The organism is Cohnella xylanilytica, assembly GCF_014212175.1.
In the GTDB taxonomy this organism is placed as follows: Bacteria; Bacillota; Bacilli; order Paenibacillales; family Paenibacillaceae; genus Cohnella; species Cohnella xylanilytica.
Map to the genome: position 1 here is coordinate 1 of NZ_JACJVR010000041.1, position 56,752 is coordinate 56,752.

The 56,752-nt window shown below is 59.9% G+C and carries 55 protein-coding genes (1 of these 55 cut by a window edge); 14 read left to right on the plus strand and 41 right to left on the minus strand.

Annotation, left to right across the window (positions count from 1 at the left end):
- Positions 1-168: 168 nt before the first annotated feature.
- The 4 genes from H7B90_RS10605 to H7B90_RS10620 all read right to left on the minus strand — a co-directional run bounded on the left by H7B90_RS10605 (position 169) and on the right by H7B90_RS10620 (position 4,208).
- The gene (locus tag H7B90_RS10605; RefSeq protein WP_185135842.1) at positions 169-924 is read right to left on the minus strand and encodes an ABC transporter ATP-binding protein; all 756 of its coding nucleotides are present in this window, start codon (positions 922-924) and stop codon (positions 169-171) included.
- Between the two features lie 111 nt (positions 925-1,035).
- A complete protein-coding gene (locus H7B90_RS10610) occupies positions 1,036-1,725 on the minus strand; it encodes a GntR family transcriptional regulator (protein ID WP_185135843.1) in 690 nt (229 codons plus the stop codon).
- Positions 1,726-2,128: 403 nt separating this feature from the next.
- A complete protein-coding gene (yunB, locus tag H7B90_RS10615; RefSeq protein WP_185135844.1) occupies positions 2,129-3,058 on the minus strand; it encodes a sporulation protein YunB in 930 nt (309 codons plus the stop codon).
- A 127-nt stretch (positions 3,059-3,185) separates the two neighbouring features.
- Positions 3,186-4,208 carry an HD-GYP domain-containing protein gene (locus tag H7B90_RS10620; RefSeq protein ID WP_185135845.1) on the minus strand — a complete coding sequence of 341 codons (1,023 nt, stop codon included), beginning with the start codon at positions 4,206-4,208 and terminating at the stop codon, positions 3,186-3,188.
- A 405-nt stretch (positions 4,209-4,613) separates the two neighbouring features.
- Here H7B90_RS10620 and H7B90_RS10625 point away from each other — a divergent pair, with 405 nt between their 5' ends.
- The gene (locus H7B90_RS10625) at positions 4,614-5,093 is read left to right on the plus strand and encodes a C40 family peptidase (RefSeq protein WP_185135846.1); all 480 of its coding nucleotides are present in this window, start codon (positions 4,614-4,616) and stop codon (positions 5,091-5,093) included.
- 300 nt (positions 5,094-5,393) lie between these two features.
- Here H7B90_RS10625 and H7B90_RS10630 read toward each other — a convergent pair whose 3' ends face one another.
- The 7 genes from H7B90_RS10630 to H7B90_RS10660 form a co-directional block, all read right to left on the minus strand.
- The gene (locus H7B90_RS10630; RefSeq protein WP_260410931.1) at positions 5,394-6,410 is read right to left on the minus strand and encodes a nucleoside hydrolase; all 1,017 of its coding nucleotides are present in this window, start codon (positions 6,408-6,410) and stop codon (positions 5,394-5,396) included.
- Positions 6,411-6,412: 2 nt separating this feature from the next.
- Complete coding sequence (gene rbsK / locus H7B90_RS10635; RefSeq protein WP_185135847.1) at positions 6,413-7,366, minus strand: ribokinase; 954 nt, start codon at positions 7,364-7,366, stop codon at positions 6,413-6,415.
- A complete protein-coding gene (locus tag H7B90_RS10640) occupies positions 7,363-8,274 on the minus strand; it encodes a nucleoside hydrolase (protein ID WP_185135848.1) in 912 nt (303 codons plus the stop codon). The genes rbsK and H7B90_RS10640 overlap by 4 nt, the downstream gene beginning before the upstream one ends.
- Before the next feature lie 85 nt (positions 8,275-8,359).
- Complete coding sequence (locus H7B90_RS10645; protein ID WP_185135849.1) at positions 8,360-9,304, minus strand: ABC transporter permease; 945 nt, start codon at positions 9,302-9,304, stop codon at positions 8,360-8,362.
- Positions 9,297-10,349, minus strand: a complete 1,053-nt coding sequence (locus H7B90_RS10650) for an ABC transporter permease (protein ID WP_221481995.1) — start codon at positions 10,347-10,349, stop codon at positions 9,297-9,299. The genes H7B90_RS10645 and H7B90_RS10650 overlap by 8 nt, the downstream gene beginning before the upstream one ends.
- A complete protein-coding gene (locus H7B90_RS10655; protein WP_185135850.1) occupies positions 10,339-11,892 on the minus strand; it encodes an ABC transporter ATP-binding protein in 1,554 nt (517 codons plus the stop codon). The genes H7B90_RS10650 and H7B90_RS10655 overlap by 11 nt, the downstream gene beginning before the upstream one ends.
- Positions 11,893-12,047: 155 nt before the next feature.
- Positions 12,048-13,187, minus strand: coding sequence for a BMP family ABC transporter substrate-binding protein (locus H7B90_RS10660; RefSeq protein ID WP_185135851.1), 1,140 nt, complete (start codon positions 13,185-13,187; stop codon positions 12,048-12,050).
- Positions 13,188-13,383: 196 nt separating this feature from the next.
- Between H7B90_RS10660 and H7B90_RS10665 the strand changes: the two genes are divergently transcribed.
- Entirely contained in the window at positions 13,384-14,148 is a 765-nt protein-coding gene (locus H7B90_RS10665) for an AraC family transcriptional regulator (protein ID WP_185135852.1), read from the plus strand.
- Between the two features lie 227 nt (positions 14,149-14,375).
- On the opposite strand, the gene H7B90_RS10670 is transcribed toward H7B90_RS10665, so the two are convergent.
- From H7B90_RS10670 to H7B90_RS10680, 3 genes are all read right to left on the minus strand, one after another.
- Positions 14,376-14,906, minus strand: a complete 531-nt coding sequence (locus H7B90_RS10670; RefSeq protein ID WP_185135853.1) for a YceI family protein — start codon at positions 14,904-14,906, stop codon at positions 14,376-14,378.
- Between the two features lie 521 nt (positions 14,907-15,427).
- Positions 15,428-15,703, minus strand: a complete 276-nt coding sequence (locus tag H7B90_RS10675) for a HesB/YadR/YfhF family protein (protein WP_185135854.1) — start codon at positions 15,701-15,703, stop codon at positions 15,428-15,430.
- A 120-nt stretch (positions 15,704-15,823) separates the two neighbouring features.
- Positions 15,824-16,417: a TVP38/TMEM64 family protein gene (locus H7B90_RS10680; RefSeq protein WP_185135855.1), complete on the minus strand. Its 594-nt coding sequence runs from the start codon at positions 16,415-16,417 to the stop codon at positions 15,824-15,826.
- 237 nt (positions 16,418-16,654) lie between these two features.
- Between H7B90_RS10680 and H7B90_RS10685 the strand changes: the two genes are divergently transcribed.
- From H7B90_RS10685 to H7B90_RS10695, 3 genes are read left to right on the plus strand one after another with little or no spacing between them, the layout of a single operon-like run.
- Positions 16,655-17,236, plus strand: a complete 582-nt coding sequence (locus H7B90_RS10685) for a bifunctional transcriptional activator/DNA repair enzyme AdaA (RefSeq protein ID WP_185135902.1) — start codon at positions 16,655-16,657, stop codon at positions 17,234-17,236.
- Positions 17,220-17,768 (plus strand): methylated-DNA--[protein]-cysteine S-methyltransferase, encoded by a 549-nt coding sequence (locus H7B90_RS10690; protein ID WP_185135856.1) that lies wholly within the window; start codon positions 17,220-17,222, stop codon positions 17,766-17,768. The genes H7B90_RS10685 and H7B90_RS10690 overlap by 17 nt, the downstream gene beginning before the upstream one ends.
- Positions 17,761-18,474, plus strand: a complete 714-nt coding sequence (locus H7B90_RS10695) for a 2OG-Fe(II) oxygenase (protein WP_185135857.1) — start codon at positions 17,761-17,763, stop codon at positions 18,472-18,474. The genes H7B90_RS10690 and H7B90_RS10695 overlap by 8 nt, the downstream gene beginning before the upstream one ends.
- Positions 18,475-18,512: 38 nt before the next feature.
- Here the strand turns inward: H7B90_RS10695 and H7B90_RS10700 are convergent, their stop codons facing one another.
- The 3 genes from H7B90_RS10700 to H7B90_RS10710 all read right to left on the minus strand — a co-directional run bounded on the left by H7B90_RS10700 (position 18,513) and on the right by H7B90_RS10710 (position 20,792).
- On the minus strand, positions 18,513-19,199 hold the full coding sequence (locus H7B90_RS10700) for a DNA alkylation repair protein (protein WP_185135858.1): 687 nt from the start codon (positions 19,197-19,199) through the stop codon (positions 18,513-18,515).
- Positions 19,200-19,328: 129 nt separating this feature from the next.
- Positions 19,329-19,832, minus strand: coding sequence for a DEAD/DEAH box helicase family protein (locus H7B90_RS10705; RefSeq protein WP_185135859.1), 504 nt, complete (start codon positions 19,830-19,832; stop codon positions 19,329-19,331).
- 255 nt (positions 19,833-20,087) lie between these two features.
- Positions 20,088-20,792, minus strand: a complete 705-nt coding sequence (locus H7B90_RS10710) for a collagen-like protein (protein ID WP_185135860.1) — start codon at positions 20,790-20,792, stop codon at positions 20,088-20,090.
- A gap of 217 nt (positions 20,793-21,009) precedes the next feature.
- Between H7B90_RS10710 and H7B90_RS10715 the strand changes: the two genes are divergently transcribed.
- Positions 21,010-22,053, plus strand: coding sequence for a YheC/YheD family endospore coat-associated protein (locus H7B90_RS10715; protein WP_185135861.1), 1,044 nt, complete (start codon positions 21,010-21,012; stop codon positions 22,051-22,053).
- Between the two features lie 169 nt (positions 22,054-22,222).
- The gene (locus H7B90_RS10720; RefSeq protein ID WP_185135862.1) at positions 22,223-23,851 is read left to right on the plus strand and encodes a hypothetical protein; all 1,629 of its coding nucleotides are present in this window, start codon (positions 22,223-22,225) and stop codon (positions 23,849-23,851) included.
- Positions 23,852-24,050: 199 nt separating this feature from the next.
- On the opposite strand, the gene H7B90_RS10725 is transcribed toward H7B90_RS10720, so the two are convergent.
- The 14 genes from H7B90_RS10725 to H7B90_RS10790 all read right to left on the minus strand — a co-directional run bounded on the left by H7B90_RS10725 (position 24,051) and on the right by H7B90_RS10790 (position 40,392).
- The gene (locus H7B90_RS10725) at positions 24,051-25,049 is read right to left on the minus strand and encodes a zinc-dependent alcohol dehydrogenase family protein (RefSeq protein WP_185135863.1); all 999 of its coding nucleotides are present in this window, start codon (positions 25,047-25,049) and stop codon (positions 24,051-24,053) included.
- 18 nt (positions 25,050-25,067) lie between these two features.
- A complete protein-coding gene (locus H7B90_RS10730; protein WP_185135864.1) occupies positions 25,068-26,348 on the minus strand; it encodes an extracellular solute-binding protein in 1,281 nt (426 codons plus the stop codon).
- A 25-nt stretch (positions 26,349-26,373) separates the two neighbouring features.
- A complete protein-coding gene (locus H7B90_RS10735) occupies positions 26,374-27,894 on the minus strand; it encodes a response regulator (protein ID WP_185135865.1) in 1,521 nt (506 codons plus the stop codon).
- 24 nt (positions 27,895-27,918) lie between these two features.
- Positions 27,919-29,784: a cache domain-containing sensor histidine kinase gene (locus tag H7B90_RS10740; protein ID WP_185135866.1), complete on the minus strand. Its 1,866-nt coding sequence runs from the start codon at positions 29,782-29,784 to the stop codon at positions 27,919-27,921.
- A gap of 140 nt (positions 29,785-29,924) precedes the next feature.
- Positions 29,925-30,692, minus strand: coding sequence for an ABC transporter permease (locus tag H7B90_RS10745; protein WP_185135867.1), 768 nt, complete (start codon positions 30,690-30,692; stop codon positions 29,925-29,927).
- Positions 30,693-31,463 (minus strand): ABC transporter ATP-binding protein, encoded by a 771-nt coding sequence (locus H7B90_RS10750; protein WP_185135868.1) that lies wholly within the window; start codon positions 31,461-31,463, stop codon positions 30,693-30,695.
- A 19-nt stretch (positions 31,464-31,482) separates the two neighbouring features.
- The gene (locus tag H7B90_RS10755; protein ID WP_185135869.1) at positions 31,483-32,349 is read right to left on the minus strand and encodes a pentapeptide repeat-containing protein; all 867 of its coding nucleotides are present in this window, start codon (positions 32,347-32,349) and stop codon (positions 31,483-31,485) included.
- A gap of 13 nt (positions 32,350-32,362) precedes the next feature.
- A complete protein-coding gene (locus tag H7B90_RS10760) occupies positions 32,363-32,692 on the minus strand; it encodes a PadR family transcriptional regulator (RefSeq protein WP_185135870.1) in 330 nt (109 codons plus the stop codon).
- A gap of 218 nt (positions 32,693-32,910) precedes the next feature.
- Positions 32,911-34,782 carry a glycoside hydrolase family 66 protein gene (locus tag H7B90_RS10765; RefSeq protein ID WP_185135871.1) on the minus strand — a complete coding sequence of 624 codons (1,872 nt, stop codon included), beginning with the start codon at positions 34,780-34,782 and terminating at the stop codon, positions 32,911-32,913.
- 24 nt (positions 34,783-34,806) lie between these two features.
- Entirely contained in the window at positions 34,807-35,646 is an 840-nt protein-coding gene (locus tag H7B90_RS10770) for a carbohydrate ABC transporter permease (RefSeq protein ID WP_185135872.1), read from the minus strand.
- Positions 35,647-35,648: 2 nt separating this feature from the next.
- Positions 35,649-36,572 carry a carbohydrate ABC transporter permease gene (locus tag H7B90_RS10775; protein WP_185135873.1) on the minus strand — a complete coding sequence of 308 codons (924 nt, stop codon included), beginning with the start codon at positions 36,570-36,572 and terminating at the stop codon, positions 35,649-35,651.
- 117 nt (positions 36,573-36,689) lie between these two features.
- Positions 36,690-38,042, minus strand: coding sequence for an extracellular solute-binding protein (locus H7B90_RS10780; RefSeq protein WP_185135874.1), 1,353 nt, complete (start codon positions 38,040-38,042; stop codon positions 36,690-36,692).
- Between the two features lie 555 nt (positions 38,043-38,597).
- Entirely contained in the window at positions 38,598-39,329 is a 732-nt protein-coding gene (locus H7B90_RS10785) for a ThuA domain-containing protein (protein ID WP_185135875.1), read from the minus strand.
- Positions 39,322-40,392 carry a Gfo/Idh/MocA family protein gene (locus H7B90_RS10790; protein WP_185135876.1) on the minus strand — a complete coding sequence of 357 codons (1,071 nt, stop codon included), beginning with the start codon at positions 40,390-40,392 and terminating at the stop codon, positions 39,322-39,324. Before H7B90_RS10790 ends, H7B90_RS10785 begins: the two co-directional genes overlap by 8 nt.
- 191 nt (positions 40,393-40,583) lie before the next feature.
- On the opposite strand from H7B90_RS10790, the gene H7B90_RS10795 reads away from it, so the two are divergent.
- Entirely contained in the window at positions 40,584-41,474 is an 891-nt protein-coding gene (locus H7B90_RS10795; protein ID WP_185135877.1) for a helix-turn-helix domain-containing protein, read from the plus strand.
- Between the two features lie 53 nt (positions 41,475-41,527).
- The gene (locus H7B90_RS10800; RefSeq protein WP_185135878.1) at positions 41,528-41,869 is read left to right on the plus strand and encodes a hypothetical protein; all 342 of its coding nucleotides are present in this window, start codon (positions 41,528-41,530) and stop codon (positions 41,867-41,869) included.
- On the opposite strand, the gene H7B90_RS10805 is transcribed toward H7B90_RS10800, so the two are convergent.
- Positions 41,866-42,204 carry a hypothetical protein gene (locus H7B90_RS10805; protein ID WP_246578887.1) on the minus strand — a complete coding sequence of 113 codons (339 nt, stop codon included), beginning with the start codon at positions 42,202-42,204 and terminating at the stop codon, positions 41,866-41,868. The genes H7B90_RS10800 and H7B90_RS10805 overlap by 4 nt on opposite strands.
- Before the next feature lie 145 nt (positions 42,205-42,349).
- Between H7B90_RS10805 and H7B90_RS10810 the strand changes: the two genes are divergently transcribed.
- Positions 42,350-43,228, plus strand: a complete 879-nt coding sequence (locus H7B90_RS10810) for an AraC family transcriptional regulator (protein ID WP_185135880.1) — start codon at positions 42,350-42,352, stop codon at positions 43,226-43,228.
- A gap of 90 nt (positions 43,229-43,318) precedes the next feature.
- On the opposite strand, the gene H7B90_RS10815 is transcribed toward H7B90_RS10810, so the two are convergent.
- From H7B90_RS10815 to H7B90_RS10835, 5 genes are all read right to left on the minus strand, one after another.
- Positions 43,319-44,494 carry an ABC transporter substrate-binding protein gene (locus tag H7B90_RS10815; RefSeq protein ID WP_260410935.1) on the minus strand — a complete coding sequence of 392 codons (1,176 nt, stop codon included), beginning with the start codon at positions 44,492-44,494 and terminating at the stop codon, positions 43,319-43,321.
- A 238-nt stretch (positions 44,495-44,732) separates the two neighbouring features.
- Positions 44,733-45,740 carry a glycoside hydrolase family 172 protein gene (locus H7B90_RS10820; protein ID WP_246578885.1) on the minus strand — a complete coding sequence of 336 codons (1,008 nt, stop codon included), beginning with the start codon at positions 45,738-45,740 and terminating at the stop codon, positions 44,733-44,735.
- 136 nt (positions 45,741-45,876) lie between these two features.
- Positions 45,877-46,722, minus strand: a complete 846-nt coding sequence (locus H7B90_RS10825; protein WP_185135882.1) for a carbohydrate ABC transporter permease — start codon at positions 46,720-46,722, stop codon at positions 45,877-45,879.
- Positions 46,723-46,734: 12 nt separating this feature from the next.
- Positions 46,735-47,610, minus strand: coding sequence for a carbohydrate ABC transporter permease (locus H7B90_RS10830; protein ID WP_185135883.1), 876 nt, complete (start codon positions 47,608-47,610; stop codon positions 46,735-46,737).
- Between the two features lie 50 nt (positions 47,611-47,660).
- Positions 47,661-48,935, minus strand: coding sequence for an ABC transporter substrate-binding protein (locus tag H7B90_RS10835; protein WP_221481996.1), 1,275 nt, complete (start codon positions 48,933-48,935; stop codon positions 47,661-47,663).
- Positions 48,936-49,146: 211 nt separating this feature from the next.
- Here H7B90_RS10835 and H7B90_RS10840 point away from each other — a divergent pair, with 211 nt between their 5' ends.
- Positions 49,147-50,952 carry a cache domain-containing sensor histidine kinase gene (locus H7B90_RS10840; protein ID WP_185135884.1) on the plus strand — a complete coding sequence of 602 codons (1,806 nt, stop codon included), beginning with the start codon at positions 49,147-49,149 and terminating at the stop codon, positions 50,950-50,952.
- A 6-nt stretch (positions 50,953-50,958) separates the two neighbouring features.
- The gene (locus H7B90_RS10845) at positions 50,959-52,578 is read left to right on the plus strand and encodes a response regulator transcription factor (RefSeq protein WP_185135885.1); all 1,620 of its coding nucleotides are present in this window, start codon (positions 50,959-50,961) and stop codon (positions 52,576-52,578) included.
- Positions 52,579-52,618: 40 nt separating this feature from the next.
- Here the strand turns inward: H7B90_RS10845 and H7B90_RS10850 are convergent, their stop codons facing one another.
- Positions 52,619-52,837: a hypothetical protein gene (locus H7B90_RS10850; RefSeq protein ID WP_185135886.1), complete on the minus strand. Its 219-nt coding sequence runs from the start codon at positions 52,835-52,837 to the stop codon at positions 52,619-52,621.
- A gap of 99 nt (positions 52,838-52,936) precedes the next feature.
- Complete coding sequence (locus H7B90_RS10855; protein WP_185135887.1) at positions 52,937-53,512, minus strand: TetR/AcrR family transcriptional regulator; 576 nt, start codon at positions 53,510-53,512, stop codon at positions 52,937-52,939.
- A gap of 157 nt (positions 53,513-53,669) precedes the next feature.
- On the opposite strand from H7B90_RS10855, the gene H7B90_RS10860 reads away from it, so the two are divergent.
- Positions 53,670-54,605 (plus strand): ketopantoate reductase family protein, encoded by a 936-nt coding sequence (locus tag H7B90_RS10860; protein ID WP_185135905.1) that lies wholly within the window; start codon positions 53,670-53,672, stop codon positions 54,603-54,605.
- Positions 54,606-54,669: 64 nt separating this feature from the next.
- Here H7B90_RS10860 and H7B90_RS10865 read toward each other — a convergent pair whose 3' ends face one another.
- Complete coding sequence (locus tag H7B90_RS10865; RefSeq protein ID WP_185135888.1) at positions 54,670-55,308, minus strand: nitroreductase family protein; 639 nt, start codon at positions 55,306-55,308, stop codon at positions 54,670-54,672.
- 119 nt (positions 55,309-55,427) lie between these two features.
- Between H7B90_RS10865 and H7B90_RS10870 the strand changes: the two genes are divergently transcribed.
- On the plus strand, positions 55,428-55,778 hold the full coding sequence (locus tag H7B90_RS10870) for a MerR family transcriptional regulator (protein ID WP_185135889.1): 351 nt from the start codon (positions 55,428-55,430) through the stop codon (positions 55,776-55,778).
- 62 nt (positions 55,779-55,840) lie between these two features.
- Here H7B90_RS10870 and H7B90_RS10875 read toward each other — a convergent pair whose 3' ends face one another.
- Positions 55,841-56,752: the 3' portion of a multidrug effflux MFS transporter gene (locus H7B90_RS10875; RefSeq protein ID WP_185135890.1), read on the minus strand. Its footprint extends 312 nt past the window's final position; 912 of the gene's 1,224 nt are visible here — the last part of the coding sequence; its start codon lies beyond the right edge, outside the window — the gene reads right to left on this strand; it ends in the stop codon at positions 55,841-55,843.

The following is a 56,752-nucleotide window of genomic DNA, read 5'->3' on the forward strand; positions in this document are numbered from 1 at the left end:
CCAGAGAGGTGAACCGACAACACGGGTGACATAGGTCCATAAACGAGCCACCTATTTCCCGGTACATAAGGAAATATCTGAAAATCCGGGTAGGGCAGGTTTAGTTTGGGTTTGTCTTTTTCCGGGTCACCCCCTGAAAAGAGTGCGGTTCATTCAAATTCGTCTGATTTATGGTCTTGACATAGCACCGCTGCTCTCTTCGTCTTCCATCAGCAGCCGCTCGATGCGCGCCATCGCTTCCCCGAAGCCGGGCGATTCGTACGAGCGGGGATGCTCGAGGCCGATCTCGAAAATATCGGCGATAATCCCGCGCTTCATCACGACGAGCCGGTCCGCCAGGTAGACGGCCTCGCTGATGCTGTGCGTCACGAACAGGATCGTCGGCCTCAGCTTTTCATAGATCCGCCTCAACTCTCGCTGCATCATGTCCCGGGTCAAAATGTCGAGCGCGCCGAACGGTTCGTCCATCAGCAGGATGTCCGGGCTGCTCGCGAGCGCCCTGGCGATGCCGACCCTCTGCTTCATTCCGCCCGACAGCTCTCCCGGATAGTGATTCGCGTAAGCCTCCAGCCCGACCAGCGACAGGAAGCGGGCCGCCGTCTCCCTCGCCTGCTTCTTCGGCACCCCCTGCACCTCCGGACCGAAGGATACGTTCTGCAGCACGGTGCACCACGGGAACAGCGCGTGATCCTGGAACACCATGCCCCGGGACTTGGAAGGCCCCCGGATCGTCTCGCCGTCCGCCTGGATCTCCCCTTCGTCGGGGAACAGGTAGCCGGCGACCATGTTCAGAAGCGTCGACTTGCCGCAGCCGCTGTGCCCCAGAATGCAGACGAACTCGTTCTCGCCGACGGTCAGATCGACCTCTCTCAGAATCGATCTTCCGCCGAAGCTTTTGCTCACCCCGTCCACGGTCAGCTTCATGGACATCGCCTCGTTTCTCTTCTTGGAATGGCGGGACGCGACGATTGCATCCCATATCGCCTGATTTGAGATACAAGATTGGATACAATCCCGAGCGCAAAAAAAGCGGTCTTACTTGCGGGCGGACACGAGCCGCTCGTTCTTGAAGATGTCGGCGAGCGACCGGGGGCTGTCTTCCGCCTCCTTGAAGTCCAGCGTCCCCTCCAGCTCCCGGAGGTGCTCCTCCATAAGTCTCTCGGCCTCCGCGGAGTCCCGCTCCCGGATCGCGTCCAGAATATGCTCGTGATCCTGGCAGCACTTCATCCTCTGTTCGCCGTACAGCGCCATGATGACGTAAGTGAGGGACAGCAGCTCCTCCAGGTACCGGGAGTAATAGGAGTTGCCCGAGAACTCGGCGAGGCGCAGGTGGAAGTCTCCCGTCACCTGGATCGCCCCGAGCTTGTCGCCGCGATGCTGGGCCTCGTGCTCTTCGGCCAGCAGCCGCTTCAGCTCGCGGTACTGCGCATCCGTGAGCGTGCGGCAGACGTTGCGGACGGCGGCGGCTTCGATCACCCGGCGCATCTCGAACACTTCCTTCGCTTCGACGACGGTCGGGCAAGCCACGAACGCTCCCCGGTACGGAATGATCACGACCAGCTTCTCGTTCGCGAGCCTGCGGACGACGTTGCGGACGGGCGTGCGGCTGACGCCGAACGATTCGGCGATGACTTCCTCGACCAGCTGCACGTTGGGCCGCAGCTTCTGCTCGATGATCGCTTGCTTGATTGCCCGGTAGATCTCCGTCTCGTTATCGTGAGCCATCGACTGGATTCTCCTGTTTGGATTGGGTATTGAGTTGAGGTCCGATACACCCCGATCGTAATGGAAGGGATCGACAGCGTCAACATACATGACATTCATTTGGCGGTTTCTTGTAAAAACACACATGAAGAAACGCTTTCCGCTGTCTCTTTCACAAAACCGAGGATGGATGGCCTGTGTTTGATGTCATTATACATAACACACCCGTGTCGCAACGCCGCTCCCTCTCTCGCCTCTGGAACCAAAAAAACAGCGCCCCGCTCCTCCGAAGAGAGAGCGGGACGCTTGCATGGGCCGCGCGATTCGTTTGGCTCGATAAGACGGTTTTTTCCGCTTGTTGCGGCGGTTGGCGGTGCAGACCCGCTCAACAAGACGGTTTTTTCCGCTTGTTGCGACGGATGGCCTAGCCATGAGCCGATTCCGGCCCGGGAGCGGCGGCCGACGGCTGCGATGCCGGCGGCAGAGAGAGCGCGGGAGCCTGCGCGGCGCCGCTGCCGACCGGGTTGCCCCGGCCGTCGTAGTAGTACATCGGCACGTCGCCGACGACCATCATATAAGAGAGCGGGATGTCCGTCTCGAGCGTGGCCGGCTCCCGGTCGAACGGGATGACGACGGCGATCTGCGTCTTGATGTGAACGTAAATCTCGACCTGCAGCATATTGATGCCCGCGCTTGTCTGGCGCGTGCGCACCTCCGCCTGAACGGCGCTGGCCGGATGGAACCGCACCGATACGCTCGGGCCGATCGAAGAGATGAACGGGCTGTTCAGGGCGTGGCCGAGCGGGATTTTCTCGTACAAGCTCGCCTGCTCCTTCAGCGTTCTCTCCACGACCTGGATCGTCTGCGCCGTAATGCTCATCTGCTCCTTGTAATCGATCAGGAACCCCGTGATCTTCCCCGCTTCGTTCGTCTTCCATTGAATCATCTTGCTGCTGTCCGCCCCGCTTGCGATATTGTCCATCATCGCCTGGTTCACCGCTTCGGTCGCGATCTGCGTGATGCGAACCTTCGCGAGGAACATAAGCGGATCCCGCAAGTACCGGTCGAGGAAAAGCAAAGATTGAAACATGGCGAACACGAAAAGCAGCGCCATGATGATCCAGAAGTGCCGGCGCTTCATCCGCTTGCGCGGCCGGGTAATCCAGCCTTGGCCGTTCGGGTTCGCCGTCTGGCGCCGGGCCGGCCTTCGCTTCCGGGCGACGAAGCCGCCGCTTCGGGGCGCCGGCGCCTGCAGCCGGGGCGCGAGCCGGCGGGAAGCGCGGAACCTCCTGTTCCTCGGAGGCGGGTTCCACTTCCAGCGGAGCGCGAGCGGCCTTCCCCATCTGCGTCTCATGTCCGTCCCTCCCCGTCGATCGTTCGCAAGTTCCGGGCCCGGGCGTGCCGAGCCCTCCTCCCAACTTATGCGGAGATGGGACAAAAAAGAAGGCGCCCCCAAGGGCGCCGCTCTCAATCGCTCGCTTCTATTCGTTGAACGTAATCTCGCGGATTCCCGCTTCCCGCTCGCGGCTCAGGTCGACGAAGCCTTCGTCGGCCGTCTTGACGAGCGGATACTCGGGCTGGTTCGGGTTCACGTAGACGACCTCGCCCGCGCGCCCGTCGGTGAGCCTTACCTGCTGGCCGACGAGCTTGTTGGACAGATTCCGAAGGAACACCGACACGACCTGCGGGTTGAGGCCGCCGAACTTCTCCTGGCCCATCTGGCGCAGCAGCTCGTTGAACGGATAAGGCTCGCGGTACGGCCGCTTGGACGACATGGCGTGGAACACGTCCGCCACCGCCACGATCGAGCTGAACGGATCGATCTTGTCCTGCTTCAGACCGAACGGATAGCCGCCGCCTCCTTCCCTCTCATGATGCTGGAGGGCCACGAGGGCGATCCGGTGGTTGATGCCCTTCGTCTCCCGGAGCAGCTCGTAGCCGTAGACGGTATGCTTGCGGACGAGCCGCATCTCCTCCTCCGTCAGCTTCCCGGGCTTCATCAGCAGCTCGTCCGGCACTTTGATTTTCCCGATATCGTGAAGAAGGGCGGCCAGGGTGAGCGACGACAGCTCCGGCTCGCTCAGGTTCATCCACCGGCCGATCAGCGAAGACAACGCCGCGACCCCGATATGATGCTCGTACGTGTAGTCGTCCTTGCCCTTGATCTTCTCGAGCAGCTGGAACACGTCCGATGTCTCCGCCGCTCCCATGACGTCGGGAAGCACTTCGTTGCGAATCTCCCAGATCGGGACTTTGCGCGACAGCCGGATGCTCTGGTACAGCTCCTTCAGGTGCTGCACGCTCCGGCTGATCTCCGCGTCCTCCAGCGGAGCCGCGGCCGGCGCCGCTTCGTCCGACTCCAGGACGATCGTATCTGCGTTAACGCGATGCTTGATAATCAACTCGAGCGCATCGCCGTCGATGGTCGTATTCGCGGGAACGATCGTCACGCCGTAGGAGTTGACGATATCCTCCTTCGCTCTCTTGCCCAGATAGTGCTCCATACCCCGCCCTCCCAGACTTTCGACTTGTCCTGACATTGCTATCCTTAATGTTACCAAGTTTTTCCGCGGAAGGGACTAGGGCTTAGATTGCAAAAACGGACAACCCTCTTATAGGAACGAGGGGCTAATTCTCGCCGCGTTGAGTCCTAAGAATCAAATTCGATCCGGCCGTCCCGAGACCGATTCGAGGCGCATTCGCCTTATTATGGGAAGAACGCGTCCGCCGGGCAAGGCCGGAGCGCCATTATAGGATCAAGGTCCCAATGCAGAACCAAATACCCATCCCGCTCAAAAAATGGGAACGAATTGACAGTTCGCCCAGCGGTCCCCTAACGATTTTCCCCTCGGGATTCGTGTAGAGTTACCAGTGGAAGCCTAATACTGGTACAAGGATGTGCAATTGCCATGAAGAAATTAATCGCTGCGTCGTCCATCGCTCTGTCGGTTCTGTGCTCGGCCACCGTCATCGCAATGCCGGCCCCTGCCTCCGCCCAGGAGATTTACGCGACCAACGGGCACCTGTTCGTGAACACGGCGAAGTCCTATATGGGAAAAGTAAGCTATCAATTCGGCGTCCGGAATCCTTCCAGACTGATCTTCGACTGCTCCGCGTTCACCCAGTTCGTCTTCGCCAAGCACGGGGTAAAGATCCCTTGGGGTTCCAAAGCCCAGACGCGGTTCGGCATCCCCGTCCCGAGCAAGTCGCGGCTCGCAATCGGCGACCTCGTCTTCTTCAGCGTCAACACGCCGGGCCAGATCAATCACGTCGGCATCTACATAGGCAACGGGCAATTCATCAGCAACATGCCGAGCAAGGGCGTCGCCGTGTCCAGCCTCAATTCGGGCTACTGGGCGAGCCGTTACATTACCGCAAGACATTATTAAGACGGGATAGGGGGCGGAACCTTGCGGGGTTCCGCCTTTGCGCGCCTGCTCGGCGGGCGAAGAAAGCCGAATCGCGCGTCGCGCAGAGCTTCTATAATTTGCGAGTGCCCGGCTCCAGTCTCGACGGGGGAACGCGGCTAACGAATCGTATAAGCGCTATTCCCATGAACGAGACTTCCATGTCTCCCATTATGCAAGTAGTCTGTTAGCGAAAATAAACAAGAACCTCCGGGTCCGCTTCGCGCGGTTCGGAGGTTCTTGCGGCTTCCTCCCCGGGATCGGGAGGGAGTCGGATCACGGCTACAGGAATACGTTCAGCAGCTTGGCGACGGCCAGCTCGGCGTCCACGTCCGCTGCGACTTGGACCGGGCTTCCCGCTTGCGGGCGGCGGCGAAGGTCCGCGACGGTCATGCCGGCGCACAGCCGGCTCTCGCATTCGACGGCGATCCGCATCTCCTCCGTCCGCAGGACGCCGGGCTCGACGGCGGCCAGGACGGTCAGCGGATCGTGCAGCGGAGCGCACGCGAAGAACGAGTTGCTCTCGCGGTAGAAGTCGAAGTAGAACCGCATGGAGTCGTTCAGGAACCGCGCGATGTCCCGGTTCTCCGGCTTGCAGAGGCGCAGCAGCAGGTCCAGGTCGGTCTGGCGCAGCAGCGTCTTCATCGTGACGTCGAGACCGACCATCGTGATGGGCGCTCCCGAGCGGAACACGATGTCCGCCGCTTCCGGATCGCCCCAGATGTTCGCTTCGGCGACCGGGGTGACGTTGCCGGGGACGCGTACGGCCCCGCCCATGACGTAGATTCGCTCGAGCTTGCCGGCCAGCGACGGGTCGCGGACGAGCGCGTCCGCCACGTTCGTCAGCCGGCCGAGCGCGCATAGCGTCAACCGGCCTTCCAGCTCGTTCGCCTTGCGGATCAGGAAGTCCGCGGCGGGTTCCGCCTGAGCCTTCGCCTCGGAAGCGGGCAGCTCTACGTCGCCGATTCCGTTGGTCCCGTGCACCTCGGCGGCGAAGCCGGTCGGCTCCCGGACCAGCGGGGCGGACGCGCCCGGGTGAACGGGCACTTCGTAGGGCGCGTTCGCGAGCCGGACGATGCGCAGCGAGTTGTCCGTCGCCCGCTCGACCGGGATGTTGCCGAAGACGGTCGTGATGCCTTCCGCCCGGATACCCGGATGCTTCAAGGCGTACAGAATCGCCATCGCGTCGTCGATGCCGGTATCGGCGTCGATGATCATGCGGACGGCGTCCGGCTTCGGATGGGCGCCGGCGCCCGCGTTCGCGTTCGGAACCTCGTTCGGATTCGCGTTCTCGTTCAAGCTCAAGCCTCCTCGCCCTCCCTTGCCGCGTTCGCCGCGCCGGCCTTAGGAGCCTCCCGCGGGAAGCGCTCGACCTCCTCGAACGCCGGCATGCCGGCCTGCGCCCCGAAGCGCGTGACGGCCAGCGCCGCCGTCTTCATGGCGAAGCGCACGCTCTCCTCGACGGAGAGGCCCCGCACGAGCGCCGAAGCGAGCCCGCCGTTGAAGGCGTCGCCCGCCCCCGTCGTGTCGACGACGGGAACGCGATACGCCTCCGCCCGGCGCAGCGGCTCGCCCCGGCGCTTCCAAGCCGCCCCTTCGGAGCCGAGCGTGACGATCGCGTACTCCGGCCCCATCGCGAGCAGCTTGTCGACGGCCGGCTCGAGCTCCTCTTCGCCCGTCAGCGCCGCGAGCTCGGTCCGGTTCGGCGTCATATACGTCGCGCCGGCCAGCAGCTCCGGCGGGAGCTCGCGCGCGGGGGCCGGGTTCAGGACGACCGGCACCCCTTGCTCTCTCGCCAGCTCGGACGCCCGCACGGCCGCGTCCAGCGGAATCTCCAGCTGCAGCAGCACGACGGCGGCGGCCGCGAATTCGTCCTTGGCGGCTTCGATGTCCCGCGGGGCGAGCCGTCCGTTGGCGCCCGGGACGACGACGATGTTGTTGTCGAAGGGAGTCAGCGTGATGGACGCGATGCCGGTCGCCGTCCCGGGCTTGACCAGCAGCCGGCTAGTCCGCACGCCGCTGCCCTCGAGCGAGGCCGTCAGCTCCTCGCCGAACCGGTCGTCGCCGACGGCGCCGAGCATGACGGCGTCGGCTCCGAGCCGGGCCGCGGCGACGGCCTGGTTCGCTCCCTTGCCTCCGGGGACGAAGCGGACCTCTTCGCCCAGAATCGTCTCCCCCCTCAGCGGGAACTTGGGCGCTCGGGTGACGATGTCCATGTTGAGGCTCCCGACGACGAGGATCGGTCCCGGCTTCATGCCTTCCCTCCGCCGAGCAGGCGGCTCATGAGCAGGTCGATCATCCGCTTCCGGTCCACCTCGAGGCACACCTCGACGTTGGCGTCCTCGGCCAGCGTCGCGATCGTCTGGCCCGTCTTCGGGCGATGGTCGTACTCGACCTGGATCTTCATCTTCCGGGTCTGGACGAGGCTGCGGTCGATCAGGATCGACACGGTCAGCGGATCGTGCATGAACGTCTTCTTCTCGTTCACGAAGTCGAACCACCGCTGCATCATGGCGGCGAGCGCCGCGTTCAGCGGATCGCCCGACTCGACCAGCCGCCTTCTCTCCTCGTCGGTAATCTCCACCTGGAGCGTGACGTCCAGGCCGGCCATGACGATCGGCGCGCCGCTTCGGAAGACGAGCGAGGCCGCTTCCGGATCGCAGACGATGTTGTGCTCGACGGTCCGCATGTCGATGCCGTTGCCGCCGAGGCGCGTGACGCCTCCCATCATGACGATCTCCTTGACGTTCTTGGCGACGGCCGGTTCGCGGATGATGCTGGCCGCGATATTCGTCAGCGGGCCGATCGGGATGAGCGTAATCTCGCCCGGATGGTTCATGACGGTCTCGATGATGAAGTCGACGGCGTGCTTGCTCTCGTATTCGAGCTTCTCGCCTTCCACGAGCAGATCCTGGCCTTCGTGGCCGGCCATCCAGACTTCGCGGTTGTGCAGAAGCGGCTGGTCGATGCCGGCGTACACCTTCACGTCCTCCCTCCGTCCGAGCTGAAGCACCTTCCGGACGATCCGGGCGCGCAGATCCGCGTCCCCGTATACGGTCGTGATGCCTTCCAGCCGAATCTCCGGCGCTCGCAGGGCGAGCGAGATCGCCATCGCGTCGTCGATGTCGCTTCCGATATCGGTATCGATGATTACACGGTTCATAACAATGTCCTTTCCGCCGTCCGCCGGGCGATACGCCCGGCCGGATCCGTTGGTCTATGATCGATAGTCTAAAATCTAATATCCGCTAGCTGTCGGACGGCGAATGACGCCGGGCCTTGCGCTTCTTGAGACGGGTTTCCGCGATCGCGTACACGGTCAAGCCGACGACCGTCGTCACGTAAGGCGTCGTCGCCACGAGCTCGGACGGGATCTTGAGAATCTGCAGCGCGTTCGCCAGCGCGTCCGCCGCCCCGAACACGAGGGACGAGAGGAACGTGCCGACGGTCGTGCTGCGGCCGACGGCCTCCGCCGCGATGCCGATCCAGCCTCTGCCCGCCGTCATGTCGCGCGAGAACAGGGAGAGATAGCCCATCGACATGTACGCGCCGCCCAACGAGGCGAACAGGCCGCTCAGCAGCAAGGCGGTGAATTGCACGCGGTTCACGCGCACGCCGACCGACTGGGCCGCGTGCGGATTCTCGCCGACGGAGCGGATGCGAAGTCCGAGCGGCATTCTTTTGAGCAGATAATACATCGCGACGACCGACAGCAGGGCGACATAGGTCAGCAGATGATGGCCGGACAGGATGGGCCCGAGCACCGGAATGTCCTCCACGAGCGGGAGGCGGACGTTCGGCAGCACTTCGCTCTTCAGCGACGTGGAAGCCCCTTTGTCCCCGCTGACCAGGTACAGGATGAAGACGGTGCCGCCCGAAGCGAACATGTTGACGGCGACGCCGCCCAGGATGATGTGCGTTCGGAACTTCAAGGTGAAGAACCCGAGTATCGCCGCGATCAGCAGTCCGGCCAGCACGGCTCCGGCGAGTCCGACCCACGCGCTGCCCGTCTGGGCGCTGACGACGACGCCCGTCAAAGCCGAGACGAGCATGATGCCTTCGAGTCCGATGTTGACGATACCCGCCTTGTTCGAGATCAGGGCGCCCAGCGCGGCGAACAGGATCGGCGTCGCCACGCGAAGGATGGAGAAGGCGAAGTCGGTGGAGAAGACGATGTTTAACAGCTCATTCACGCACGCCCGCCTCCTTCAAGAGCATCCGGTTTTTCCAGAACTTCAGGAATTGCTCGGCCGAGATCAGCAGAATAATGACCGCCTGGATGATCGAGATCATCTCCGCCGGCACGTCCGACATGCGCGCCATCTGATCCGCCCCGATCCGGATATAAGCGAGGAACAAGGCGGCCCCGATGACGGACGCCGGATTGTTCTTCGCGAGCAGGGCGACGAGCGCGCCGTCCATCCCGTAGCCCGGCAAGGACGCCCATTGGAGGCGGTTGTACATGCCTAGCACCTCGATCGAGCCGCCCATGCCGGCGAGGAATCCGGCGATCAGGTGCACCATAATGATGACCTTCGTCGTGTTGATGCCGGAGAATTCGGCGAACTCCCGATTCGCGCCGGTCATCCGCAGCTCGTAGCCCCACTTCGTCCGGTACATGAAGTAGTGTCCGGCGGCGACGCACAGAAGCGCGACGATCAAGCCGCTGTGGATGCGGGTGCCGGGGACGATGACGTCCAGCATCGCGGACGGCCGGAACTTGTACGAGGAGTTCGAGAAGCTCTGCGGATCGCGCAGGTAGTAGTTGAGCAGGTAGAGCCCGACTCCGAAAAGAATGCTGTTGAACATAAGCGACGACACGAGCTCGTTCACGTTCCACTTGGCCTTCAGGATGCCGGGAATGGCCGACAACAAGGCGCCGACGACCGCTCCCGCCAGCACCGCGACGACGGGATGGAAGAAGGCGTTCGCCGCGAAGTGGATCGCGACGCTCGAAGCGACGACCGCGGCGAAGTAGAAGATGCCTTCGGCGCCGAGGTTGAACAGGTTCGTCCGGAACAGCAGCACGACGGACAAACCCGTGAACATAAGCGGGATCGACATCTCGACCACGTTCCCGATATGGGAGACGGTGCGGATCGGTTCGAACAGGAAGATCCCGATCGTCTTGAGAGGATGTTCGCTAATGATCGAGATGACCAGGAACGCGATCAGAAGCGAGATGAGAACGACGGCGAGCGTCCGGATTTTCTCGAAATTGCGCGTGTTAAAGATCATAAGCCTTCCCCGCTTCCTCCTCGCTTTGTTGCTCGAGCCCGAGCATGTACAGGCCGAGCTTCTCCTCGGACACGCCGGATGGATCGTCGAAGTACGCGGCGACGCCCCCGTTGTACAGGACGATCAGGCTGTCGCTCAGCTCGAGCACCTCGTTCAGGTCGGCCGACAGCAGCACGATCGCGCAGCCTTGCTCCCTGAGCTCCAGCAGCCGCTGGTGGATGAGCTGGGCCGCTCCGACGTCGACGCCCCGGGTCGGCTGCTCCGCGATCAGCAGGCGCGGCGACGCCGAGCTCTCCCGGGCGACGATGACCTTCTGCATGTTGCCTCCGGACAGCATGCCGATCTCCTGCTCGGGGCCCTTGCAGCGGATTTTGAACCGCTCGATCATGTCCTTCGACATCTGCGCGATCCGGCGCCGGTCGAGGAACGGCCCGCGGTTCCACTCCTTCTTCGCGTACCGCGTCGAGATCAGGTTGTCGGCGATGCTCGCTTCCTTGGCCGCGCCCTGCCGCATCCGGTCCTCCGGAATGTAGGCGACGCCGAGGCCGCGGACGGCCTTGATGCCTTGGCCGGCCACGACGCTGCCCGCCACGTCGATCGTTCCCGTCGCGCCGGGCAGATGGCCCGTCAGCGCCTTCACGAGCTCGGCCTGGCCGTTCCCTTCGACGCCGGCGATGCCGAGAATATGGCCTTCGCGGACGGCGAAGCGGACGCGGTCGAGCGTTTTTTTGCCGGCGGCGTTCGTATAGGCGAGGTCCCGGACGGCGAGCACGGGCTTCCCCTTCGCCTTCTTCTCCTTGTCGTACTTGAGCACGACGTCGCGCCCGACCATCAGCCTCGAGATCTCCTGCTCCGTGACGGACGCCGTCTCGAACACGCCTTCGGTCCGGCCGGCGCGCATGATCGTGATCCGATCGCACAGCGTCTTCACTTCCTTCAGCTTGTGCGAGATGAAGACGATCGTGTGCCCGGCCTGCTTCAGCAGCTTCAGCTCGCGGAACAGCTCCTCCGTCTCCTGCGGGGTGAGCACGGCGGTCGGCTCGTCCAAGATGAGAATTTGCGCGCCGCGCAACAGCGCTTTCAATATTTCCACCTTCTGCTTCATCCCGACCGACAGATCCTCGACCCGCGCGTTCGGATCGACGTGCAGATTGTACTTCGCGGACAACTCTCGGGTGACCCGCTCGGCCTCCGCCCGGTTGATGCCGAGCCCCTTCCGCGGCTCCATGCCGAGAATCATGTTCTCCACGACCGTGAACGACGGGACGAGCATGAAGTGCTGGTGCACCATGCCGACTCCGCTGTCGATCGCGTCCTGCGGGCTGCGGAAGCGGACTTTCTCGCCTCGCAGCAGCATCTCGCCTTCGCTCGGCTCTTCCATCCCGAACATCATCTTCATCAGCGTCGACTTGCCCGCTCCGTTCTCGCCGACGACCGCGTGGATCTCGCCTTCCCGAAGCGAGAAGTTCACGCCCGCGTTCGCGACGACGCCGTTCGGGTATACCTTGGAGATGCCGCGCATCTCCAGCAAGCTCTCGCTCATTCGCCCTCTCTCCTTCCTTCGAATGGCCTATCGCCGAAGGGCCCCGCAGAAGACCGGGGACATCGATGAACGATATCCCCGGACGCCGCATCTATTCGATTAGGGTTCCGCTCGGCGGAACGATAACGGTCGGATTCGATCGCGGCCGATCGCGATTACGGCTTGACCGAATTGCGAATCTCGTCGATCTGGGCCGTATCCATGCCCATCGCGTTGTCGACCTTGATCTCGCCGCTCGTCAGCTTCGTCTTGATCTCTTCGACCTTCGCGCGGATGTCCTCCGGCACGACGTTCGAATAAATGCTGTTCTCCGCCAGACCGACGCCGTTCTCCTTGATGCCGACCACTTCCAGTTTGCCCATCTCGAGCGAACCGTCCTTGACCTTCGTCACCGCGCTCAGGATGACTTCGTCGATCTTCTTGATGGCGGAGGTGACGATCAGGGAGGCCTTGTCCGCGTCCGTTCCCGTCATCATCGCCGCCTGGTCGGAGTCGACGCCGATGGCGTAGCGCTTCTTCTCCTTCGCCGCTTCGAAGACGCCGAGCCCCGTGCCGCCCGCCACGTTGAAGATCAAGTCGGCGCCGGAATTGTACTGCAGCAGCGACAGCTCCTTGCCCTTGCCCGGGTTCGCGAAGTCGCCGGCGTAGGAGATCGCGACCTTGATGTCGGGAACCGCGTATTTGGCCCCTTCGATATAGCCGACCAGGAACGCGTTGATGCCCGGAATGTCCATCCCGCCGACGAAGCCGATCAGCTTGTCCGGATTCGCGTTCGGCATGCCGGAGGTCGAGGTCAGCGCGGCGACCGCGCCGGTCAGGAAGGACACCTCGTTGGTCGCGTAGGAGTAGGCGTGCACGTTGGCCGCCGTCTCTTGGATGTCGGTGTCGTAGTTAATGAAGGTTTTGTCCGGATGCTGCTCCGCCGTCGCGTTCAGCAGCTCGGTGATCTGCGAGCCGCCGGAGATGATGACATCCCAGTCTTGGCCGGCCACGTCGTTGAACGTCGGCTCCCACTTCGTCTGGTCGGTGCCCATCTCGATCACTTTGGTCTCGGCTCCGAGCTCCTGCTTCACCTTGGTCAGGCCGGCGTTGGCCGCGTCGAAGAACGACTTGTCCCCCAGCGTTCCGGGGATGAGGAGAACGACCTTCAGCGCGCCGGAATTCGATGCGCTTGCGCTATTGCCTGCGCTAGGAGAACTTCCGGAAGAAGCTTCGCCGCCGTTCGAGCCGGCTTTGGAGCATGCGGTTAGTGTAAGCGCCAACAAAAGAACGACGAGTACCCATTTTTGCTTCATGATGACGACCCCTTCTCTTGCGATAGTTCGGCCGCCGCCCGCGCGCTTCGGAATTCCCGTTGCTCTCCTGAGCTCCGAATTTACGGATTCGGCTGTGCCGTAATCTAATCCTACCAAAAATAAAGGCGATATTTTATTCAAATCCGGCCAGTTTTATTATATGATTTGGCTATAGTTCGGAAGGGGGGAGAAGGACATGAACCGCCTGGATTTCCTTTTTTTCTCTCGTCGAGACAAGGATAAATATATACCGCCGCATGTCCACGGCTGTTATGAGCTGGTTTATTATTTGGGCGGGTCGGGCGAGTCTACGATCGCATCCCGCAATTATGCTTTTCGGAGCAACATGTTCGCCGTCATCTCGCCTAACGTCGTTCATGAAGAGAAGCATGCGACGGGCGGGGAGGTCTTATTCATCGGCTTCCACAGCGGTCACGAAGCGCTCAGGGGTTTAAACGGGATTTTCGAAGACGACTCCGCCCTGACGATTCTGCACACGATGTTCCAGATGAAGGACGAGTTCCTGGAGCAGCGGCCGGGGTACGGCGACATGCTGAACCTGCTGGCGGGCCGGCTGATCATCCAGATCCAGCGGCTCATCGACACCGACAAGCTGCCTCCGCGTTCCGCCGACCAGCTGCAGTACGTTCGCAATTACATGGACGAGCATTATCGGCAGAAAATCGCGGTCGAGACGCTCGCGCAGATGTCGGGCTACAGCTACGACCGGTTCCGGCATCTGTTCAAGGAGAAGTACGGCGAGGCGCCGCTGCAGTATTTGTTCGCCAAACGCATCGAGTACGCGAAGATGCTGCTGTCCGAGACGCGGATCTCGATCTCGGACATCGCGCTGCAGTCCGGGTTCGCCAGCGACGTGCAGTTCTGCAGCATGTTCAAGCGGTCCATGGGCATGACGGCGAAGGAGTATCGGAACTCCACGAAGTGGCAGGGGGCTTCTTAAGCGGCTTAGGCGTCTTAGGCGTCTTAGGCGGCTTAGGCGGCTTAGGCGGCTTAGGAGAAGCGGAGCGGCCAGAGCGTCTGATTCGGCGAGAAAAGAAACGAAAAAACGTCCAAGCCGGCCCATCGGAAGCGGCCATGAACATCCCGGTCGGCAAATCGAAAGAACCTCCGGTTCGCGCGGTCTCGCGCGGGTTGGAGGTTCTTCTTCGTTATTATAGAAGGAACGGATCAGGCCTTCGCGGCTTCGATCTCGATCGACACCTTCACTTCGTCGCCGATCAGCACGCCGCCCGTCTCGAGCACGGCGTTGTACGTCAACCCGTAGTCGCTGCGCTTCAGGCTACCCGTCGCGCTGAAGCCGGCCTTCTCGTTGCCCCACGGGTCCTTGCCCGCTCCTTCGTAAGTGACGGCGAACGTCTCCGGACGGGTCACGCCGTGCAGCGTCACGTCGCCGGTCACTTCGTATTCGCCCTCGCCCTTGGAGACGATCTTGGTTGCCTTGAACAGCAGCTTCGGATGGTTCTCGACGTCGAAGAAGTCGGCGGACTTCAGATGCGCGTCGCGGTCGCCGTTGCGGGTGTCGACGCTGGACAGGTCGATCTGGAACGCGATGTCCGCCGTCGTCAGATCGGCCGGGTCGGCCGAGATCTGGGCTTCGAAGCTGTGGAACGAGCCTTTGACCTTGGCGATCATCATGTGCTTGACGGAGAAGTCGATCGCGCTGTGGGAGACGTCTACCGCCCAATTGGATTTGGCCATGTGGAATTCCTCCTTATTGTTACTTACAAATTAAAATTTGCTTACAAAATTATATTTAACTTACTATTAATATAGGGGATAAACGGGCAGCTGTCAACACGGAAAATTCGCGGACAGGCCTTGCATTCGCGCGCCGGGCCCGGCCTGCGCCCGCTATGCGCCGGCGGCGGTTTTGGAGCTGGACCGGGGGCTGGGCTTTATTGGGGCTTCTCGCCTCCAACAAGACGGTTTTTTCCGCTTGTTGCGGTCCTGCGCGGGGCTTCTCGCCTCCAACAAGACGGTTTTTTCCGCTTGTTGCGGTCCTGCGAACGGATAGCGTGGGAGTTGTGCGGGATTGGGGGCCGTGAGACGGTGATGGCGCGGGGATTGGGGGCCGCAACGGATGGATCGTTCGTTCAAGGCGCGCGCGTATGCGGGGCCGCTGGACGAGGGCCGGTTGAGCCGCCCGCCGCGCAACAAAAAAACTCGAACGGGAGCGCCGCAGCCGGCGGTGCCGTTCGAGCTTATAACGAGGCCGGGCGCTACCCGACCAGGAAGACGATGTCGCCCCTCAGACAATCGACCGTCAGCTTCTTCCGCTCCAGAAACCATACGTCCTTGCTCTCCATGTAAAAGGTAAGCTTGTCGTTCTCCACGACGGCGGCGGGGTCCATCGGTTCGTCCTTCATGATGCCGAAGCCGTAAGGCTCCGAGCCTCCGCTGACGTAGCGGACGAAGATCCGGACGGAATCTCCTCCCTTGAACCCCCAGTCGTGCCGGAAGCACGACAAGGCGGCCGGCGATATGACCAGTTCCATCCCGGGCACCTCTCTTCCCTGTTCTGTAAGCGATTGCTCCTTCATTATAGGGGGAAGGCGGACCGATCACAAGAAGTTCCCCGGGGAGAAAAACGTCTAATTATCGCCCGCGCCCCTCCTCTATTTCGTAAACTTCGCCTCCAGCTTCTTGCTGACGACGAACGAAGCGGCGACGAACAGAATGACGTAGACGAGCTCCAGAGGCTCGCGCACGAACCGGCCGAGATCGTGGCCGATGTACGAGACGGACAGCACCATGACCGCCTTGCCGAACAGAATGGCGATCAGGAACGAACGCAGCGGCATCCGCGCAAGGGCGGCCGCGATGTTGATGACGACGAACGGGCCGACCGGGAACAGGCTGAGCAGGAAGACGTAGCTGAACGCGTTCCGGCGGATCCACCTCATGCTCCTCTGAACCCGCGGCTTGTTCTCCCACTTCCTCGCGTACGGGTGCTCGCCGATCCGGCGGAAGATCAGGAACGTCGTCAGACACCCGAGGATCATGCCGATCCAGGAGTACAGGAAGCCGAGCCACAGCCCGTACACGGCGGCGTTGACGCCCACGATGACGATCGTCGGCAGCGGCGGCACGAACGACTTGAGGAAGGTCAGGGCGATGCCGGGAAGTGGCCCGAACGAGCGGTATTGGTCGAGGAAGCTTCTCACGTCCTCTTCGGTCAAGGAGGTCAACGAATCGATTAACGCGGACATCGGACGCACTCCGCTTCATAAGTATAATAGCCGATCCTAGCCGGCGATTCCGGCTTATCCATTGTAAACCCTCGCGCTATCCGAAGGAAGCCCCGCGGCGGAGCGCCGAATGCAGGAGAGTTTCGTTATCTTGCGGCTTCATTCCGAAAATCGTCCAAACGCCCCCCGCAGGGGTTATACTGTTCGTGGAGGTGAACGACGGTGACGGATCGAGAGAGCATCGAAGGAACGGAGACGATGACGGAGGAAAAGTGGAGGGCCATCGTCGCGAATGACGCTTCCGCCGACGGCCGGTTCTTCTACGCGGTGAAGACGACGGGCATCTTCTGCCGGCCGTCCTGCAAGTCGAAGCCGCCGAAGCCCGGGAACGTCGTGCTGTTCGGCAAGGCGGAGGAAGCGCTGGCCGCCCGGTTCCGCCCCTGCAAGCGCTGCAAGCCGACGGGCCGGAGGCTTCCGGACGAAGAGTGGATCTCCCTCGTCACGGAATATATCGACCGCCATTACGAAGAATCCCTCACGCTGGACGCTCTGGCCGAGATGAGCCACGGCAGCCCCTATCATCTGCACCGGACGTTCAAAAAGGTGAAGGGCGTCACGCCGGTCGAATACGTCCAGCGCCGGAGAATCGAGCGGGCCCGGGAGCTCCTGGCCGGGACGGATCGGGCCGTGAACGAGATCGGCCCCGCCGTAGGGCTGCCGAGCTTGCCTTACTTCATTACGCTGTTCAAGAAGCGAACGGGCCTGACGCCGGCGGCTTACCGGGAACGGCACGTCTCGCGCCAACCGAAGGAGGTCTCGAATTATGGAGAATCGAATTAACGAAACGATCTATTGGACGCGGCTGTCCGGCGATGCCTGGAGCCTATACGCAGCCGCCACGGAGAAGGGCCTCGTCTTCGTCGGCTCGGCCGGGAAGCCCTACGAGGAGTTGTCCGATTGGGCGAGAGCGCGGGTGCCGGGCGCCGAGCTCGTCCGGGACGACGACCGGCTGCGCCCGTACGCGGACGAATTAAGAGGGTACCTGAGCGGGGAACGGCGCGAATTCGCCGTTCCGCTCGATCTCCGCGGAACAACGTTCCAAGAGGAGGTCTGGCGCGCGCTTCGGGAGATTCCCTACGGGGAGACGAGGTCGTATTCGGACATCGCCCGGCGCGTCGGCAAGCCGGCCGCGGCCCGCGCGGCGGGAGCCGCGATCGGCGCCAACCCCGTGCTGATCGCGGTGCCCTGCCACCGGGTCGTCGGGAAGGGCGGAACGCTAACCGGCTATCGCGGAGGACTCGACATGAAGACGGCGCTTCTCGGGCTGGAGCGGACCGGCTCGCCGGCCGGGGAAGCGGTCCGGCATGCTTAAGCCGATTCCGGAACGAATCCGGGAGCTCGACTGGGACAAGCTGCAGCGAGCCCTCGACGACGACGGGTTCGCCAAGCTCCCCTCCCTGCTGAGCGAGGCGGAATGCGAAGCGATCGTCGGCACCTACGGCGAGGAGGACCGGTTCCGGCGCACCATCGACATGGCGCGCTACCGGTTCGGGAGCGGAGAGTACAAGTACTTCGGCGCGCCGCTCCCGGATTGGCTGCGGCAGCTCCGCGAAGGCTTCTACCCGGAGCTGTCGCGCGCGGCGAACCGCTGGCTGGAGCGGCTCGGCCAGCCGGCGGACTACCCCGATGCGCTTGCGGAATTTCTCGACCGATGCCGCGCGGCCGAGCAGACCCGTCCAACCCCGCTTATCCTCAAGTACGAAGCCGGAGGCTACAACTGCCTGCACCAGGATCTGTACGGCGACGTCTTCTTCCCGTTCCAGGTCGTGTTCGTCTTAAACCGCCGAGAGGAAGATTATCGCGGCGGCGAATTCCTGCTCGTGGAGCAGCGCCCCCGCGCGCAGAGCCGGGGCCACGCCGTCTCGCTGGAACGCGGCGAAGGGCTCATCTTCCCGACCCGGCATCGCCCGGTCCCGGGCGCCCGCGGCTACTACCGGGCGACGCTCCGCCACGGGGTCGGCACGGTAACGGCCGGAACCCGCTACAGTCTGGGCGTCATTTTCCACGACGCCAAGTAACGAAGAGAGCGGAGCCGCCCCGGAAGGGAGGCTCCGCTCTACGCGCGCCGCTTCATGGCGCGGATCCGGCTCTTGTCGTCGGCGCTGACGGCGAGGGATTCGACGATTTTCTGCAACGCCTTGTTGTAGGTAAAATCGTCCAGCCCGCTGCTTCGCAGATACGCCATCGTCGGCTCGGGAAGCTTCACGTAGCAGATCGACACCGCCCAAGCCACCGCCATCTTCGCGTAGTAGCCTTCGTGGCGGACTCCGTCCAGCAGCCCGAGCGTTCTCTCGATATACTCCTCGTCCGCGTAATATTGAAGCAGCATGACGACCGCGAAGCGGACGTCGTATTCGTTCGGGGACGCGAAGTAGGGCTGGAGAAATTCCCACACCCGCTCCCTGTGCTTCTTCGCGAACTTGAGTCCGTTGCAGAAGCTGTCGCACACCGACCAGTTGTCGATGCGGGGAACGAAGGCGGCGATCAGCTCCAGCAGCTCTTCGACGTCCGCCCGGACGCACCCGATGACCATGCCGTGCAGCATGACCTCCTCGAACGTATCGGTGCCCGCGCTTCGGACGTAATCGCGCCAATCCCCCTTCGCGATCGTCCGGGCCAGCTTGCGCAGGGCGGGCAGCCGGACTCCGAGCACGTTGTCGACGTTCGGAATGAGGGACGAGGCGAACTTGCGGTACGGCTCTTCCGCCATGGCGATAAGTTGCTGCTTGATCGATTGCTCCATAAGGTCCGCTCCTTGCCGGGTACAGGTCTTCCCCTATCTTACTCCTCGCCGCCCCCCGAACGGAAGTGCGCCCGAATGAAAAGGCAAGATAACGAAAGAAGCGCTGCCAGGGCCGCTCCCTCCGCTCGATCAGACAAGCCGCCCCTGCCAACGGGCGAGCGCCCACTCCCGGATCGCCTCGGCGGCTAGCTGGGGCGGCGTATTCGTCGTGTCGACGACGGGAATCGGCGGGACGGAATGCCGCGCGGCCCGGATCATCTCGGCTGCCGCCAGGTTGGTGTGATGGATGCCGGCCGGCGTCCAGCCTCCCCGCTCCGTCAGCCGCCGGGTTCTCGCCTCGTCGCTGCAATTCAGAATCAAGTAATGGATCGGATCGAAATGCCGGATGCGGTCGCAGGCGGCCACGTTGTACGGCGAGGGCACCGGACCGAACAAGATCGTCCCCCGGCCGCACAGGGCGACGGAGTAAGCGATTCGGATCCAATGATTGCAGGCCGTCTGGAAATCCTGCTCATGCACGATCATATCCATGTCGAAAACGTCGAAGTCGGGCATCAGTCTTCCCAGCACGCGCGACGTCGTCGACTTGCCGGAACCGCTATATCCCGTCACGATAAATAGAGGATAAGTCATCTCGCTCTCCCTTCGATTCGTTCCGCTCCGGTCGCGCCCGAAGGTGTGACCGACGCTTTCTCTATACAATATGGTCCGAAGGAGATTCGGAAGCGGATGCCTGTACCGGCGGAGAACGAGCGACGGCATCCGCCTCAATCGCGAACGAGCGTGACCCTTGTCTCTGTCGACTCGTCCCTGACGATCATAGATATATAAAAAGAAGCTTCTCCGAGGATCCTCGCCGATCCGCGGAAAAGCCCCATTCTCTTTTTGTTACCCTAAGCGTTGGATAAAGAGCGACGCGCTGGTGACGGGGGTGCCGCCGCCGATGGTCGCTTGCAGCGTCTGAGTTCCCGTATTGTCGATCCGGTTGAGCGTCAGCGTTCCCCCTGCCGTCAAACGGGCGACGACTTGGCCGGGATAGGGGTTGTTGCCCGCTCCCGAACCGTAGTTGCTGCAAGGAACGAGAGCAGCCGGGAGAGGTCCGGCGCCGTCCGGATCGAAGAACAGGCCGAAGGCGGAGTTGCCGGCCGTCGGGAACACTTCCCAGTTGATGTGATAGAACCCGGTCGTCGAAATATTCACGGTCGAAGGAGAAGTAAACGAGACGTCCGGCGAATCGATGACAGCGTTGTTGAACGTGACGGCTCCGCCTTGCCCGCCCGGAGTAGGCGCCGCGGCTACCGTCTGATCGACCGTGCTGCACAGGAAGGCGAACGAAGGCGGCGCGGTAGGTCCGACGGGACCTTGCGGGCCTTGGGGTCCGGCAGGGCCTTGAGGACCGACGGGGCCGGCAGGACCTTGCGGGCCGGCAGGGCCGGCAGGACCTTGCGGGCCGGCAGGGCCGGCAGGACCTTGCGGGCCGGCGGGGCCGGCAGCGCCTTGAGGACCTTGAGGACCTTGGGGGCCTTGCGGGCCTTGAGGGCCGGCAGGACCTTGTGGACCGGGGGGGCCAGGAGGACCTGGTAGTCTACCCATCTTTTGCGTGCACGCTCCTTAAGGAAGTTAGGATTGGGATCGCAGGTCAGTCGACCCTGTGCTTAGCCCGATGTTACATTATTCCAGCCATCGCCTCTTCGTGCCATATTTGGGCGCGATTTATTTGCATGCCGTTGTATTGTTGTCCATACGGCTTCCGGAATGGGTACATACTCTAATTTTGCGAATCTCTTCAATCTTACGACGGAGGCAAGCCATGAACTTCACTAACGGTCTGGTCGGCATTCTGGTCGCGAACCCCGCGCAGAGGAAATACGTTCTGAACCAATATCTTCGGCACGGCAAATCGGGGATGAAGCTGTTCAGCTTCACCCCCTCGTCCATCGACTGGAAGCGCAGAACCGTCGTCGGACTCCATCGCTCGGGCGGGAAGTGGGCGATCAAGAGATTTCCTTTTCCCCAAGTCGTGTACAATCGTTGCTACGGCACCGACCCGAAGCTGATCGGACGGCTAGGGGCGGCGATCGGCGACGACAAGCTGTTCAATCAGATCAATCAACTCAACAAGCTGGATATCTACAACAGCCTGAGCAGATGGCTCGACGACTACTTGCCGGAGACCGTTCCTTACAGTCCGGAGAACGCCTTGCGGATGCTGGAACGGCATCGCGTCATCTATTTGAAGCCCTTCTACGGGTATCAGGGCAAAAGGGTGTACCGGGCGGAATTAAAGGCTTCGGGGGAAATCCACATCGGGCACCACTACTTCAATCCCAAGACGGTCGTCAAGACCCCAGCCGAATTCCTGGAGAACGCGCAGAAGCTGATCGGCTCCACCCCCTATATCGTTCAGCGAGGGATCCCGATCCGGCAGATCGACGGCCACGTCTTCGATATCCGTTCGCTCGTGCAGAAGAACGACAAGGGCTTATGGTCCGTCACGAACCTCGTGAGCCGGATCGCCTACAAGGGAAGCTATAATACGAGCATCTTCGTAAAAGTATGTTTATCGCGCGAGGCGCTCGGCAAGCTGTATTCTCCCGCCAGAGTCGAAGAGATCATGACTTCGATCTATAACGTCAGCCTGAGAACGGCGGAGATCATCGACATGGACACCGATTATCATCTTGGCGAATTCAGCGTCGACTTCGCGCTCGACGATAACGCCCATCCGTGGATCATCGAGCTCAACGGCAAGCCGGCGAAGGATCTGTATCGCGGGATTCCGAACCGTTCCGCGGTCTATGAGCGGCCGATCCAGTACGCCAGATACTTGAGCGCGAGGAAGAAGTCTTTGTGATGACCAGTATATGGGTTAACGCTTGGCCGTGTTACACGCGGACGAGATAAATGTCTGCCGAGGGGAGGCGCGGGCGGCCGCGCCTCTTCTTTGTGCCGTACGGCGCGCCTTTTATGTTACAATTCCGGTATAGGCATCTAACCACCCTTCGGGAGAACGAGGTGCGACCGTGCGCAAACCCAAGGTGTCTCTATTCTTCGGCGCCGGAGCCGAGGTCGGTTACGGGCTTCCTTCGGGAGGCCGGTTCGCGCTCGACCTGTTTCGGACGCCGGCTCAGGAAGACAAGGCTCTGTTCCGGGAACGGCTGGCGGCGATCGACCGGACGTCGGCCTACGCGGCGAAGTGGCTGCCGGACGATTATCTCAAGAAGAGAATCCACGTCTTCGGCCGGACCGACTTCGAGAGCTTGATGACCTCCAGCCTGGAATACCGCAAGGACGACATTCTCGCGTACCTGGACCGCTTCGACGAGCACGCCTCCCGGCTGCTGCGCGGCTGGAGCATCGGCGAGGATCGGCTCCGCGACCTGTACGCGCACGAGATCGGCACCTCCGTCGGCCAGGTTCTGTACGGACAGGCCGTCAAGCTGAACCCGCGGCTGGCGGAGAGCGTGCCGCTGTTTCAGTCCGAATTTTTCTCCGCGTTCCTGCACCTTCTCGAGCTTCATCCCGGGCATCGGGAGCTCGCGCGCCACGTGCGGGCGATTCTGGAGCTGCTCGTCGGCTCGTGCGGCCAACGGCTGATCGCCAAGCTGAACGAGGAGCTGTTCGAGAGCGCGCCGGACAAGCTGTCCGTCTTCGACGAGCTCTCCGGCATCTTCAGCTTGAATTACCATCACGTCGGCCAGACGGGGATGGAGATCGTGCTGACGGAGACGCCGGCCGAGATTACGCTGGACAGCCCGCTGCCCGATATGATGGCGGGTCTCGCGCGTCTGCTTCTGGAAGATATCTATGCTTGCACGCTCGATTATCAGGCTCTCATCGACAGCCATTATCGCTATCTTTATAATCCGAGAGCCCAATGGGCCAAATTCACGAGAATCGCCGTGTTCCTTCATACCGTTCGAAGGTACATGATGAACTGCGGCGAGGACCGGCGGGAAGCGCTTGCGAACGGGCCCGGGTACTATCACGACCTCGCCGGGCTGGCCGGACGGGCGGACGTTCAAGCCATCGGGACGACGAACTATCATTATTTCGCCGAGGAGATCGTTCGGAGCGCGATGCCGAACGTTCCCGTGTTCCATCTGAACGGAAGCGTGGGCGAGTTCTACGATCCTTACCGCAACGTTATTCTGGACGGGTACGGGCACGGGGATGGAGAGCGGGACGGGAATGGAGAGCGCGTCCGGGGCAAGAACGGGCATGGGGAACGGGACGGAGATGGGGGACCGGGGGAGCTCCGCCGCGACGGCTTGACCGTCCCGTTCATCTTCACGCAGAGCGGAATCAAGCCGCTCACCTCGATCAAGATGTCCAAGCGGTACGTCGAGCTGTACGACCGCTTCCTCGAATCGGACGTCGTCTGCATCGTCGGCTACGGCTTCAACGGGGACGACGGCCATATCAACGGGCTGATCCGGGAGCTGGCTTCCGCCGGCAAGCCTATCGTGATCCTGCACTACGGCTCAGGGGGCGAATCGGCCTTGAAGCGGCACTACCAAGGGCGGCTGCGGCTGCACGGCTCCGAACGGCTGACCGTGCTCCCGGTCGGGGACGACCGGAAGGTCGGCGGCGCGATCTGGTGGGAGGCGCTGCTGGAGACGCACGCGGGCCGGCCTTCGGCGGTCGTGTGAGGGGAATTGCGGGAGCGTAAGAGGCGGAGTTAACTGAATACCGACCACAGTAAAAACAGCTCCCGATCGCCACGGCCGCTCCCTGGGTTCGTTAGCCGCCTCCCCCCAACGAGACGGGAACCGAGCCGCCGGGCCGAGCGCGGGTTTGCCTGCGGGAGGCGCAACCGACGTCCTCCCCCGCCTCGCGGAGCGGGGCTGGCTACGGGAGGCGCATGTCCAGCAGCACCTTCCCGCTTCTCCCGGGGCAGGGCGCCAGGCGGACCGCCTCCTTCACGTCGCGCAGAGGGAACCGCGCCGCGATCGGCGCCATTCGGAGCCGGCCTTGCCCGGCCAAGCCGATCAGCTCGCGGAACGCCGCGTGCCACCGCTCCGCCGAAGCGCCGCCCGCCCATTGCCGCAGCCAGAACGGCCGGGCGTTCACTCCCCGCTCGCGGGCGACGGACTCGTCCGCGGGAATGCCCGAGAGGAGGCCGATGCGAAGCAGGACGCCTCCCGGCCGCACGCAGAGGGCGAGCTCCGTCCCGTCCTCCCCTCCGATCGAATCGACGGCGGCTTCGACGCCCCTGCCGCCCGTCAGATCCAGCACGGCTTCGCGAAGCGAGAAGCCGCGCGGCGACGTATCGACCGTTCGCCAAGCCCCGAGGGAGAGCAGCTCCTCCGCATGGCGGGAGTCCCTCGCGATCGCGATCAGGCGATAGCCGAACACGGCCGACAGCTGAGCGAAGACGCGGCCGAGCGCCGAGCCGCAGGCGTTGACGGCGAACGCGTCGCCCGGCCGCAGCCCGAGCGCTTCCCGGCAGGCGAGCCACGCCGTGAGCGGATTGATGTACAGCTGGCAAGCCGCGTCGTCCTCCAGGAAGTCCGGGACCGGAACGGCCAGCTCGGCGGGCGCCTTGACGTACGTCTGCCAAGTCCCTTCCCCGCGCAGCGGCAGCACCCGCCGGCCGAGAAGCGACGGCGGCGCCCCCGGCCCGACGGCTTCCACGACGCCGACGCCTTCGTACCCGGCGATGCCCGGCAAGGCGATGCGATGGCGGTACGCGCCTCCGATCGGAATGAGGTCCGACGGGTTGATCGGCGCTTGCAGCATCCGCGCGAGCAGCTGCCCGGGGCCCGGAGGCGCCGGCTCCTCCCGCTCGATCTCCAGCGCCTCTTCCGGACGCCCGAAGCGGCGGAATCTCGCGATTTCCGACAGCATGCTTTTCCTCCTTTTCCCCTATCCGTTCGATTGAATGATCGCCTCGATCTCCGCGGCCGCCCGGTCGAGCCCTTCCTTGGCCGTCAGCTTGCCGGCGAAGACGAGCAGCATGTTGTCGGCGAAGCTCTCCTCGATGTCGTAGAGCCTCGGGATCGGCGGCCGCAAATACGGGTTCCGGATCCCCTCCATCGTCGCCTTGAAAAAAGGGTTGCTGCGCAGCGCTTCCGGCATCTCCGCCGTCCGGTTCGTCGGGATCTGCCCGACCTTGAACATCGTCTCCTGGGCTTCCTTGCCGGTCATCCATTTGACGAACGTCCAGGAAGCCTCCAGATGCTTCGTCTCCTTCAGGATGACGAGATTCTCGCCCCCGATGATGGACCGTCCGGGGAATGGCGCCGCCACCGTATCGGCGAGCAGATCGTAGCGGTTGTCCTTGGAGCCCGACAGAATCGTGTAGAACCAGGGCCCTTCGTCGACCATCAGCGTCCGTCCCCGCAGCATGTCGGTCCAGCGATCCCCTTTGCCCAAAATATAGTTCCTGCCGAACACGCCTTGCCTCGTCAGTTCCATAAGCCGGTCGAGCGCCCGCACGCTCTCCGGGCTGTTCAGAACCCCCTCCGCGTGCCGGTTGGAATCGTCCAGCAGCCGGCCGCCGAGCCCGAGGAAATACGGCATAAGCGACCAGGTGCTGAGGCCGTCGAGCCCGAGAGGCTCGCGGACCGCCTCCGCCGCCCGGACGAGCTCCTCGAAGCTGTCCGGCGCCTTCTTCAGCCCCGCTCTGGCCAGCTGCTTCTTATTATAGATGGCGATCTTCGTGTTCACGTCAAGCGGCAAGCCGTAGTAGCGTCCTTGATACGAGTTCGTCTCCATCGTGACCGATTGCAGCGGCCGGACGGCTTCCGCGAAGTCCGGCAGGTCGCCGATCGGGTACAGAAGCCCGAGGCTCGACAGGTTGGGCACCCAGGTGACGTCCATGCGCACGACGTCCGGAATCTTGCCCGAGGAGGCGCGCGAGATAATCGTCGACTTCAGCTCGGTGCTGTAGGGCTGGCGGACCGGAACGACGCGGATGTCCGGATATCGCCGCTCGAAGGCCGGGACGACCTCGTTCTCGAACACGCGGGTCTCTTCGTCGCTGTACGTATGCCAGACGACGATCTCCTCCTTCTCCGGAGGCGGGGATTCCCGGTTCAGCGGGCCGTCGATGAAGCGGGAAGAACCGCAGCCTCCGAGCAGGAGAACCGCGCAGGCGACGGCGGCGGCGGTCGGGAGATGTCTCGTTCGGATCCATGGCGCCATTCGTGTCGGCCCCCTTCCCGGTCGGTCAGACGAGCTCCCGGTATTCCGCGGGAGTGCTTCCGACGACTTTTTTGAACAGCTTGCTGAAATATTTGACGTCGTTGAAGCCGGCCCGCTCGGCGACTTCGTAAATCTTGAGCGACTTGTTCGGTAGCAGCGACTTCGCCTTCTCGATCCGAAGCTGGATGAGGTAGTCGATGAAGTTCTGGTTCGTTCGCTTCTTGAACAGGACGCTAAAATAGTTCTTGCTGACGTGGACATGGTCGGCGACCGTCTGCAGGGTGATCTCCTGGGCGTACCTCTCGTGGATGAAGTCCATCGCCTTCGCGACGATGCCCGTATTCGGCTGCGCTCTCTCTTCGTCCTGCCGCTGGGCTTCGCCTTCCCGGATGGCGGATTCGAGCGCCCGCGCGAGGTCCGCGAGCGTCTCCGCCCCCATGAACTGGCGGTAATACTCCAGCAGGAGAGCCGGTTCCATGCGGCGGACGAACATCCGCGAGAACAGGTCGCACGCTTCCCGCTTCACCCGGCCGGCGTCGTACCGATACTTCTCCCAACGCTTCAGCCGCTCGCGAATAGGGCCGTACGGTTCCATGGAAGAGGCGACGGCCGCTTCAACGCCCGCGCCAACGCCCGCGTCCGCATCCGGCTTCGGCCGGCAGTGATAAGGCCCTCCCGGTCCGTCGAAGAAGCGGCGGCCGTAGATCTGCTCCGTCCACCGGTAGCGGCTTCGCCACTCTCCGGGCTCCTCCGCTTCGGCATACCCGAGCGTCAGATCCGCCTCCTGCCCGCGCGTCAGCTCCTCCATGAGCCGCGGCGGATTCGCTTCGGGGCGGGGAATCAGCATGACGAGCTCCTCCTCTCCGGCGGCGAAGGCGATTCCCCGCTCGTGCACGGCATAGAACCGGTCCTTCCACTCGTCCAGCAGGATGCCGACGTACAGAGGGCCGTTCTTCTGCCGGATCGCTTCGGCCTCGTTCAACGCCGCGCGGGCGAGCACGCAGCCCTCGGGGAACCGCGCGGCGAATTCCTCGCCGATCCCCTCGCCGATCTCCTCGCCGTCGCGCTCCTGCGTGAACAGCTTCTTCGCCTCCTGCTCCAGCCCGCGGCGCTCCCGCTCGCGGACGCCGGACTCGTAGCCGTCCAGCCGCCGGCCGATCTCCCGTTCGCGCCGGATCTCCTCCGCGCATCGACCGAGAACCTCGTTCAGCTCTTCCGGCTCCATGGTCGGCTTCAGGATATAATCGGAAGCCCCGAGAACGATCCCCTTCTTCGCGTATTCGAAGTCGTTATAGCTGCTGATCAGGATAACCTTCGCGGACGGCCGGAGCGACCGCACCCGCTCCGTCAGCTCAAGCCCGCCCATGACCGGCATCTTGATGTCCGTGATGACGATGTCGGCCGGCTCCCGCTCCAGGGCGAGCAGGGCGTCGGCTCCGTTCGAATATTCCCCGGCGAACGCCAAGCCCAGCTCCCGCCATTGGATCGACGCCTTGACGCCCAAGCGGATGATCGGCTCGTCGTCGACGATGACGACGCTCAACATGATAGCTCCCTCCCGTTCGCGCGGTCATTCGGCCTCCGGCTTCGGCTTGATCAGGATCAACTGGACGACGGTTCCCCGGCCGGGCTCGCTCTCGATCTCCAGCCTCGAACCGAACGGATAATAGAGCTGGATGCACTCCTTGACGTGGCGCAGGCCGATTCCGGTCCCGCCGGTCTCGACGGCCCCTTCCTTCCGGCCGGGTCGACCGTACTCCCCATCGTCCCGCAGAATCCTCTCGAGCCTCGATGCCTCGATGCCCACGCCGTCGTCCTCGATCCGGATCCGCACCGCCTGTCCCTCGTCGACGGCGGCGATCGCGATCGCGCCGTTCCGGTTCTCGGGCACGAACCCGTGGAAAATCGCGTTCTCCACGATCGGCTGAATAAGCATGCGAGGAACGCGGAAGGAGCCCAGCTCCCGGTCCATCTCCGCCTTCAGGTCGAAGGTCAGCGTATAGCGAAGCTGCAATATCTCCAGGTACTTGGCGATGATCTCGAGCTCCTCGTCCAGCGATACCATGTGGCCCTTCTTGCCCATGTTCGCTTCGAGCAGCCGCGTGAAGGCGGCGAGCCCTTCGTACGCCTTGGCGGTATCGCCGAATTTGACGAGCCACTTGATCGTGCTCAGCGTATTGAACATGAAGTGAGGGTTGATCCGGTGCATGACGGCCCTCATCTCCGCGCGCTGCTTCTTGTCCCTCTCCTCCCGCACCTGCGCCATCGTGCGGTCGAGCCGGTGGAGCATCCGGTTGAACTGGTTGCTCATAAGCCCGATCTCGTCCGACGACTCGACGCTCGCCCGGGCGTTCAGATCGCCTTCCCCCGCCAACTTCATCTGCCGGACCAGCTTATGGATCGGCCGGGTGATGCGCCGCGCGAACACGAGGCCGACGAGCACCGCCAAGAGAGCGAAGCCGCCGCTCAGGACGAACACCGTGTCGTGAAGCTCGTCGAGCTGGCCGGTAATCTCGGACAGCGGCACGACGCCGACGATGCTCCATCCGTTGGAGAGCGGCTCCTTCACGCCGTAGAAGCGCACGCCGTCCTCTTCGTATTCGAACTCCCGCGCGGAAGCGTCCGCGATGCGCGCCTTGAGCGCCGCGTTCCCGACCTCGCGGCCGATCCGCGACTCGTTCGGGTCGATCATGACGCGCCCTTGCGAATCGGCGACGAAGAACGCCCCCGTCTTCCCCAGCCGAAGCTGGCGGAGCTTGTCCAGCACGGCCCGCCCGTCGACGTTGATGACGACGTAGCCGATGTTCTCCATCGTTTTGAAATTCTTGAGCACCCGCGCCGCCGGAATGACGAGGTCCGTATTGTCTCCCCCGCCGCTGAACTTGTCGTACTGAAGCTGCGTCCACGCCAGCCGTCCGTCCAGCCGCTCGGCCTCCCGAATCCAGGGGAAGTCCCGGATCCGGTAGCGGTCGACCTTGGCCTGGTTGAAGACGCCGCTCCCCCAGCTCGATCCTTCGCCCTTCAGGATATAGATGATTTTGACGAAGGAGTTGGAATAGATGATATTGTTCAGAAGATTAGCGATAAAATCGCGGTTCTCCACCTTCACGTCGTCGGAGACGCCTTCGGAATCCTGCAGCACCATCTGCTGGATCTTCGCCTGGCCGTAGACTAGATCCGAGGTGTCGCTGCCGACGTTCAGAATGTTGGACAAGGAATCGGCCGCCTGTTCCGCGATCTGGACGGTGGACTGCCTGACGTTGTTCTTCACGAGTTCGGACGAGGTCCGATAGAAGAAGAAGCCGATGCAGAAGGTAGGGATAATAATGACCGCCGCCAGCGCCGCGATCAGCTTCGTCGCGATTCGATTCGTCAGCCTGATCCGGATCATGGCGGTTCGCCTCACCTGCTCCCCTTCGCTCGTGTCTCTTCTCATTGTAAACGCTTCTCCGGGAGCGTAAAGGCGGAATAAATACCGATAGTGGAATATATTACACCTTTCGCGGAACGCAAAAAAGAGAGAGACGCCGTCTCTCCCCTTCGCGGATCCGCTTCGCCGCGAATCCCTCTTGTTTATCACGCCCGCTTCTTATAGGCCCGCATCGCGAAGAGGTAAGCTGCCAGCATAATTCCGACGCACCACGCCAGCGCGACCCAGATGTCGTGGCCTACCGGCTGCCCCGACAGCAGCGCGCGGATCGCTTCCACGATCGAGGTGACCGGCTGGTTCTCGGCGAAGGCGCGAACGACGCGCGGCATCGAATCGGTCGGCACGAACGCCGAGCTGATAAACGGCAGGAAGAGGAGCGGATAGGAGAACGCGCTTGCCCCTTCCACCGACTTGGCGGACAGTCCGGCGATCGCCGCGACCCAGGTCAAGGCCAGCGTGAACAGCACGAGGATACCGGCTACGGCAAGCCACGGCAGGATTCCCGCCGACGAACGGAAGCCCATCGCGAGCGCTACGAGAACGATGATGACGACCGTAATGACGTTGGATACGACCGAAGTCAGCACATGCCCCCACAGCACCGCGGAACGCGCGATCGGCATGGAGTGGAACCGTTCGATGATGCCCCGCTGCTTATCCAGGAACAGGCGGTACGCCGTATAGGAGATGCCGCTTGCAATCGCGATCAGCAGGATGCCGGGCAGCAGGTAGTTCACATAGTTGTCCGTATCGGCTTGAATGGCGCCGCCGAATACGTAGACGAACAGCAGCATCAAGGCGATCGGAGTGATGCAGACCGTAATGATGGTGTCCATGCTGCGGAAGATGTGGCGCATGGAACGCCCGAGCATAACGCCCATATCGCTGAGAAAATGGTTCTTGGCCGTCTCCATTTAAATAGCCTCCTTCTTGCCGACGATGGCGAGGAAGATCTCCTCGAGCGACGGCTGCTTCTCCACATACTCGACCTTCGCTTGCGGGAACAGCTTCTTCAGTTCCGAGAGCGTGCCGCTCGCGATAATTCGGCCTTCGTGCAGAATGGCGATGCGGTCCGCCAGCTGCTCGGCCTCTTCCAAATACTGCGTGGTGAGAAAAATCGTCGTCCCTCCGTCGGCAAGCTCCTTGACGATCTTCCATACCTCGATGCGCGACTCGGGGTCCAGCCCGGTAGTCGGTTCGTCGAGGAAGACGATCTGCGGCTTGCCCACGAGACTCAAGGCGATGTCGAGCCTGCGGCGCATGCCGCCCGAATACGTGGACGCCCTGCGGTCGGCGGCCTCGGTCAGGCCGAAGCGCTTAAGCATGTCGTCCGCTACCTGACGCGGATGGGGAAGGTGCCGCAGCTTGGCGAGCATGACCAGATTCTCCCGCCCGGTCAATACCTCATCCACCGCCGCGAATTGCCCGGTCAGGCTGATCGACTGCCGGACGCCGTCCGGCTTCGACGCGACATCGAAGCCGTTTACGACAGCGGTGCCTCCATCCTGCTTAAGCAGCGTAGCGAGGATCTTCACAACCGTCGTCTTGCCCGCTCCGTTGGAGCCGAGCAGGGCGAAGATGCTGCCCTTTTCCACCTCGAAATCGACGCCCTTCAGCACTTGATGCTGCTTGTAGGATTTGCGCAGCCCTTTGACTTGAATGGACTTGGTTGTCGCGATTGACATCGGAATCCCTCCCCTTTAATTAAACGACCGTTACTTTGGACAGATCGGCCTCCATGCCTTTGAGCAGAGCGTAGGTCAGTTTATCCATCGTCGCGCCGTCGAAGCAGATGGTTTTGATCATGCGATAGTACTTCTTGGTCAACGTAAATCCGGGCTGGAAAGAAACGCTTTTGAGAGTAGCGCCCTTGAACGAAGCTTCGGTTAATGCCGCCTTCTCGAACTTGACGCCGATAAACGTCTGTCCGTCGAAGTTCTGCCCGCTCAGATCGGAGTACTTAAAGTCGACCCCCTCGAATAAGCAACCTTCGAACACCGTTTTTCTAAGATCGGTCAACGTTAACGTCACGTCGGTCAGCCTTACTCCCGTGAATTTGGCGCCATCAAGCCCCGACTTGCTGAAGTTGGTCCGGACAAGGATCGTCTTGTTGAAGCTTGCGTTCGACAGATCGAGCGCGGATAGGCTGCAGTCCGTCAGATTCGCGCCTTCGAAATTGGCTTCTCGCACGTCGCTGCCTTTAAACGAACTCCCCGTCAAATCGGCGCCCGAAAAGTCGGAGCCGTGCAGCGCGCTGCCCTTGAACTGCCCTTTATGAGCCGTCACGCCCGCAAAGTCGCTCTGAGCCAGGTTGCTTGCGTTAAAGTTCGTCAGCACTTGCCGTTCCAGCGAGCGGGAGAGATTGGCGACCTCCAGGATCGTTTGCTCGATATCGCCGATGCTCTCGACCGTTCTCTTGAACGCCGTCTCATCGTCCATGCCCTCCTCCTTGAGTTCGCGGTAACGCTCCTGCAAATCGGAGAGCAGGTCGGCCTTCAACTCCGTGACGCTCTTGACCCCGTCGTAGGGCGCGAACACACCGTTCAAAAAATTCGTTAATTTCGTATTCATACCATCCATCTCCTCATAGTAAGTTGTCGATGACGCGCTTGGCATACTCCCAATTGCTCTTGTTGCGGGCGTAGGTATCCTTGCCCTTCTCGGTAATCCGGAAGTACTTGCGTCTTCCGCCTTGCGATTCGTCTCCCCAATACCATTCGATGTCGCCGTCCGCTTCAAGCCGCCGGACGCTGGAATACATCGTGGCTTCCTTCAATTCATACTCGCCGTCCGAGCGCTCGGCGATCAGCTTGACGATCTCGTAGCCGTAGCGGTCCGCTTCGGACAAGAGCCGCAAAATGATCGTATCCGTATGTCCTCGCAGCAGATCGGATGTGATTTTGTTCTCGCTCATAACGATTACCTCCATGTCTGTATAATACGACAAACTACTGTGACTGTCAAGGTAGTATTTCCAACAAAATACGTTGTCAAACAAAAATACCTGTCCGTCATAGGACAGGTACCCGTTCCCCTCATGGAAAAATAAACGCGCAGAGCGCGGATTCCCATGAAGATATGCGATTGTCTTCGGCGTCCGCCGCTTGAATGATCGCTTGAAGTTTATTCGTATTATTCGTACTCCAGCGCGACCATATCCCAATACCGGAGCTCCGGAACCGCGAACGCCACGTAATCTCCGTTCGAATCGCGTCCCGTCTCATACGCCAACGGACGGCCGGTTCCTTCCTCGAGGTCCGGCGACGCGAGGAACGCCCGCTTGATCTTCTTCCCGCCGGCATACAGCTTCACGGCCAGATCGCGCCGGGTCTCCGGCTCCTTCGCCGAAGCGTCGGCGTCCCGCCATTGATCGGATTGGACGCCCGTCAGGTTGATAAGCTGGAGCGTCTCGAACTTCCCGCCCGCGCGCGAGAACGCCCACACCGTCCCCGGGCGGCCGTCCGCGCTGACCTCCGCCCCTTCGACGGCGATCTTCCGGTCGACCGGCATCTGCCCGTCCCGCAGGACGTTCTGGTAAGCGACGAGGAAGCGATAATAAGAGAGCAGCTTGCTCTTCAGCGAATCGCTCATCCGGAGGTGTCGGTTCGGAAAATATTCGTTGCTCAGCATCCGAAGGTCGTCGCCCAGCTCGATATGGGAGCCGCCGTTCGCGAAGATCGTCGCTTCGGTTAGCAGCACCCCCGGTTCGTTGAACTCGCCCGGGTTGTCGTCCGTGAACGAGTTGCCGTAATTGTAATTCATGTACGCGGCGAGGACTGTCGCCTTCTTGCCTTCGGTCAGCCCGGCCGCTTCGTCCAGCACCTTCTTCAGGTCGTTGTAGGTCGTCTGTCCGCTGTTCTCCCACATCTCTTCGTATAGGAAGGCGGTACCTGCGTCCGCCGTGCCGGATACCCCGTACGTTCCGACGTTGTTGAACACGATCGTCTTGCCCAGCTCCGTCCGGGCCCGGTTCAGGAAGGGCGCGAAGCCGGCGGACGGCTCGATCTCCTTCCCTTCGTACGTGTACATCATGCCGCGGAAGCCGAGCTGGTCGACGTGCCAGCCGTCGAACGGATAGGCGGCGAACGCGTCCCGCTCCCGCTCAAGGAGATACTTCTGCCAATCCGGATTCCCCGGGTCGAACAAGTCGAGCTTGGGCGTCGCCCATCCGTCCGGCAGCGGAATCGAATCCTGCGATTCCCCGCCCGGCGCCGCGTACAGGCCCCATTCCTTCTTGACGCCGCTGCCGTCCGTCTCGTAATCGCCATAGGCGCCGTACAGCAGGTTGTAATTCATGGCCGCCATGCCGCGCTTGTGCGCCGCGCCGATGTAGGCGCGGATCGTATCGCCCGAGGTGACGCGGTTCCCGATATCCGTCCACTCCGCCGCGGGGTTCTCCGGCGTGCCGGCCAGAGGCGCGTGGTGCTTGAACTGCCAGTCGTAGAACTGCAGCGCGTTGATCTGGTAGCGGCTTAGCGATTCGACGTTCGATTCCGTCGTCTTCCCGTCCTGCTTCGGGAACCTGGACAGGTAGCCGTAACGCGGGAAGCGCGTCCAGTCGGACGAGACGTCCACCGCCGCGTTCCGATGATCGATCGTCCGGCCGTCCTTATTCTCCATCCAGGCCTCGACGGAATAGCCGGCGAAGTCGTCCTGCGGCGGCTTCCACTCCCAGCTCAGCGTCCGGGCTTCTCCCGGATCCAGCTTCAGCTTCTTGAACGTCTTGCTCTCGACGAGCCGGCCGAGATGCCGGTACTGGACGAGCAGACGGCCGTCTTCCAGCCTCTCCCCGGACGCGTTGTCGAGCTGCAAGGTCAGGCGCACCGGTTCGCCCGGATCGTACCGCGACTTGTCCGCGTACAACTCCGCCAGCACGGACCGCTTCGCCGCGGCGGCGACCGGAGCCGGCACGGCTTCGTTCCCCGGGCGGCTCTCGCAAGCCGCGCACAGCAGCAGGCCGAGGCCGACGCCGGCGGCGGCCCATGGCGCAAATCTTCTTGTCATAACAATCCTCCGTAGCTTAGCGCGTTATCCCTTGACGGCTCCCGCCGCGATGCCCTTGATGATGAACCGCTGGAACGAGACGAACAGGACGAGAATCGGCAGCATCGAGATGATCGAAGCCGCGAACACGAGGCCGTACGACGTGGCGTGCGCCCCCTGCAGCATCCGGATCGCGACGGGCAGCGTCCACTTCTCGGGCTCGCTCATGAACGTCAACGCGCCGAGGAACTCGCCCCAGTTGCCGTTGAAGTTCATGATGACCGAGGTGGCGATCGCCGGGGCGGACAGCTGGAGCGCGACGCGGCTGAAGAAGGTCCAGCGGTTGCCTCCGTCGACGATGACGGCCTCTTCCATCTCCTTCGGGATCTCGTCGAAGAAGCCTTTGAACAGGAACATATGGAACGGCACCGCCCCGGTCACGTACAGCAGGATCAGCCCGGAATAGCTGTTCAGCAGGTGCAGGTTCTTGAGCAGCAAGTATTGCGGGATGATAAAGGTAATGCCGGGAATCATCATCGAGCCGATGAAGACGGCGAAGATGAAGCCGCGCCCCGCGAAGCGGTAGCGGGAGACGGCGAAGGCCAGCATGCAGGCGACGAGAGTGCCGCCGACGGTGGCGATGATCGAGATGACAAAGCTGTTCTTGAAGTAATGGCCGAAGCTGCCCGTCGTCCACGCTTCCTTGTAGTTGGCGAGCGTAAGCCCCGTCGGAATCAGCTTCGGCGGATATTCCATGGCGAACTGGAATGGCTTGAACGAGACGACGATCATGTTCCAGAACGGCAGGAACGTGACGACCGCGAAGGCGATCAGGATGAGGTAACGAACGGTTTGGGCCGCGAGCTTGCGGCTTCGAAGTCCCACGGTCAGCCCTCCGATCCGGCATTCTTAGGCATGAATTTGTATTGCAGCAGACTGACGACGACGATGACGATGGCGACCACGTAGGACAGCGCGGCGGAATAGCCGAAGTTCAGGTCCGTGAACGCCTTGTTGTAGATCATGCTTAGAGGAACGTCGTATTCGAACGGCGCGGTGCCGGTGAACAGCAGGAACACCTGGTCGAACACGTTGAACGCCCCGATCGTCAGCAGGACGACGACGAACACGGTCGTGTTGCGCAGACCCGGCAGCGTGATATAGCGGAATTGCTGCCACCGGCTGGCGCCGTCGAGGCCGGACGCTTCGTACAGATCGGTCGGGATCGACTGCAAGCCCGCGAGGAAAATAAGCATGCTCCAGCCGATCCCCTTCCAGCCGCCGACGGCGAAGACGGATACGAGCGTGCGCGTCGGGCTGCCGAGCCAGTCGATGCCTTCGTCGACCAGATGCGTCTTGAGCAGAAGGTAGTTGATCAGCCCGTAGTCTTTGTTGAACATGTACAGATAGAGCTGGATGATGACGATCCAGGTGACGAGAACCGGAATATAGAATAACGCCCGGAAGAAGCTTCTTCCCCGGAGCGGACGATCCAGCACGACGGCCAGCAACAGCCCGAACACGATCTGGATCGGCATGGACACGACGAAGTTGAGCAGGGCGTTCTTGAACGCGATGCCGACGTGAGGGTCGTTCAGCACGGTTCGGTAATTGGCGAGTCCCACGAAGGGGCTCTCGCCGATCAGCTGCCAGTCCGTGAAGCTCTTCACGAACGAGAACAGGATCGGGTAGACGGAGAAGGTCAAGTAGAGCCCGATCGCGGGCAGGACGAACAGATAGATGCCGTAGTGGCGGCGAAGCCAGCTTCTCTTCTTGGGGCCGGCGGCCGGAGCGGCGGTCTGGTTCAACAATCGGAAGGCCTCCTCGATCGGAAAAACGGACGCGCCGCCCGAAGCGGAAGCCGGGGGCTCCGCTCGGGCGATTGGCGTCTTGTTTTTCGACGTGTGCTCGTGTCTCGAATGATCGGCTTATGGGGCCAGCAGCGCGTCCGCCTGCTTCGCCGCCTTGTCCAGGGCGTCCTTCGCCGAAGCCTTGCCGAGCAGCACTTGACTGACCGCGTCGGAGAACAGCTTGTCGATCTGGGCGTAAGCGGGCACGGACGGACGGGCTTTGGCCGTCTTCATCTGCTCCATGTACGGCGCGAAGTATTCGATGGCCTTGATGTCGGGATGATCCGTCAGGCTGGCGACGACCGGCATCTGGCCGACCTTCGCCATCGCGATCTGCGCTTCGTCGGACAGCATGAACTTCTCGAATTCGTACGCCGCCGCTTGATGCTCCGCGTCCGAGGACTTGAAGAGGACGAAGTTCTCGCCGCCGACGACTTGGGCCGATCCGCCTTCGCCCGCCGGGTATTGCGCCGCTTCGAACTTGAAGCTCGGGTACTGCTTCTTCAGGACGTCGAACGCCCAAGGGCCGTCGTCGATCATCGCGTACTTGCCTTTGGCGAGGCCGTCGGTTCCCCCCAGGTCGCCGTTGTGGAAGCCGGTCACGTGCCCCGCCTTGCCCAGCTCCTGCAGCTTCTCGATCAACGCGATGGTCTTGTCGCCGTTCATGTAGCCGGTCGCCTTCGTCAGGTCCGGGCTCAGCACGTCCGCGCCGTTGCTCCACAGCCAGGGACCGAGCCACCACAGGTCGACGCCGAACTGGTAGCCGTACGTCGCGGAGTTGCCTTGGCCGCCGGACAGCTTGCCCATCGCTTCGACGAATTCGTCCATCGTCTTCGGCGGGCCGGAGAGGCCGGCTTTGGCCAGCAGCTCCGGGTTGTACAGCAGCACCTTCGTGTTCGTGTCGAGCGGAATGCCGTAATATTTGCCGTTGTACAAGTTCGTAGTGAGCGGGCCCGGGAACACCTTGGCCTTCAGTTCGTCGAAGCCTTCGAGGGAATCCTGCTCCACGAGCGTGCCGAGCTTGGCGAGCTGCGGCGTCATGACGATGTCGATCCGCGCCGCGTCGGGCAGCTGGGCGCCGGCCGCGGAGACGAGCAGCTTCTGGTTGAAGCTGTCCGTCGGCATCGCCACGTTCTTGACCTTGATGTTCGGATGCGCCTTCTCGAACGCGGGAATGACGACCTCCGTCAGCTGCTTCGTCTCGGCGGACGTCTGGTTGTACGTGTTCCAGAAGGTGATCTCGACCTTCTTGCCGCCGGCGGGAGCCGCGGATCCGTCGCCGGAAGCGCTTGCGGACGGGCTCGCGGAGGAGCCTCCGGACGCCGCGCTGCCGGATGCGCCGCCGTCGTTGCCTCCGCCTCCGCACGCGGTCAGCCCGAGCGCGCTTGCGAGGATCAGCGTTCCTGCCGTGCTTAGCATCTTTGTCTTCATTGCGGTAAGTCCCCTCTCGATTGGTGTTCGGATCGGATGGCCGGGCGCGGTTGGCTGTTGGCGAGCGAGCGGCTTGGCACGGTCGGGCACGGCATCTCCGTTCCGCGGAGGTGCCGCATGGTGCACGGCGCCGCATGGCGCCGCCCCGTTCCGCTCCTCACGGTACCGTTCGTTCAGCAGAAGTACCTCATGGAGCGCACGGTTCCGCCCCATTCCTCTCCGTTCCGCCGCACCCCGGCATCCACATGGCTCATTATGCTTCGTTCGGCCTCGCATCGTAACCGTTTACATTCCGCTGTTCGGCGTTCTATTTTCCGATCTTCGGGAGCTAGGGGGAGGCAAAGGGCGGCCTCGAAGGGAGGGAAATGTTCCGGTCGCCGCTCCTTGAGCGTAATAAAGGACACCTTCTCGGGCGTGGAGGCAGGACAGCGTGGTGGACGAATGCGAGGAAGCCGGTTACTCTCTTTGCCCGATCCCGGGGATCTCCGGGAGATGTGCGGAAATCTCGATCAAATAAAAAGAAGGACGTTCGCAGGAACGCCCTCCCCTCTTGCCTCATCCCTTCAAGCTCTCGAGCGGCTCTACCCGGCCGTACGAGACATGCGCGCCGACGGTCGGCGCGGCCCAGCGGGCCGCGTTGCGGATAACCCGGAGCACGTCCGGGTGATGGTACACCGGGAACGTCTCGTGCCCCGGCCGGAAGTAGAACAGCTTGCCCTTCCCCCGCCGGTAGCAGCAGCCGCTGCGGAACACTTCGCCGCCCTCGAACCAGGAGACGAACACCAGCTCATCCGGGGCCGGGATCTCGAAGCGCTCGCCGTACATCTCTTCCTTCGGTATCTCGATGTACTCGCCAAGCCCTTCCGCGATCGGGTGCCCGTGCTCGATGACCCAGATCCGCTCCTTCTCCCCGTCGTCGCGCCACTTGAGCGCCCCCGTCCGGGTGCCGAGCAGCCTCTCGAAAATTTTCGACCCGTGGCCCGAATGCAGAACGATCAGCCCCATTCCTTCCAGCACCCGGTCCCGCACTCGCTCGACGACTTCGTCCCGAACCTCTCCATGCGCCAGATGCCCCCACCAGAGGAGGACGTCGGTCGACGCCAGCGCTTCCTGCGTGAGCCCGTGCTCCGGCTCGTCGAGCGTCGCCGTTCTGACGAGGAAGCCCGGCTCCGCCCGCAGCCCGTTCGCGATCGCTTGATGAATGCCGTCCGGGTAGATCGCCGCGACCTCCGCGCTCCGCCTCTCGTGCCGGAATTCGTTCCATACCGTCACCCGTATATCAGCCATGGCCGCCTTCCTCCTCCTTCTTCACGTCGATCCAGCGCCCCTTCTCGAACGACTCGATAACCGCGTCGATCGTCGCCTGGTTGACGCAGCCGTCCGCGAGAGTCGCGTCGAGGCCGTCTCCCTTCCCATTCAGCAGGTTGAAAAACGACTGCATCTGATCCGCCCGGCAATCGGCCGGAACGTCGACCCGGCGGAACGTCTCGTCGCCAGGGTCCCCGAGCCGCACATGAAGCGTCTCCTCGTCTTCCAGCCCGTAAACCAGAGCTCCCTTCGAGCCGTAAATCTCGATTCGCTGGTAATTGCCGCGCCCGTAGGCGAACCGGCTGATCGTCATGGAGGAGGAGACTCCCCCTTCCATCCGCGCGAGCACGTGGCAATAATCGTCGACGTCGACCTCCCCGAAGCCTTCGCCGTCCGTCGTCTTCCGCCGCCGGATGATCGTGTCCGCGTCGGCGACCACGCGCCGGATATCGCCGACCAGGAACCGCTCCAGATCGAAGATATGCGAGCCGAGATCGCCGAGAGCGCCCGAACCCGACAGCGACTTCCGGAACCGCCAGACGAGCGGAAGCTCCTCGTCGTCGGCCCAGCCTTGGAGGTACTGGGCATACACGTGGCGAATCGTCCCCAGCTTGCCTTCCTCGATCAGCCGCTTCGCATAGCGGACCGCGCTTTTGTAGCGGTACGAGAAGCACACCATATGGGGCAGCGGATCGGCCGCCAGCAGATCCCGGAGCCGCTCCGCTTCCCGGGTGTCGATCGAGACCGGCTTCTCCAGCGCGAACGGCTTGCGGTGCCGAATGGCGGCGGACGCCACTTCGACATGGCTGAAGTTCGGGGTGCCGATCATGACCGCATCAAGCTCGGGGTCCCGCAGCATCTCCTCGTGGTCCGTATAGAGCCGCGCCGCCGGCAGACCCAGCTCCCGAGCCCTCCGGCTCAACGTCTCCTCGTTGTTGTCGCACAGCGACCAGAGCTCGGCGTCGTCGCTCGCGAGAATGCCCCCGATATGGAAATTCGCGATGCCTCCAAGTCCGATTACCCCTATTTTCAGCTTCTTCATAGCCCACCATCCATTCCCGGAATCCGGTTCGTTCGGATCGGCGAAACCCCGATAGAACAGGGATCTTCGACGACGAATCGCCGTCCGACTGTCTCCCCCAGTATAGTTCGTGGTACACTAAGCGAGAATGGAAGATCGAGACTCTATTTGTACAAAACCGACTTCTACGGGATAGGGAGCTGGAATCCGGCATGCTGGCGATGAACACGGAATACGTTCCCCGGATCAAACTGATGGGCTTCGTGTCGTACAAGGCGCCGTGGATTCACTTCCGCCGGACGACCGACGAGCATATCCTCTACTTCATCAAGAGCGGGGAGCTGCATCTTCAAGAGAACGGCACGCCTCACATTCTGCGGAGAGGCGACGTTCTGCTGCTCGAGCCTCATCTGGAGCACGAAGGCTTGGAGAAGCATCTATGCGATTACTACTTCGTTCACTTCGAGCATCGCGATATCCGCCCGTGGCCGGAGGAAGACAAGCTGGCGCTGGCGAAGAGGGTGCTGCTGGAGGACGACGATTCCTCCGAGGGGTCCGAGCTTTGTTTTTTTCCGAAACGCTTCACGTTCGAAGACCGCAATGCCTTCCACCGGGCGCAACGCGAGATGAACGAGATTCTGGCCCTGCACCGGCGCAAGCGCTACAACCGCTCCTTGACGGCGCTCAAGTGGGCCGAGTGGATGATCGAGACGTCCCGCGAGTATTGGATGTCCGAGCTGCAGAGCCACGACAAGCGTCCGTCCCGGTCTTACCGGAAGGTGAACGCGCTGCTCGATTACCTTCATACGCACTACACGGAGCGGATCACGGGCGAGATCATCGAGAAGGAATTCGACTGCAGCTACGACTACATCAATCGGGTGTTCCAGGAGGCGACGGGCCACACGATCAGCCGGTACGCGAACCTGGTGCGGATCAACCACGCCAAGGAGCTGATCGAGGCTACACATCTGAGCATGAACGAGATCGCGTACTTGACCGGCCTGAACGATCCGTTCTACTTCAGCAAGGTGTTCAAGAAGTTCGTCGGCCTCTCGCCCACCCAGTATTACAAGAAGGTCCGGGAGACGATGTCGATGTAGAGGTTACATTCCACTGATTAATGAACCTCGTCGGGGGAGAGAATAGGCGAGGGGTGAATCAGACTGCAACGGCTCGGCCGGTCTCGAAGGAAGAGTTATTGGAAGATGCTCTCTTGCAGCAGCTTCATCCGGTTATTTACTCCACCTTGCAGATCTTGTATCACGAGAAATACCCGGCTATGGATCATGAACGGATCGTTCGGATAGCTTCGTATTTAACGGGTTTTCGACCGGACCGGCAGGCTTCGGCATTGGGCGGCGCCAAGGTCTTTCAAATAATCGTTGTGGTTAGAGCCGTCCGCCATCATCAAGTCGTTCGAATGGTTCTAAATAACGAGCGCGGAGCGAACCTCTACTCGGTATCCGAGATCAAACAAATGAACATACGCGACTAGCCATCAATCGCTTCTATGTACAAGTACTTATCCTTGTTGAAAAAAATAGAGTAGGGCATCATAAAGGGACTCAAATAGCGCCATCCCTTAATCGGAGAGCCGCAACGGAATTTGCGGACTTCATTGTCTTGCAAGCGGAACGCGAGCCGGTTGCTTCCGCACCAATCGATTTTCAAGCGGATCTCGTGTTCGCCCGGCTCCAATTCGATCTTCATCGTTCCGCCGTCCTGAATCGTTCCTCTCTCGATATCGTCGACGATCACTTCGTAGCTTCTGATTTTGTTGACGTATTGCGACGTTCTCGAGATCTCGATATAGGCGCTGTTCGTTCCCACGCCGTTCACCTCCTTAAATCGTATAAGTCTCGGCGCTTCCATTATAAAATATTTCCAGAGACTCAAGCACCTGCAATATCGGAACCCGAAATGTCGGATGGCTGCATCCGGTTCCTGCTAATCTTGAAGGCAAGGAGGTGATCTTGTGGATGGGCTGAAGAGCTTGAACGAGGCGATGAAGTATATCGAAGACAACCTGGAGCACGAGATCGACTACAAGGAAGCGGCGAGACGGGCTCACTGCTCCGAGCATCACTTCAAAAGAATGTTCTCGTTCCTCGCCGGCGTATCGCTGTCCGAATACGTCCGACGCAGGCGTCTCACCCTCGCCGCCTTCGAGCTGAGGGACGGCGGCGCCAAGGTGCTCGACGTCGCGGTCAAGTACGGCTACAACTCGGCGGATTCGTTCGCGAGGGCGTTCCAGCAGATGCACGGAATGACGCCGTCCGAAGTCCGGTCGAGCGACCATGCTCTCACGGCCTATTCGCGGATGACCTTCCAATTGACGATTCAGGGAGGAAGCGAGATGAAGGTTCGTATTTTAGACAAAGAAGCTTTTCGCATCGTCGGGTTGTACAAAAGGGTTCCCATCCAGTTTGGCGGGGTGAACCCGGCGATCGCCGCCATGTGGGAAAGTCTGGATCCAGGCAAGATCGCCCGGCTCAAGGCCATGTCCGACGTCGAGCCGAGGGGATTCGTGAGCGCGTCGACGAACTTCTCCGAGGGCCGGATGGAGGAACGGGGCGAGCTCGACCACTATATCGGAGTCGCGACGTCGAAGGAGGCGCCGGACGATCTGGCGAAGCTGGAGGCGGCCGCCTCGACCTGGGCCGTGTTCGAAGCGGTCGGCCCGTTCCCGGAGACGCTGCAGAACGTATGGGGGCGCATCTACTCCGAGTGGTTCCCGTCTTCGAATTACGAGCTGGCGGAGGGCCCGGAGATGCTGTGGAACGAGCACAGCGACGTGACCTCGCCGACGTACCGCAGCGAGATTTGGATTCCGGTAGTTGCTAGAAAAGAATAGACTGCGCTTATCGAAAAAAGACCGGAGAAGCCTCGATCGGGCGATCGGGCTTCTCCGGCTTTTGCGGTTATTTGGCCTGCTCTTTGTCGCTCAGCTTGAGAACTCGTCCCAAATTCTCTGAAATTCCTGCAGCATGCGTTCTTTATTCATCTGCTTGCCGATATAAGCCTGTATCTGGACAGCCATCTGGGAAGTGTTGGCTTCATAGCCGGGGTATCGCTGCCACATCCACGGAAGCGTCTTCCCCGCCTTTAGATACTTCATGACGTCGTCGGCCAGAGAACCGAGTTCCCCTTGGCGGATCGGCATGCTTCGGAAAGGCGGAATGAGCTTGGCGTCCACAAAAAATTGCCGTCCTTCCGCGGAAGTCGCTATCCAGTTCAAGAAGGCTTTGGACTCCTCTATCACGCCGGAATTCTTGTAGATGACCCAGTAGTTAGGAACGCCGACCTGAAGTTTGTCCATTGCCGAGGCGTCGTTATTGATCGGCATTGGAAGAAAGCCGATGTCGAGGTTCGGATTCATCTTGTCAAGCTGCAGCTGCGTCCATATTCCCTGCTGCATCATGGCCGCTCGGCCGGCCGCGAAATTCGCCATCTGCGTGTTATAATCCGTCTGAAGCGAATTGGGCTGTCCGTACTCTACCGTCAAGTCGACCAGATTCGTCCACTGCTTCAAAATGGAGTTATCCGTCAGCTTCGCATGCCCGCTCTTCACCTCTTCGACGAAATCGAACGGGTTCGGCTGGGCGGCGAACGCCAAGTTAAGCAGATGGTTGCCTATGATCCACCATTCCGCATAGCCGTTTTCGAATGGCTGGATGCTCGCAGCCCGCAGCTTCATAGCCGCTTCCCGCAACTCGGCCAATGTAGTCGGAAGGTGGACGATGCCCGCTTTACGGAAGAGCTCCTTGTTATAAATAAAGCCCCACCCTTCAACCACAAGGGGCATGCCGTACACCTTGCCGTCTGCCATAATCCCCGGCTTCGTCAAATCGACCAAATCGCTTACCCACGGCTGATCGGACAGATCCTCCAGATACTCCTGCCAGAGATCGAGATCGGTATATCCGGCAACGAAGAAAAGATCCGGCTTGTCGCCGGAATTGAATCGCGTTTTCAACGCCGCGCTGTAATCGCAGCCGCCCCCGCAAGTGTCGATGGAGATGCGGACGCCTGTTTCCTTCTCGTATTGCTTGGCCAGCGCATTAAGTTGCTCGGCCATTTCGACCTTGAAGTTGAATACATGGACCGTTCGATCGGGCATGTCGGCGGTCGCGATCTCCCCCGCTTCATTCGAGGCGCCGTTCCCGGAGATCCCGCATCCGCCCGCGAGAAGGGCTAGAAGGAGCAAGACGACGAGCTGGAACCGATATCCCTCTATACGTCGAATCATGTCGGCATTCCCTTCGTTCTTCTTCAAGTAAGACGTACAACAAGTATAACGTTCGCATGAAGAATAAGATAGGCGCTGTCCATTCTCCGCTCTTGCCCTCAAGGACCGATTATCTCGGCCAACGCTCCTCCTTGCCCGGCAACGGTCCGAACGGCTGGTGCGGCTCCGTCTGGTACCAATACGCGACCGACGCCACATCGTCTTGCCGCTCGAACAATCCCTTTTTGTACACCCCGATCTGCTGTATCGTCACCTTCAGATCTTGGCGGAAGCGAATGGGATCGGGAATATGCCAACGGTAGAAGCCCCTCATCGGGGGGGTGTCGTCGTTGTGATACGGATTGTGGACGGAATCGTCGTGACTGGAGTAATAAGGGTATCCCATAAACGGCGTGTTGTACGTGTTCTCGACGGTCTTCCCGTTCTGCTGCGTCGCAAAGCTCCATGCCCCGCCGAAATAATCCTCGGTCCCGGTACCGCAGATGGTCGGATATTCCTCGTCGCCGTCGATGTACATTTTGATCTCGCCTTCTCCCCACCAATAACGCTCAAGCGCCGTAAGCGCAAGATACGTACCGACATATTGCCCGGCCCCTCTGACTTGGTCCAGAATGACGTAATCTTCCCCTTTGGTCGTGATCGGCTGTCTTCTCCACTGCGCGTGGAAGTACGCCGTCTCCTCCGGCAGTTCGTCATGCAAGCAATAGTCGATTTGATAAAACAAGGCGGGGATCGGAGCTTCATGTTGGTTTTCGATCGTAATTCTCGCTTTGCTGCGAAACGGCATCGGGAAATAGCTATTGAAGCCTCTCGTCGGATTGACGACGATCGGCATGGAATTGACGACGCAGCCTCTGCCGAAGCCGTTGCAAAAGAAATCGCCCAAGGGACTTTCTACGGAAGGGACCGTCTCGTCGTCCCAGTACATGCGCAGTACCAGATCGCGCAGCACGAAAGTGTCGGCCTCGGTGCGATCGGTTACGGTGATCCAGATATGCTCGATGATTCCGGGTCCTGCGATCTCCGCTAAAGTCGCCGTAGCGCCGGGCGCTACATCGCGAATGCAGGGCGAGCCTTTGCGGGAAGGGCCGAGATGGCTGGCCGCCATCCCTCCCATGCCTTTCTCCCCCGTCGGATTCTCAGCGTTAATGGCACGGCTCCGACCCGGCTTAATGAGCGGGAGCGACGATAGCCCTCCCAAGAATGGATTTCCGTACATCCGAATGTCTCCTCTCCATGAACTCGTTATTCGCTTAACCTTTCACGCCGCCCGCCATGATGCCCTCCATAATCTGCCTCTGGAAGAAAGCGACGAAAACGATGATCGGCAAAATGATGATCCACCCCATGGCGCTGACCAGGTCCCAAGGCACGGCATACATATTGTCCCGCAAAGGAAGCTGGGTGATGGCGGTAGACAACACCGAGATGCCGTTCGAGTAAAATAGCGGCGTGAAGAAGTTGTTCAGACATGTAATAAAATTGACAATACAGACCGTAGCGAGCGCCGGCCTTAGCAGCGGCAGCGTCACATAGTACATCGACTGAAGAAAGCCGCAGCCGTCGATAGACGCGGATTCTTCTATGGAGACCGGGATGTCGTTCAAGTAATTCTGCAGAATGAGAATCGAGAACGGAAGAATGCCGCTGATGTACAAGACGATTAGTCCGGCGTACGTGTCGTACAGATGAACGTATCGCAGAAAATCATAAAGCGGCCGTGCCGTTACGACATCGGGAATAAGCATGGAGGCCAACAGGAAGGCGACGGCCAAGGATAAGCCCTTGCTGCGAAATCTCGAGAAGCTGAAGGCCGCCATCACGGACACGATCATGCCGATTAGGATGGATAATCCGACGATAATGAGGGTATCTCTGATTTTGGCTAACAGCCCGACGTTCTCGATCAGGAATCGGTAGCTGTCAAGCGTCGGGTGAGCCGGCCAATATTTCAACGGCTTGGCGAACAGTTCTCCTGCCGGAGTAATGGACGAGATGAAGATCCACCATAGCGGGAAAAGGATGAGAAACGCTACAATGGCGGCCAGTCCCCACATCAGAAGTACGGGGAACAGTCGTCTCGAGCGGTTGGAAACCATAACGATCGCTCCTTAGTAGTCTACACGCTTGGCTGCGGACATGCTGAGGCCGCTAAGCGAGGCCATAACCAGAAACAGCACGATAGCGATGGAAGCGGCATACCCGGTGTTCAGATTCGTGAATGCTTCGGTCGTCACCCGATAAGCGACCAAAGCCGTACTCTCGCCGGGTCCCCCGCTCGTCATCGCGTAGACGACATCGAAGGACGTCATTCTCCACATCGTGAAGAAGATGCAGAGAACCAGAATGTTCTTCGAGAGCAGCGGCAGCGTGATGGCAAAGAAGGATTGAACGCTCCCTGCTCCATCGATCTTGGCTGCTTCGTACATGTCCGAAGAGATGAATTGCAGCCCGGCTAACACGAGAATCGCAAAGAAGGGAAGGTCCTTCCACAAATCGACGGCGATGACGGCATTGCGGGCAGTACCCGTATGAATGAGCCAGTTCAGCTGGAACGAAGGATCAAACCACCGGATGAAGTTGTTGACGAGCCCGTAGTCGTTGTTGAACGCCCACTTCGATGCCATCGCGATGACTACCATCGGCATCGCCCACGGAAGCAGAACGATCGTGCGAAGCACCTTCTGCCCGGCGAACTTCATGTTGAGAATAAGCGCCAGGGCGATGCCGAGAATGAGGTGGCCGGCCATGGAGCCGACCACGAACAGGACAGTGAACGAGATGGACGCGATCATCTTGGAGTCGTGGAACATGTCGACGTAATTCCGGAACCCGACGAACCGGTGAATGCCCTGCAGCAGTTTGACTTCGAAGAAGCTGATGCGGAACGTCTCCGCGATCGGGTACAGGGTCGTGAAAATTCGAATGAGCAGGGCCGGCAGCACAAGGATCCACGCGATGGTCAAATATTTTTTGCTTGCATACATGGGAACGCGCCTTTCTTGTGAAGTGTAAAGACCGGCTTGCCAGCCAGCGATTATTTATACCGGTCGACGGCCTCCTGCGCCTTCTTGCAGAACTCGTCCAGCGTGATTTTGTCCTGAATGTAGTTCTGGAACTGCGTTCCCATCTCGGAGATGAACTCCATGGTCTGGGGAAGCATCGGACGGCCATGGATCTCGTTCGTCTTCTGGATCTCGGCGTATACGTCTTTAATATCGCCGGCAACCGCGTCGCTGGCCGCGACGTCGGCTCTCGCAGGATAACGGTCGAAGTTGTTCCACCCGTTAAGCTCGCCGTCTTCGCTGGCCGCGTATTTCAGGAACTTGATCGCCGCTTCCTTGTTCTTGGATGCCGAGTTGAGCACATAGCTCCAGGAATCGGTGAAGATGCTCCGCTTCGCGAACATCGGCATATTGATCATATGAATCTGATCCTTGCCGTATCGATTCGCCTTCTTGTAGTCCGTGCCCGTCCCCCACATGAACACCATGGCATACTTGCCGTCAATAAACTTCTGGTTCATCTGCTCGTACTTGTCCGCGATTTGATCGACTGGCGTTACCTTCCAGGTATTGGCCATGTCGTACATAAACTTAACGGCCTTCCGGCTGCCTTCGTTCGTCCAATCGAAGTAGTCGCCGCCGAACAGATTGACAAAGGTGGCGATCTCATTGAAGACGTAGGTTTTCTCCCAGGATCCGCCATAACCGTATTGGCCGTCTTTCGTGGACGCCTTCAGGAACTTCACGAAGTCCTCTTCGTTGTCGATCGAAGTCATCCCGGCCGCATCGAGCTTCTTCTGGTCCACCCATAAGGCGAGATAGCCGGAATAGCTGGGCACTCCGATGACGTCGCCCTTGGTTGAAGTCAGCATATCCTTCATGTACCCTTGCGGCAGCTGCTTCATGATGTCTTCCGTCAATACCGAATTCTGCAACGGCTCCAGCCACCCCGCGTTCTTGAAGGACGTCGCCATCTCGTCGTTGATCTCGAGCACGTCGACCGAGCTGTCGCCGGAGGAGAGGATCGTCGATACCTTCTGCTGGCGGGTGTCCGAATCCGTCGGAGCCGCAACCCATTTGATCTTTACGCCGCTCTTCTCCTGCGCTTCGTTAAGCCATTCCTCAAACTTGGGATTGGTAGATTGGATCGTATAGAGCGTAATTTCATCCTGCCCTCCGGAACCGCTTGTACCGGTCGAAGAGGACCCGGCAGGAGCCGCTCCGTTCCCGTTTGAACCGGAGCAGCCTGCCAGCATAGCGGTGACAGCCAAAGCGGACGCGAACAGTAATGCGCCTGATTTTCTCACTCGTAACCCTCCCTGTTTTTGTAAGCGCTATCGTTCGAACAGGTTCAGTATACCCGCATCCTTAGGCCTCGAAATACGAACGGCTTTGAACAAAAAGGTGTAAATTTGTGATCGCGCCGGGGTGCAAGCTAATGCCGCCAACAAACTATTGAACTCCCTTCGAATCGCGTGGTAGACTGATTACCAATTCCGGGAGCGAGGAGTATACGCCATGAAGTATCCCAGCAGCATACGGAATAAACTGAGTTTATTTCTGCTTATCGCCATCCTGGTTCCTATCGCCGCCTCCATTCTCATCTCCTATTTTTATACCAAGCACTCTCTCAAGGATGAAGCCGTTCGGGAGAATTCGAACACGGTGCGCCAAGGCGCGACGAGCGTCATGAACCTTCTAAGCCAGATGAACTCCATCTCTCTGTATGCCTACAACAACATCCAAGAGACGAACAGCTTGTACAACATTCTGGAGCGGGGAAGGAGAGACTTCATCGTGGAGAACAATCTCTATTCCGGCCTTCATGGGATCGCTCAATCAGCCAAGGATATCCAGCAAGTTTATCTATATTCCGATCTGGCCGATCAATCCTACCTGCTCATCGACGGCTATCTGAAGCGGGAAGCGGGACATGCGGGGCTAGACGGTCATTATGCGCAGCCTTCGAACAAGGACGACCCTTATTTCGAACCTCCCCATCCTTCCCACAATTACGGCATGGAGGAATTCCCGTACAGCCCGACCAATACCGTTCTTACCATCCATCGACCGGTGTACCGCGCCCCGCTCAAGGAACGAATCGGAATTCTGTCCATCGACTTCAAACTCGACGGTCTTCGCAATATCGGCAATATGCTATACGATCGAGGGAATGAGGAGCTGTACTTGCTGGACGATACGGGAACGGTGCTGTATTCGTCCGAGGAAGATCTGATCGGCCGCAAGCCAGCTTACGCTTGGCTGCAGCATGCCCGCTACAGCTTCTACAAGTCCGGCCATTTCGACTGGCGGGATTCGTCCTTCGACGGCATCGTCGTCTACGAGAAGTTCGAGCTGATCGGCCGAACGTGGATGGTCGCCAAGGAAATTCCGAACCGGTACTTATATACGAACGCTTCCCGCGTCCTGCGTATCAACATGCTCGTTCTGGTCACGTTCCTCTTCGTGGCCGTCGCCGCGACTTTGTTCATCTCCGTCAAACTGACGACGCCGATCAAGAAGCTAACGGAATCGATTCGCAAAATCAAGCTGGGAAAAATGCGGCTGGATATCGATTGGGAACGAAGCGACGAGGTTGGCGTGCTCGGGCATGCGATCAAAAACATGGTCGATACGATCGATAATCTGATCATGCGGGAGCTTCGGCTGGAGCTGGCCAACAAGGATAATCAGCTCAAGGCGCTTCAGGCCCAGATCAATCCGCATTTTATTAACAATACGCTGCAATCCATCGGTTCCGTCGCCCTGCATCATCGAGTTCCCAAAATTTATGAGCTGACCGCCTCGCTGGGTTTGATGATGCGCTATCATATGAACACGGAAGAATCGATTGTGCCCTTGTCCAAGGAAATCGCCCATACGGAAGCCTATTTGGAGCTGCAGAAGCAAAGATTCAAAGAGCGACTCGTCTTCCGAATCGAGGCGGAAGAATCCATCCTCGGCGCCCTTGTGCCCAAGATGACCTTGCAGCCCATCGTGGAAAACTGCTTCAAACACGGCTTCGGGGAGAGCATGGACGCCGCCGAAATTCGAATCCTTGCGAGACCGGAAGAGGATCGTCTTCTCCTCTTCGTCGAGGATAACGGTTCGGGCGTCTCTCCCGGACGCCTGCAGGAGCTTCGAAGCCAGATTGAACAGGAAGCTTCCGCAGACATACGGGGCGGCGGCAGCGGTATCGGCTTGATGAATGTCGTATCCCGCCTGCGTTTGTATTATGACGAATCGATACAAGTATCCGTCGGCCCTGCGGAGCCGAACGGATTCGCGGTCGTCATCCGTATTCCTTGGCGAAAGGCGGTGTAATCCGATATGAAAGCGCTAATCGTTGACGACGAAGAGGATGTGCGCGACTCGATCCGGATGCTGGTGGATTGGGAGGCGTACGGCATAACGGACATTCTGGAAGCGTCCAATGGGGGCGCCGCGATGGAGCTTATCCGCGAAGAGAGACCGGAGATCGTCTTTACCGATATGAAAATGCCGGGCGTAGACGGCTTGGAGCTGCTTCAGTGGATCGAAGGCGAATGTCCCGGTTCCAAACGGATCGTCATTAGCGGTTATGACGACTATACCTATATGCGTCGAACGATAAAACACGGAGGGCTGGATTATCTGCTGAAGCCGATCAACCGCGGCGAATTGCTTGATGCCCTGCGCAACGCGGTGAACTCCTGGCGCAAGGAGGAAGAGGAACGAAGATTGTCCTTGAAGAAGAACGTAGAGATCAACCAGACCATGCCGGCGTATTGGGACAAAGTGCTGTCGAGCGTCGTCTCCCAGCCAGGCTATTTCCGGTCCGTCGCTGCCGAGTTAAGCGCCGCTTTCGAATGGTCCGGCGAGCAGGAATTCCAAGTCGTTCTTTTGCCAATGGATCCTCTTCCTCGTATCGTTCTTCGAAAGTTCGGCCGGAACCTGGATCTTTTGCACTTCCTAATGACGAACATCTGCAATGAGATTCTGGGTTCCGTCCGGTCCGGATTCGCCTTTAAGCATACCGATCCGAACCATGGCATCGTACTGCTGTATACCGGCGATCTTAACGAGCTGGACACGAAGCTGGTCGAGATGAACGACGCCTTCGCTCGCATTCTCGGCACTCGTTTTCGCTTTGCCTACAATAGAAAGACGTTCGTCGCGGAAGCGATGCATTTGGGATTTCTTCAAGCGATGCAGGCGGCTCGATCCATCTCCTTCCTTCAGGATGCCAAGTGGATTTATTCCGGCGAGACGGCCTCGGCCCAATTAGGAAAACGCGTCGTTCTGGCCGATTATGGCAGTCGAATAGCCGTCGCCGTCTATAGCGGAGACCTAAATAAAATCGAACATGCCGTTGCCCAGTGGATCAAAGCGATCGAGCAGATGCAGGGGGTTACTCTTGAGCATCTAAAGTACTGGCAGTACGAGTACGAGCTGTTGCGGGACCGCATCCTGCGGGAAGCGAACATGGAGCCGACCTCAACCGAAAATCCCCTATTCATCTCCCCATCCATATTCCCGATCGATTCGGAAGGAAGATTGTCCCTTGCGGATATGCATCGCGAATGGACCGAAACGTTCGGACAAATGGGGAATTGGTTGAGAAAGGTTCGGCCGAAGGAGAACAACGTTATTTATGCCGTGAAGCAGTATATTGATGCGAATTACCGGGAGAATCTATTGCTGCAGGAAGTCGCCGGGCAGTTCTTCGTTAGCCGCGAGTACGTATCCCGCAAGTTCAAGCAAGAGTTCAACGAGAATATCTCTGATTACCTAGAGCGAGTCCGCATCGAACACGCCAAGGCTTTGCTCTCCAATATGCAGTATTCGATCTCCTCCGTCGCGGAGATGGTCGGTTATCAGGACGCGAGATATTTCAGCAAGATCTTCGGCAAGCTAACGGGTATGTCTCCACGGGAGTACCGCAAAAAGACAGGATCCGCAAAAGCCTAAAAGCCTCGATCGGGCGATCGGACTTCTCCGGCTTTTGCGGTTACTTGGCCTGCTCTTCGACAAGGATCGGCGGACCGCCTACTGTAATGTTCAACGGTTCGGCTTTGGGTTCCACTCGTTTGAAGCTCTTCGCGACAGGCTCCGAATGATAGTAGCCGGATGGCTTCATGGACGAAGCGGACGAATCAAAAGCGGTGAAAAAGAACAGCATCGATACGGCGATTGTCAAACCTATAACAACGATCTCCGTTCTCCTCATGAATCCATTCCTTTCAAAGGAATCCATCTCTTAGTTGATTATGCAGACGGATTGCGCCTTCTGAATGTTGCAGCCTCCCTTCCCTTCATTCTCTTCTTCTTATACGCGGTCTGCCGACCCCGCGAGGATTATCCGATTCATCTCCAGAAGGGACCATAGCCGCTCCGTCAATTCTTCCGCGGAACAGGGCATGGATTGGGCGAACCACCATTCGATCACTCCGACGATCGCCGAACTCATGAATTGCGCGAATATCGATTGGCCTAGATCGTCTAAGCCTACATTATATTCCGTCATATACGCCATGAACTGTTTGCTAACCATTCTGCTCAGATGAACCCGGAACGAAGGAACGTCTTTTATGCTTAACAGAGCCTTATACAATAAAGCGTTTTTTTCGATTTCTTGAATCGTGCGAAGCAAAGGCGTTTTCGTCGGAAATGGACCCGTCGCGTCCGCGGAGTAGCACATTTCCACCAAATGGATCAATTGATTCTCGATGCACTTGTCCAACAAATCGTATTTGTCCGCGTAATGCGAATACACGGTGCCTCGATTGACATCGGCGCGCTCCGCGATGTCGTTGATCGTTATTTTATCGAATTCCTTCTCGGCGATCAGATGCATCAGGGCATTCATGATCGCGGTTTGGTTTTTTTTAACTCTTCGGTCCACGGAGAGATCTCCTTTTTTAATCAATCCGATGCAGTCTGTTGAAAAACCGACAAAACCGTTGCATCTAGCGATTGCCGCTTGTCGGAGGGATTGCTAATCTGATTTTATTCAATGAACGATCGAAAAACAACGATTGTTGAAAAAAGGGGATTCAACGATGAGGATATTGGTTTACGGAGCGGGCGTTCTAGGCAGCTATCTGGCTCATGTATTGGCGCGCGGAGGGAATGAGGTTGCCGTACTGGCAAGAGGCAAGAGGGCGGAGCAGCTTACGACGAACGGACTTGTCATTCGCCATTACTTCCAGCGTCGCAATACGGTCGATGAAGTGAAGGTCATTCGCGAGCTTGCGCCCGACGATCTCTACGATCTTATTTTTGTCGTAATGAAGTACAATGATTTCCCGGCCATCCTGCCTATACTAGCGGAGAATCCGTCTTCTAATATCGTTCTCGTGGGCAATAATGCGGATGCGCGGGGGATGCAGAATGTTCTTCAGGAACAGAGCAAGGGGAAGAAAAACATCGTCTTCGGCTTCCAGATCAGCGCTGGAACCCGCGAAGAGAGCGGACGCATCGTCTGCATCCGCGGAGGCGGACAAATGGTAGCAGGCAGCCTGGACGGCGAGATCTCCATCAAGCCGATTCTGGAGAACGCTTTTCGCAAAACGAAGTACAAGTTGGTCTATCATGAGGATATCGACGCCTGGCTTAAAAGCCACATCGTCTTGATCGTCGCCTTGAACTCGGTGAGTTACCTTCACGACGGCGATTTAGCTCGAGCCTCGAAGGACAATAAACTCTTGCAGCAAGCCATTGACGTGATGGACGAAGGGTTCCGGGTACTCGAGAGCCTGAATTACGCGATCACTCCCGCCAGTCAAGCCGCCTTCGTTCGGAAGTATAGACGGATCTTCTACCATGGCCTCAAAATCATTCATAAATTGCCGTTTATGAAGTTGATCGACGGATCGTTCAGCGAAATCGCCGCTCTGTACGATTCGTTCGGGAAGCTGAAAAAGCAAACGAATGTCGCAACTCCCCATTGGGACGAGTTCGAGAAGAGAACGATGGCCAAGTTTGTTGGCCGCTAGAATGCAAAAAAGCGATGGATCGGCTCCATCGCTTCCATGTTATTTATAATCTCGGATAAGATGGTTATCTCCAAAACGTAATCTTATCGGCGCTTAATCGAACCGACTCGTGCCCCTCTTCTTTCGCTTTTCCTATCGAGATCATCATTACCGGAGCATAGCGTTCTTCGTCCAAGCCGAATGCTTGCGCTACCTGGTCGGTCTCGAAGCCTGCCATCGGATTCGTATCGTACCCGTGCGCGCGCGCGACTAACATGAACTGCATGGCAAACAGGCTGCTATCGATTTTGGCGACTTCGACTTTCAGCTCTTGGGGCAGAGTCGGATACATCGACAGAATGGTTCCGAGCTGACGGTCTCGCACTTCGGCCGGCATCTTCCCTTGTTCCACGGCCGTATTGTAAATTTCCTCCGCATATAAATAACATTGAGTATCGCCGAAAACGATCAGCATGGCGGAAGAAGTATCATTTTGCGCCGTATTGAACCGAACCAGAGGCCTTAATTTCTCTTTGCCCTCCGGAGTATCCGCCACGACTACGCGCCAAGGCTGCATATTGGCGGAGGATGGAGCCAGACTGGCTTCCGAGATCATCTCGCTAATCTCTTCTCTCGATATTTTAACGTTCTCGTCATAATGACGGACGGAACGACGCCCCTTGACGATCTCGGCAAAATCGTTATTGGAAATTTGGTTAAACATAGAATCTCTCCTTTTGATAACGTTGATTTTATTGACAGGGGATCTGTCTGTTCGTTATCCTAATCGCATTATGAACTATAAACCTAGGTTTATAGCAACAACGATAGATGAGGTCCAAGATGAGAATAAATGAAGTGTCGAAAGTAACCGGTCTGCCCATATCGACCTTGAGATTCTATGAGCGCAAGAACCTGATTCCGGACCGATTCGTTCAAAGAGACGGCAACAATTATCGGGTTTATTCCGAAGAGATCGTCGAATTTCTGGAGGATGTAAAGTCGCTTTTATCCGTAAATTTCTCTATAGAGGAGATAAGTTTGCTAATCGATGAATTACCGTACGAGGCAAAGAAAGAGATCGTCGAACAAAAAATCGCGGAACTAGATGAGATCCAGAAGCGCTTGAGAAAGTCGAAGACATTCTTGAATGCGGTCCTGGAAGGTAAAGCGAAGTTTCAAACCGAGTGCTAAGGATACGCGGCTCCGTAAAAAAGAACAGGCACTCCCCTATCGGCGGAGTGCCTGCAATACGATCACATTTCGTGCTGAATGGTTCTGCGAGGACCTCTGCCCCTTCTTACAAGCAAGAAGTTGGCGAGCATCGCGGCGGTGCTCGTCGCTAGAATGATAACCCCCAGCGGAACGGCCGTGTCTTCTCCCGCAATGCCGACCAGCGGCGCAACGACCGCGCCCAGCAGGAAGGGAATGACGCCCAGCAGCGCGGCCGCGCTGCCCGCCATATGGGCCTGGCTCTCCATGGCCAGAGGGAAGGCGGCGGTCGACGTAATGCCGATCGACGCTACGAACAAGAATAGCGGTATCACCAACGCGTAGAGCGGTCCGTGGGCGATCGCCACGATTAAGACGGCGATGCTCGCCAATAAGGCCATCCACAGGCCGAATAAGAGAAAGGCTTGCTCGGATACGCGATGCGCCATCCGTCCGACGAGCTGGGACCCGATAATCAGGCTGATCCCGTTCGAGCCGAACAGTAGAGCGAATACGGTCGGAGAGGCTCCGTAAATATTCTGATAGATAAAGGGCGTTCCCGATACGTACGCGAAGACCCCCGCGATCATAATGCCCTGCGCCAGCATGTAGCCGACAAATTGGCGGTCTCGCAGCAGCATTCCGTAGTTGCGGACCTGCTGCGCGAAGTTGCTCGGCTTGCGGCGATCGGGCGGCAGCGTCTCCGGCAGACGCCACTTGGTCATCGTCCATAAGTACGCTCCGAGCACGGTCAGCGCGATAAAGACGCCGATCCAGGTCGTGAACGACAGGATGCCGCTGCCGGCGACCGGTGCCGCGAGAGGTCCCAAATTGCCTACCAGCAGGAGCAGAGAGAAAAACTTGGTGAGCTCGTGACCGCTGTATAGGTCGCGTGCGATCGCGCGCGAGATGACGATGCCCGCCGAAGCGGCAAACCCTTGCACGAACCGGAATAC

Bases quoted from the DNA above. Each gene is read 5' to 3' on its own strand.
- H7B90_RS10710 (WP_185135860.1), bottom strand. From the start codon at position 20,792: ATGGGTAGACTACCAGGTCCTCCTGGCCCCCCCGGTCCACAAGGTCCT.
- H7B90_RS10620 (WP_185135845.1), bottom strand. From the start codon at position 4,208: ATGGAGCACTATCTGGGCAAGAGAGCGAAGGAGGATATCGTCAACTCC.
- H7B90_RS10705 (WP_185135859.1), bottom strand. From the start codon at position 19,832: ATGACTTATCCTCTATTTATCGTGACGGGATATAGCGGTTCCGGCAAG.
- H7B90_RS10815 (WP_260410935.1), bottom strand. From the start codon at position 44,494: ATGCCCGATCGAACGGTCCATGTATTCAACTTCAAGGTCGAAATGGCC.
- H7B90_RS10680 (WP_185135855.1), bottom strand. From the start codon at position 16,417: ATGTCCGCGTTAATCGATTCGTTGACCTCCTTGACCGAAGAGGACGTG.
- H7B90_RS10850 (WP_185135886.1), bottom strand. From the start codon at position 52,837: ATGAGGAGAACGGAGATCGTTGTTATAGGTTTGACAATCGCCGTATCG.
- H7B90_RS10785 (WP_185135875.1), bottom strand. From the start codon at position 39,329: ATGGCTGATATACGGGTGACGGTATGGAACGAATTCCGGCACGAGAGG.
- H7B90_RS10765 (WP_185135871.1), bottom strand. From the start codon at position 34,782: ATGACAAGAAGATTTGCGCCATGGGCCGCCGCCGGCGTCGGCCTCGGC.
- H7B90_RS10760 (WP_185135870.1), bottom strand. From the start codon at position 32,692: ATGAGCGAGAACAAAATCACATCCGATCTGCTGCGAGGACATACGGAT.
- rbsK (WP_185135847.1), bottom strand. From the start codon at position 7,366: ATGAAGCCGGGACCGATCCTCGTCGTCGGGAGCCTCAACATGGACATC.
- H7B90_RS10670 (WP_185135853.1), bottom strand. From the start codon at position 14,906: ATGGCCAAATCCAATTGGGCGGTAGACGTCTCCCACAGCGCGATCGAC.
- H7B90_RS10840 (WP_185135884.1), top strand. From the start codon at position 49,147: ATGAAGTATCCCAGCAGCATACGGAATAAACTGAGTTTATTTCTGCTT.
- H7B90_RS10745 (WP_185135867.1), bottom strand. From the start codon at position 30,692: ATGGAGACGGCCAAGAACCATTTTCTCAGCGATATGGGCGTTATGCTC.
- H7B90_RS10675 (WP_185135854.1), bottom strand. From the start codon at position 15,703: ATGGAACTGGTCATATCGCCGGCCGCCTTGTCGTGCTTCCGGCACGAC.
- H7B90_RS10695 (WP_185135857.1), top strand. From the start codon at position 17,761: ATGCTTAAGCCGATTCCGGAACGAATCCGGGAGCTCGACTGGGACAAG.
- H7B90_RS10625 (WP_185135846.1), top strand. From the start codon at position 4,614: ATGAAGAAATTAATCGCTGCGTCGTCCATCGCTCTGTCGGTTCTGTGC.
- H7B90_RS10655 (WP_185135850.1), bottom strand. From the start codon at position 11,892: ATGAGCGAGAGCTTGCTGGAGATGCGCGGCATCTCCAAGGTATACCCG.
- H7B90_RS10640 (WP_185135848.1), bottom strand. From the start codon at position 8,274: ATGAACCGTGTAATCATCGATACCGATATCGGAAGCGACATCGACGAC.
- H7B90_RS10685 (WP_185135902.1), top strand. From the start codon at position 16,655: ATGACGGAGGAAAAGTGGAGGGCCATCGTCGCGAATGACGCTTCCGCC.
- H7B90_RS10735 (WP_185135865.1), bottom strand. From the start codon at position 27,894: ATGTTGAGCGTCGTCATCGTCGACGACGAGCCGATCATCCGCTTGGGC.
- H7B90_RS10725 (WP_185135863.1), bottom strand. From the start codon at position 25,049: ATGCTGTCGGAAATCGCGAGATTCCGCCGCTTCGGGCGTCCGGAAGAG.
- H7B90_RS10790 (WP_185135876.1), bottom strand. From the start codon at position 40,392: ATGAAGAAGCTGAAAATAGGGGTAATCGGACTTGGAGGCATCGCGAAT.
- H7B90_RS10730 (WP_185135864.1), bottom strand. From the start codon at position 26,348: ATGGCGCCATGGATCCGAACGAGACATCTCCCGACCGCCGCCGCCGTC.
- H7B90_RS10715 (WP_185135861.1), top strand. From the start codon at position 21,010: ATGAACTTCACTAACGGTCTGGTCGGCATTCTGGTCGCGAACCCCGCG.
- H7B90_RS10605 (WP_185135842.1), bottom strand. From the start codon at position 924: ATGAAGCTGACCGTGGACGGGGTGAGCAAAAGCTTCGGCGGAAGATCG.
- H7B90_RS10750 (WP_185135868.1), bottom strand. From the start codon at position 31,463: ATGTCAATCGCGACAACCAAGTCCATTCAAGTCAAAGGGCTGCGCAAA.
- H7B90_RS10755 (WP_185135869.1), bottom strand. From the start codon at position 32,349: ATGAATACGAAATTAACGAATTTTTTGAACGGTGTGTTCGCGCCCTAC.
- H7B90_RS10610 (WP_185135843.1), bottom strand. From the start codon at position 1,725: ATGGCTCACGATAACGAGACGGAGATCTACCGGGCAATCAAGCAAGCG.
- H7B90_RS10700 (WP_185135858.1), bottom strand. From the start codon at position 19,199: ATGGAGCAATCGATCAAGCAGCAACTTATCGCCATGGCGGAAGAGCCG.
- H7B90_RS10845 (WP_185135885.1), top strand. From the start codon at position 50,959: ATGAAAGCGCTAATCGTTGACGACGAAGAGGATGTGCGCGACTCGATC.
- H7B90_RS10830 (WP_185135883.1), bottom strand. From the start codon at position 47,610: ATGTATGCAAGCAAAAAATATTTGACCATCGCGTGGATCCTTGTGCTG.
- yunB (WP_185135844.1), bottom strand. From the start codon at position 3,058: ATGAGACGCAGATGGGGAAGGCCGCTCGCGCTCCGCTGGAAGTGGAAC.
- H7B90_RS10795 (WP_185135877.1), top strand. From the start codon at position 40,584: ATGCTGGCGATGAACACGGAATACGTTCCCCGGATCAAACTGATGGGC.
- H7B90_RS10650 (WP_221481995.1), bottom strand. From the start codon at position 10,349: ATGATCTTTAACACGCGCAATTTCGAGAAAATCCGGACGCTCGCCGTC.
- H7B90_RS10860 (WP_185135905.1), top strand. From the start codon at position 53,670: ATGAGGATATTGGTTTACGGAGCGGGCGTTCTAGGCAGCTATCTGGCT.
- H7B90_RS10870 (WP_185135889.1), top strand. From the start codon at position 55,428: ATGAGAATAAATGAAGTGTCGAAAGTAACCGGTCTGCCCATATCGACC.
- H7B90_RS10665 (WP_185135852.1), top strand. From the start codon at position 13,384: ATGAACCGCCTGGATTTCCTTTTTTTCTCTCGTCGAGACAAGGATAAA.
- H7B90_RS10690 (WP_185135856.1), top strand. From the start codon at position 17,220: ATGGAGAATCGAATTAACGAAACGATCTATTGGACGCGGCTGTCCGGC.
- H7B90_RS10660 (WP_185135851.1), bottom strand. From the start codon at position 13,187: ATGAAGCAAAAATGGGTACTCGTCGTTCTTTTGTTGGCGCTTACACTA.
- H7B90_RS10740 (WP_185135866.1), bottom strand. From the start codon at position 29,784: ATGAGAAGAGACACGAGCGAAGGGGAGCAGGTGAGGCGAACCGCCATG.
- H7B90_RS10825 (WP_185135882.1), bottom strand. From the start codon at position 46,722: ATGGTTTCCAACCGCTCGAGACGACTGTTCCCCGTACTTCTGATGTGG.
- H7B90_RS10780 (WP_185135874.1), bottom strand. From the start codon at position 38,042: ATGAAGACAAAGATGCTAAGCACGGCAGGAACGCTGATCCTCGCAAGC.
- H7B90_RS10820 (WP_246578885.1), bottom strand. From the start codon at position 45,740: ATGGGAGGGATGGCGGCCAGCCATCTCGGCCCTTCCCGCAAAGGCTCG.
- H7B90_RS10865 (WP_185135888.1), bottom strand. From the start codon at position 55,308: ATGTTTAACCAAATTTCCAATAACGATTTTGCCGAGATCGTCAAGGGG.